The sequence below is a fragment of the Nocardia sp. NPDC057272 genome (assembly GCF_042668615.1).
Taxonomy (GTDB): domain Bacteria; phylum Actinomycetota; class Actinomycetes; order Mycobacteriales; family Mycobacteriaceae; genus Nocardia.
Map to the genome: position 1 here is coordinate 56,324 of NZ_JBHUYK010000007.1, position 56,774 is coordinate 113,097.

Here is a 56,774-nt window from a genome sequence, read left to right on the forward strand (position 1 = left end):
CACCGAACGGTTGGCTATCACCGGGTCATCAGTGATGATCTTGAAGGTTCCGGACTTTCGGAACAGGTTCCAGAGGAGATCTTTCGAATGAGTTTCATGGGTAAGGCCGTCTTCGCCGTTGCGGCGTCGGTTCTTGCGGCCGGGTCGGTGCTGGGCGCCGGTACGGCGAGTGCGGCAGGCGACCAGTGGGCGTCGATCGCGCTGAGCGACGGCCAGGCGATCTACGGCACCAGCGTCAACGAGGAAAGCCCCGAGGCCGCGCAGGCCGCCGCGATCGCCGACTGCCACCTGGCGGACTGCAACGTGGTGACGACGTGGGCCAACGGCTGCGCCGTGCTGGTCGAGAGTGACAACGGCATCGCGTGGTCGACCGGTGCGACGCGCGCAGAGGCCGAGCGTAAGGCGTACGAGAACCTCTCGGAGCTGACGCCGACCGCGCTGCTGGCCAACACGGGCTCGGCGGGACTGAGCGGCTCCGAAATCGTCGACGCGATCTGCACGGCGAACGCGCGCTGACCATCGCGTAGCGAACGGGCCCGGATCCTCACCCAGGATCCGGGCCCTTTGCTGTTGTGTACTAAGCGTTCTCGACCACGGCGACCGAGTCTATCCACGCGCTGATCATGTCGGCGGTCCCGGCGATGATGGCGTCGAGCTCGGCGTCGTCGAGTTCGACCGAACGCAGCGCGGTGGCGAAGCCCGCGTTGAGCACGACGAAGGCCATCACGTCGATGTCGACGTGCTTGATCGGGCCCATGAACTGGATGATGTAGAGCTTGATGAGCATCCGCAGCCGGGGTTCGAATTCGGGGATACCGCTGCCGTAGAACTGCAGATCGGCGACCAGGGCGCGCACGAGCGGCCCGTTCGCGACGAGGATGTCGACGGCGGAGCGGATCAGACCTATCACGGCATCGCGGGGGGACTGGCCGGAACTGGCGGTGAGCAGCTGGCTGTAGCGCTCTTCTACCTGCAGAAACAGGCTGTCGTTGAGCTCTTTGACGATCTCGTCGCGGTCGTTGAAATACCGGTACAGCGTGCCGATGCTCATGCCCGCTTCGGTCGCGATCCGGTTGGTCGAGGTATTGCCGATACCGCGGGTGCCGAAAAGATGAGCGGCCACCGTGAGAATGCGTGTTCTCGTCTCTTTCGCCCGGTCCTGCTTGGGGCGTTTGCGCTGCTTATCGGCTTGCGGGGGCATCTATCGACCTCGGCAGAAAGAAGAGTAGAAGGTGAGCGGTTGCTCACCCTACAGTCATGATCACAGAGAAACCGCAGTGTAGGCCATCACATCGGCCGACATGACGGAAGCACAACCACTACCGGCGGCGCCGGGGTGTAGAAGAAGGAGGAGTCGACGATGACGATCCCACTGGACGAGACGGCCCTGTGGCAGCCCCTGCGCGATGTCCGGACGATGACCAGCCGGTTGGTCGGCCACTTCGTCGACAATGTCGCGACCTGCCGGACGCTACCCGGCGATGTGATCGCCGGTGACGTCACCTCGGTCACCCGCATGTGCCTGGAAATCGTCGGCGGCATGCTGGACGGCCGCGACGAGGAGGTGAAGCTGAACCGGCTCGCGGTGGCGGCGGCGGGCTGGGCGCGCGAAGGCGTGCCGATCGACACGATCCTGCACGCTTTCCACGAGGGCTTCCGGCTCTCCTTCGACGCGGTCTACGACGAGGTGGCCGACGTCGATCGCGCGAGTCTGATCCACGGCTTCCGCCGGGTGGTCGAGATCTCGGACCTGTTGTGTACCACGGTGACTCGCTCCTACATCCGTGAGCACCGTGAGGCCGTCGGCGAACATCACACGGCGGTGCACACCCTCACCTCGGCACTGCTGGCCGGTCAGTCGACCGTCACCATGGCCCGCGAGGTCGGCATCACCGTCTCCGACGCGTATTCGGTGCTCGCACTCTCGATCGGGGCGCACCCCGACGAGCGCGACCCGCGCGTGAACGGTGCGGTGGTGGCGCGGCGCAAGCTGCGCAGGGTACAGACGGCATTGGCGCACCGGTGCGGTGAGCAGGTGCTGTCGCTGCTGTCGGTCGACGGCGGCACGCTGCTGATCCCCGCCGATCTGCTGGTCGGCGAGCAACTCGACGCACTGGTCGAAGCGCTGTCGAGGGCCGCGCATGTCGACATCACCGCGGCTCTGGTGCCCGCGGCCACGGAGGAGATCCCCGACGCGGCCCAGCGTGCCCACGAACTCCTGGACATGGTGGAGCGTCTCGACAGTGCCCCCGGCCTCTACCGCTTCGGCGACCTGGCCCTGGAGTACCAGCTCACTCGCCCTGGCCCCGGTCGCGCCCGGCTCGGTGAACTCCTCGCCCCCCTCGACAACCACCCGGAGCTCTACGAAACCCTGCGCGTGCACATCGCCAACAACATGAACCGCCAGCGCACCGCCCGGCTGCTGCACATCCACACCAACACCGTCGACTACCGCCTGCGCCGGGTAGCTCAACTCACCGGCCTCGACCCTGCCCAGTCCTCGGGCCTGTGGCAACTGCGTTCCTCGATGATCGCCCGCAGCTTCCACACCGGCCCCGCCCCCCACTCCGCCGTCACCGAAGCCCGAATTCCCCGCCGCCCCGCCCCCCACCCCTACTCCGACCTGGACGGCATCCGCTCGGCCTGAACCCCCACCTCCGGCCCCGGCGTCGCGACCCTGAAGCTGTCGCGATGCCGGGGCCTTCGACTGCCGATCCCGCAGTCCGCCAAGCGAATACCGGACGGCGCATCGGGAAACGCAGTGAACTGGTTTTGGTATATGGTTATATAGACTAAAACTAGGAGGGGTGATGACCGCCGAATCGGTAGAGCAGTTGTGTCGGGCGATCGAGCAGGGCGCGTCGCCGAAGTACCTGGCGTTCTGGGGACACAGCCCACGTCGCGACGGAACGATCGGCTCGAGCAGCCTGAGCCAGTGGTGGCCGGCGACATTCGTAGTCGACGGTGTGGAATTCGCCAGTGCCGAGCACTACATGATGTGGCGCAAGGCAATGCTGTTCGAGGACGCGGCTACCGCGGCGAAGATCCTCGAGGTCGGTCATCCGAGCCAGGCGAAGAAGCTCGGCAGGCAGATCCGTGACTTCGACGAAGATATCTGGGAACGAGCACGATTCGACATCGTGGTCGCGGGGAGCGTGGCCAAGTTCGGGCAGGATGACGCGCTGCGGGAATATCTGGTCGGTACCGGCGCGCGGGTACTCGTCGAAGCCAGTCCGGTGGACCGGATCTGGGGGATCGGGATGGCCGCCGATGATGCGGGTGCGCTGGATCCCGCGCGGTGGAAGGGGCTCAATCTGCTCGGGTTCGCGTTGATGCGGGCGCGGGACGAGTTGGTTCGCCGGTAGATAGCGGTCCATCGCTACTTGTCGGTGGGTGTTGTTAGTCTGTGGCGGACGAGCGGTTCGGGAGGAATCGGGCGTTTCGACAAGCGAGAACTGTTGTGGCCGGAAATGTCTCGGCGCTATGACAGGTTCGCTGAATGGTGTCGTGGCGATGCCGGAAAGCTATTTCCGGGGAAGTCGGCGGCCGTTCATGATTGGTTCGGCTTCGAGGCTCGGAGTCGGTATTTCGACGGGGAGAATCTCTGATGTCTGGTCTGGGCAACTATGCCCTTGGTGTGGTCGCGCTGTCCGCGGTGGCGGCGTTCACCGTGGTGAACGCCGGGCCCGCGGCCGCGGGGGCGAGTGGTGTGGCGATCGCTGAGGCGCCGGGATACACGGCGGTGTCGCGCGATGGTGGATTCGAGACCGCCTCGGGTGACCTGTACGGGGCGCTGGCATTGTCGTCGGGCCGCGCCGTGGTGGCCTCGGCGGTGAACTACGGCAGCTGGGCCGCGGCGAGCCAGGCCGCGCTCGATGAGTGCGGTGTGCGCGACTGCCAGGTCGTCGTCGAATTCCGCAATGCGTGCGGCGCGGTGGCCCAAGGCGCGGACTACCGCTTCGGCTGGTCGTGGGATCACTCCCTGGACGCGGCCGAGCGCTCCGCGGTGGACGTGCTCGGCTTCAGTGCCGCCCCGTTCCCGGATCCGGGTTCGGCGTCGCCGCGTGCGGCGAGTGTCATCCTGTCCGCGTGCACGGCGAACGTATAGCGAAACGCGAAGCGGCAGGGGTACGGACCGAATAGGCCCGTACCCCTGCTGGATTCAGCGGCGCAGTACTTTCCTGGCCAGCCAATTGCCGAAGAACTGCACACCCTGCACACCGGCGATGATGATCAGCACCGCCACGATGGTGACCTGCCACTGGAATTGCTGATACCCGTAGACAATGGCGAAATCACCGAGCCCGCCACCGCCGACGGTGCCCGCCATCGCGGAGATATCGACGATCGAGATCACCACGAAGGTATAGCCGAGAATCAACGGCCCCAACGCTTCCGGAACGATCAGCGTGAGAATGATCCGCAGCGGTCCCGCGCCGACCGCACGCGCGGCCTCGATCACGCCCGGATCGACCGTCACCAGGTTCTGTTCCACGATCCGCGCGATCCCGAACGAGGCCGCGACGATCATCACGAACAACGCCGCCTCGGAGCCGATCGTGGTGCCCACCACCTCCAGGGTGACCGGGCCGAGCGCGGCCAGCAGGATGATGAACGGAATAGGGCGCACCACATTGACGATCACATTCAGCACGAAGTAGATCGGCCCGTTCGCCAGCAGGCCACCCTTGCGGGTCGTGTACAGCGCGGTCCCGAGCACCAGCCCGATCAGCCCCGCGACGACGAACGTCACGCCGACCAGGTAGACGGTGGTCCCGATCGCCTCGAACAGTGTGGGCCGCAGCTTCTCCCAGTTGGTCTCCATCAGCCCGCCTTCCGTTCCAGGTCGGCGACAACGCGATCCAGCGCGGCATCGGGCCCGTGCAACGCCAGGGTGACGCTGCCGAATGTCTTGTCCTGCAACGTGCTCACCCCGCCGTAGACGATCTCGAAGCGCACGTCGGCGGCGGTCGCGGCGGCCAGCGCCGCGCCGAGACCGCTGTGGTCGTCGATGTCGACGGTGACCAACCGGCCGCCGTGGAGCTCGCGCAACCGATCCAGCTCGGTCGCGTCGGGCCGGTTGTGCAGCACGGTCGCCACGAACGACCGTGTCGGCGCGGCTTGCGGCGCGGCGAAAACGTCGAAGGTGGAGGCCAATTCGACGATCCGGCCCTCGGCGAGCACCGCGACCCGGTCGGCGACCGCGCGGATCACGTCCATCTCGTGGGTGATCACCACGATGGTCACCCCGAGTTCGGCGTTGATCTTCTTCAGCAATCGCAGCACCTCGCCCGTGGTCTCCGGGTCCAGCGCGGAGGTGGCCTCGTCGGCGAGCAACAGCGAGGGCGAGGTCGCCAGCGCCCTGGCGATCCCGACCCGCTGCTTCTGCCCGCCCGAGAGCTGATCGGGGTAGGCGCGCGCCTTGTCGGTGAGCCCGACGAAGTCGAGCAGTTCGGCCACGCGGGCCTTGCGTTCGGCCCGTTTCCAGCCCGCCACTTTCAGCGGGTACTCGATATTGCCTGCGGCGGTGCGGGATCGGAACAGGTTGAACTGCTGGAACACCATGCCGATATCGCGACGCAGCTTGCGCACCGCCGACTCCGGCACCCCGGTGATCGGGGTGCCCGAAATCGTGACGGTGCCCGAAGTAGGCTTGTCGAGCGCGTTGATCAGCCGCACCAGCGTGGACTTGCCCGCTCCGGAGTAGCCGATGACGCCGAAGATCTCACCCGGTTCGATCCGCAGGTCGATACCGTCGAGTGCGGTGTGCCGATCGTCGCCGCTGCCGAAAACTTTCGTCACGGAACGGAATTCGACAGCGGCGGGTTCGGCACTCACTTGGCCGTGCGGATGCCCTGCTGCACCCGGTCCAGGATCTGCTCGAGCTCGGCGCCGGGACGGTTCACCGCGACCGCGGTGCCCTTGGTGGTTTCGGCGTGCGCGGTGGCCACGGCCGGGTCCTTCCAGATCTCGACCAGCTTCAGATACGTCGGATTCGTCTTGTCCTCGGCGCGGCTGACGATGACATTGATGTACGGCTCGGCGGCCGGATTCTTCGGGTCATCCTTGTACAGCGCCGATTTCGGGTCCACGCCCGACCGGTCGAGGAAGGTGTTGTTGATCACCGAGCCGTCGACCGAGGGCAGCGACAACGCGGTCTGGGCGGCATCGACCGGGGTTACGCGCACCTTGGACGCGGCCTTGTCGATGTCGGCGGGCGTCGGCTGGACCGAGGTGCCGGTGATCTTCAGCAAGCCGGCGGCCTGCAGCACGAACAGCGCACGCGCCTGGTTGGTCGGATCGTTGGGGATCGCGATCTCACCACCGGCGGGGATATCGGCGAGAGCCTTGTGCTTCTTCGAGTAAAGGCCCAGCGGCACAATATAAGTCGAGCCGATCGGGGTGAGCGTGTCCGAGCTCGCCACGTTGTACTGGCCGAGGAACTGCAGATGCTGGAACAGATTGAGGTCGATCTGTTTCTGCGACAGCGCCGTATTCGGCTGCTTGTAATCGGAGAAATTGGTGACCTTCAGTGTGATGCCCTGCTCCTTGGCCTTCTGTTCGAAGACCTCGAAAGCCTTGTCCTTGTCGGTGGTGCCGATCCGCACGACCGTGCCCGAGGCGTCGTCATCGGAACCGCACGCGGTCAGGGTGAGGGCCGCGGTTGCAATCAGCACTGGGATCGCCAGTGTCCGAAGGAATTTCACTTGTACTCCCGAATTGCTAGCAGAAGATGAACTCGGCCATCCAAGCTGTCGGCACTACCCGCCGACAACGGTTTGACTTGCCATGAGCGAAATCCTCGCAAACACTGGGACGCCCGTCTAACTTGCGGACAATGCGAATCCTGCGCCGTCTTCTGGCGATTCCGGTCCTGGTCGCGCTGGCAACGGGGGCGGTGAGCTGTGGGCAAGACCACCCGGACGGCGTGGTGCGGATCGGTGTGAACGACATCGCACAACCGCACTGGGAGGTGTACAAACGCAAGGCGGCCGAGCAGGGCATCACCGTCGAGTACGTGAACTTCACCGATTACAAGCAGCCCAATCCGGCGCTGGCGCAGAAACAGGTCGACCTCAACAAATTCCAGCACGTGCGGTACCTGGCCAACTACAACGTTGCCAACAACGACACGATCGTGCCGATCGGCGCGACCGAGATCTTCCCGCTCACTCTGTACTCCACGAAGCACACCTCGGTCGCCGAGATCCCGCGGGGTGGGCAGATCACGCTCAGCAACAATCCGGCGCAACAGGTCCGTCCCTTGCTCGGGCTGTCGGCGGCGGGGTTGATCGTGCTGAAGGGCGGCGCGAGCTGGGACTCCACGATCGACGACGTCGACACCGGCGCCTCGAAGGTGCGGCTCACCACGATCGATCCGACGCTCACCGCGCAGTCACTGGACAGCGTCGACGCGGCGTTCGTCGACGACACGTTCGCCGGGCCCGCCGGCCTGACCCAGCAGCAGGTCATCTACACCGACGATCCGGCACGTCCGGAATTGAAGCAGTACATCAACGTCTTCGCGGCGCGGGCAGCCGACAAGGACAACCCCACCTACCTGAAACTCGCGCAGCTCTACCATGATCCGGAGGTGGTGGCCACGGTACAGGCGGAGACGGGCTACGCGGGAATCTTCAAGACCAACGACGCCGCCGATCTGCAAGCCACGCTGCGCGAGCTGGAAACGAAGTTCCGCAAGTAGTCAGTCACCCAGGAACTTGTGCACCAGCATCACGGCCATCGAACCCTCGCCGACGGCGCCGGCGACACGGTGCCCGTTGAAGGCGCGCACGTCTCCCGCGGCGAACACTCCCGGCACGGTGGTTTCCAGGTGCAGGGGTGGGCGGGACAACGGCCAGGGGGAGTCGGACCCGTCGACGATGGCGATATCGGGGCCGGTGAGCAGGTAGCCGCGGTCGTCGCGGGCGAAGGATCCGTCGAGCCACTCGGTGGCCGGGTCGGCGCCGATGAAGGCGAACAGCCAGGTCGCGGGCACTTGCTCGACGGCGCCGGTCGTGCGATCGCGCAGGGTGAGGTGTTCGAGATGGGTGTCGCCCGAGGCGTCGACGACTTCGACGCCGGTGCGGACCTCGATGGCCGGGATCGCCTCGATCTGCTCGATCAGGTAGGTCGACATCTCGACAGCCAGGGAATCGGCGCGGACCAGCATGATCACCCTGCGCGCGCAGGAGGCGAAGTAGACCGCCGCCTGGCCGGCGGAATTCGCGCCGCCGACGATGTAGACATCGGAGCCCGAACACAGTGGAGCCTCGGTGAGCGCGGAGAAGTAGAAGACGCCGCGGCCGTTGAACTTGTCGACGCTCGGGATGTCGAGGGTGCGGAAGGTGGCGCCGCTCGCGACGATCACCGAGCGGGCGGTGATGGTGATGCCGTCGGTGCAGTGCACCGCGAAACCGTGGTCCGTCGGTCGCAGGTGGTCGGCTCGCAGACTGATCACGAGTTCGGCGCCGAACTTGCACGCCTGCCTGCGGGCACGGTCGGTGAGGTCGGAGCCGGAGATGCCGTCGGGGAAACCGAGGTAGTTCTGGATGCTCGAGCTCAGCCCGGCCTGACCGCCGATCGCCCACCGTTCGAGCAGGATCGTGCGCAGTCCCTCCGACGCGCCGTAGAGGGCGGCTGCCATGCCCGCGGGGCCGCCGCCGACGATGAGCAGGTCGTAGCTGTCGGAGGTGGGCTTGGTGTGCAGACCCACCCACTGCGCGAGCTGCTCTTCATCGGTGGGCCTGAGGGTGCGCCCGTCCGACCCGAACAGCACCGGGGTGTCCGCGACGGTGAATCCGTGGTCCGTGAGGAGTTCGCGGCCGGCCTGGTCGGTGGGTTGCACCCAGCGACAAGCGATTTCGTTGCGGGCCAGGAAGGTGCGGATCACGGTGCACGCGGGCGACCACATATCGGCCACCACGGTCAGCTCGGCGCCGTCGTGCTCGTCTCGCGGAGTAGGAGCCACCCGCCGAGAGTAGGCCCGACCAGGGGTGATGTGCTCGAGGCGCTCCGGCGGCGGGTCAGCGCAGCGGGTGCTCCACCGACAGTCTGCCGCGGCGGACGAGATCGCGTTTGGTGATCGGCGGCAGTGCGGCGTCGTCGTCGGGGGCGGCGGGGTTGGGCCGCACCAGCAGGGTGACGGTCGCGGCGGGCACGAATCCGCTGCTGGTCATCAGCGCGGCCGAGGCGCTGTTGCGGTCCTCGACATCGGTGACGATATGGCGTGCGCCGCGGGCGAACAGCGCCTCCGAGCACACGTTCACCAGCCGCCGCGCGATCCCGTGGCCTTGCATATCAGGGGCTACCGCGATCCATTCCAGATACGCCCAGTCGTCGCGATGCTCGAACTCCATCGACCCGAGGACGAACCCCACCACCCGGTCGGAATCCAGAGCCACCCAGCAGGCGTTGTCGGGGCTGTCGAGGTGCTCGGCGACGGCCGTGAGCGACCACGACGTGTACGGCTTGATGGTGGTGTCGAAAACCTGATGGCCGAGGTCGAGGACTTGACGCAGGTGTCCCAAACCCATCGGCACGACAGCGATGGCGGTGTCCATAGCCGCCAGTGTGCCCTACGCGCCCTTGCGGGCCGCGGTCTTGGACGCGGTGGATTTGCGCGCGGCCGATTTGCGCGGTGCGGCCTTCTTGGCGGCCTTTTTCGCGGGTTTCTTCTCCGGGGCGGCTTCCCGGCGCCCGCTGGTCTCGAGACTGCGTTGCAGCGCGGCGACCAGATCCACGACTTCGGCATCGGCCTGTTCGGCGGGTGCTGTCTCGGCGGCGGGCTCGACCTTGCCGGTGCCGCTGGCGATCGCCTCGTCGAGCAGCTTCTGCAATTCGATCTGGTATTCGTCGGTGTATTCGGACGGGTCGAAATCTCCTGACATCGATTCGACGAGGGTTTCGGCCATCTTCAGTTCTTGCGGACGCGGGGCGGGCGCGTCGTCGAGCGACGGGAATTCGACGGCACGCACCTCGTCGGGCCACAGCAGTGTCTGCAGCACCAGTACACCGTCGCGCACGCGCAATGCGGCCAGCCGGGTCTTCTGGCGCAGTGTGAAATGGACGAGCGCGGTCTTGTCGATGCGTTCGAGGGTCGCCGCCAGCAACTGATAGGCCTTCGGCGTCGTGGAATCCGGTTCGAGGTAATAGCTCTTATCGAACAGCACCGGGTCGATCTGGTCGGACGGCACGAATTCCAGCACGGGAATCTCGTGTTTCTCCGCCGCGGGCAGTTTCGAGAAATCGGCGTCGGTCAGCACCACCTGCTCACCGTCCGGTGAGGTATAGGCCTTGTCGATATCGGAGTACTGCACAGATTTGCCACACACCTGACAGACGCGGTCATATTTGATCCGGCCCCCGTCCTTGGCGTGGACCTGGTGGAACCGAATGTCATGGTCCTCGGTCGCGGTATAGACCTTGACCGGGACATTGACCAGCCCGAAAGCGATCGAGCCCTTCCAGATCGATCTCATCCACCCATCATGGTCGAAATGTCGCGCCGGGGCGAGCAAGCGATCTCGAATAGGTGCCCGCCCGTGATCCGGCGGTGCTTGAAATCGTTGCGTCTGATCCAATTGCCGCGTGAGTGTCGAGGTGATCGTGTGCGGGATCGGGCCGGCGGGCCGGGCCGTGGCCCATCGTGCGCTGGCGGCCGGGCGCAACGTCACTGTGATCGATCCACGCCCGGATCGAGTATGGACGCCGACCTATGCGGCGTGGGTCGATGAATTGCCCGGGTGGCTCGATTCCGGCGTGGTCGCGGCGGCGATCGACGGGCCGACGGCGTGGGCGGTGCGCGAACATCGGATCGATCGCACCTATCAGGTTTTCGATACGGCGGCGCTGCAGTCGTCGTTGACGCTCGACGGCGCGGCCGTGATCGCCGACCACGCCGTGGAGGTGAATACGCGCTCGGTGCGGACGGCGGGCGGGCTCACCCGTACCGGGCAGGTAGTCGACGCGCGGGGGTTGGCCCGGTCGCCGCGTCGCGCCGAGCAGACCGCCTATGGGGTGGTCGTGGACCGTACGGGACTCGAGCCGACACTGTTCATGGACTGGCGGCCGGACAACGGGGCCGATCCCGACGACCCACCGTCGTTTCTGTACGCGATACCGCTGAGTGCCGACACCGTGCTGTTCGAGGAGACCTGCCTCGCCGGGCGACCCGCGCTCGCGCCGGACGTGTTGCGACGCCGGCTCGAACATCGGTTGCGCGTGCGGGGGATCGCGCTCACCGGGGCCGAACCCGTTGAACGGGTGCGGTTTCCGGTACAGGGCGGCATGCCCGGGCGTGGCCGATTCGGTGCGGCCGGTGGGTTGACCCACCCCGCGACCGGATACAGCGTCGCCGCCGCGCTCGCCGCCGCCGACACCGTTGTCGCGGGTGGCGCGGTGTGGACGCCCAGCGCGCGGGCCGTGGCGGCCTTGCGCCGCGCGGGTTTGCGCGCGCTGCTGGCTCTGCCGCCACGCGAGGTACCGGTCTTCTTCGAGACGTTCTTCGGTTTGCCCGCGCACCTGCAGCTTTCCTATCTGTCCGGCCTCGATGACCTCGGTGGCACTCTCGCCGCGATGCGCGCGCTGTTCGCCGATCTTCCGCCGAATCTGCGCCGCACCGTCGTGACCTCGGCCGTCGGCGCGGCTCGCCGGTAGCCGAAGCCGGGACCTGTCGCCGACCGGACGACCAAGGGTGTGCCAGAGGCCCGGCGGTGCCGCCACGAAGTTGCTACGATCGCCACGCGAACGCGCCGACCCGCCAACAGGATCGGGCCGACGAGGCGGGACGGCCGGAACTACACCGTGCCCCCGCACGTCGATATGCGCCTCGCGCGATGGTGTGACGAGTTAGGGGACAATCCGGTGTTCGAATTCACCAGGCGGCGCAGTCGCTGGGTGCTCGGCGTTTTCGCGGTGCTCGCGGTGGTGCTCGGCGCACTGGGCGCCACGCTGTTCGAGCGGGTGGAGGGCGGCGGATACACCGACTCCGGGAGCGAATCCAGCCGCGCGCTCGAGGTGTTGCGCACCGAGTTCGGGCAGGCGCCGCCGAACCTGCTGCTGCTGGTGGAAACCGAGTCCTCGGTCGAGGATCCCGAATCCACCACGGCGGCAACGGCATTGGTCGCCAACCTGCAGGAACGGGCCGGTGTCACCGAGGTGATGTCGTACTGGACCTCCCACCAGCCCGCGCTGCGCAGTGTCGACGGCAAGCAGGGCCTGATCGTTGCCAGCGTGCTCGGCAGCGAACGCGAGATCGACGAACGCGTCACCGCCATCTCCGCAGAGCTGACGGGTAAACAAGGATCGTTGCAGGTCAGGGCGGGCGGATTCGCCATGCTCATGCACGAGACGGTGCAGCAGAGCAAGACCGATATCGCCAAGGGCGAGGCCATCGCGTTCCCGCTCACCCTGATCGCGCTGCTGTTCGTCTTCGGCGGCCTGGTCGCCGCGAGCCTGCCGCTGCTCGTCGCGATCGGCACCGTGCTCACCACCATGGGCGCGCTGTGGTTGCTCACCCTGTTCACGCCGCTGGCCGTCACCGCGACCAACGTGGCGACGCTGCTCGGCCTCGGCCTGGCCATCGACTACAGCCTGCTGATCGTCAGCCGCTACCGCGACGAACTGGCCGAAGGCCGCACGCCGGCGGGCGCGGTGGCCACCACCCTGCGCACCGCGGGCCGCACCGTCGCGTTCTCCGCGCTCACCGTCGCGGTGGCGCTGGCCGGGTTGCTGTTCTTCCCCCTGCTGGCGATCCGGTCGATGGGCTACGCGGGCATCGTCGTCGCGGCACTGGCCGCGCTGGTGTCGCTCACCGCGCTGCCCGCCGCGCTGTTGCTGATCGGTACCCGCATCGACAAGGGCCAGCTCGGCTGGTGGTTCCTGCGCGCGCCGCGTCCCGCGCCGGGTGAGGGCGCCTGGCACAAGCTGGCCACGGCCGTGATGCGCAAGCCGATCTCGATCGGACTCGCTGTCACCGCGCTGCTGCTCCTGCTCGGCGCTCCGTTCCTCGGCGTGAAACTCGGATTCCCGGACGAACGGACGCTGCCGGAATCGATGGACTCCCGTCAGGTCACCGAGATCGTGGCCCGCGACTTCGGCGAGAGCGACCAGCACACGCTCGTCGCGGTGCTGCCCGAAAGCGCTTACAGCGCCGCGGGACTCGACACCATCGCGCGTGACATGTCCGATCTGGACAACGTCCGCCGTGTCGACACCGCCACCGGCAGCTACACCCAGGGCGGGTTGCTCCTCGAACCCACCGCGGCCAACGCGCGGTTCCGGGTCGAGAAGGCCGTCTACCTGTCGATCGTGCCGACCACCGGTGACAGCGACGCCCTGGCGAACCTGGTCGACCAGGTGCGTGCGGTGCGGACACCGAGCGAGTTGCTGGTCGGTGGCGTGGCCGCCGCCAATGCCGACTCGGTCGCCGCGATCGAGAACGCACTGCCGTGGGCGCTCGGCTTCGTGGTGATCATGATGCTGATCGTGCTGTTCGCGCTCACCGGGAGCGTGGTGCTGCCGGTGCTGGCGGTGATCCTCAGCGCGCTGAGTTTGACCGCGACCTTCGGTGCGCTGGTGTGGATCTTCCAGGACGGCCACCTGTCCGGGGTGCTCGGTTTCACCGTCACCGGAGACCTGTCGGCCACCGTCCCGGTGATGCTGTTCGCCGCGGCCTTCGGGCTCGCGATGGACTACCAGGTGTTCCTGCTGTCGCGGATCCGGGAGGAATACGACCGGACCGGCAAGAACGAGACCGCGGTCGCGCTCGGCCTGGAACGGGTCGGACGTATCGTCACCGCCGCGGCGATTCTCATCTCCCTGGTGTTCCTCGGCTTCCTCGCCTCCGACATCACCTTCATGAAGTCCTTCGGTATCGGCCTGCCGCTGGCCGTGATCGTCGACGCCACCCTCGTGCGCGGGTTCCTGCTGCCCGCCGCGATGAAGGTGCTGGGCGACGCGAACTGGTACGCACCGGAATTCCTGCGTCGCCTCCACGATCGGTGGGGCCTGGACGAGGGCGGCTCGGCCCGGTCGAAACGTGAAGTGGTGGTGCGTGATCCGCTCGCCGCCAGGCCGGCGGAGATCGTCGTCGTGGATCCACTCGCACGGGCGGAGGCGGCGCGGGCGGAAGCGGCCAGAGCGGAGGCCGAGCGGGCCGACCCGGCGCGGGCCGAGGACGGTGCGCGGGAGAACTCGCGGGCGCAGGAGAGCATTTCGGCCTCGACGGGAAGCCGCGAGTCCTCGGACTGACAAGACATCGCAGGGGCAGGCACGCCGAACCGCCGCCCGCCCCTGCGAGTTTCAGAGCTGGCGGGTTCAGATGCCGCCGGTGGACAGGAACCCGCCGTCGACCCGCACACAGTCGCCGGTGATCCACGCTGCCTCGTCGGACACCAGGAATGCGATCAGCCGGGCCACATCCTCGGGCTCGCCGAGTCGCTTCAGCGGGTACACGCTCGCGGCACGCTCCTCGTCGTCGGAGTACAGCGCGTCGGCGAACTTGGTCTTGACCACGCCCGGCGCCACCGCGTTGACGCGGATCTTCGGGCCCAGCTGCCAGGCCAGCTCCTCGGTGAGCCGGATCAGCGCCGCCTTCGACGCGCCGTAGGCCGAGATCACCCCGGACGACCGGATGCCCGCGACGCTGGCCACGTTCACCACCGCACCGCCGTGCTCGGCCATCCACGCGCGGTAGGCCTGCTGCACATAGCCCAGCGACGCCACCACGTTCACATCGAAGATCTTGCTGACGCCACCCAGATCGGCGTCCATCAGCGGACCGTAGACGGGGTTGATGCCGGTGTTGTTGATCAGGATGTCGAGCGAGCCGTACTCGGTGACGGCCCTCGCCACGGCGTCCGCGCGCGCGTCGGCGTCGCCCGCGTTGCCGGCGATGAAACTCACCTGGCCCTGGTGGCCCAGCGCGCGCAGCTCGGTGGCCGCGGCCTCCAGCGGTTCGGGTTTACGGGCGGTGATCAGCACGTTCGCACCCCGGCGCAGCAGTTCGGCCGCGGTCGCGAGCCCGATGCCGCGACTGGCTCCGGTGACGAGGGCGGTCCGGCCCAGTAGATCGGTAGTCATGGCAAGAGAGTAACCACGCTCACATCGGGCAGCGCCGGGTTCGGCTTCCGGCAGCGTCGACGGTAAAATAAGTGGTTCTTGCCGATATGCCCTTCCCGTTTGTCTTACTCTGAGGAGAACTCTGTGATCACGGCGACCGACCTGGAGGTCCGGGCCGGAGTCCGTACCCTGCTCTCGGCCCCTGGGCCGGCGCTGCGGGTGCAGTCCGGCGACCGGATCGGACTGGTCGGTCGCAACGGTGCGGGGAAGACCACCACCCTGCGCATCCTCGCGGGCGAGGGTGAGCCGTACGCCGGAAAGATCACCCGCTCCACCGACATCGGCTATCTGCCGCAGGACCCGAAGGAAGGCGATCTCGATGTGATCGCCAAAGACCGGGTGCTCTCGGCGCGCGGGCTCGACGTGCTGCTGCGCGACATGGAGAAGGCCCAGGTCGAGATGGCCGAGGTGGCCGACGATGCCGCCCGCGACAAGGCGATTCGCCGGTACGGGCGCCTCGAGGACCAGTTCTCCTCGCTCGGCGGCTACGTCGCCGAGAGCGAGGCGGCGCGCATCTGCAACAGCCTCGGCCTGCCCGACCGCGTGCTCGATCAGCAGCTGCGCACCCTCTCCGGTGGTCAGCGCCGCCGCATCGAGCTGGCCCGCATCCTGTTCTCCGCGTCCGACGGCTCGGGCGGGCGCTCCGATCGCATCCTGCTGCTCGACGAACCGACCAACCACCTCGACGCCGACTCCATCACCTGGCTGCGCGGGTTCCTGCAGAACCACGACGGCGGCCTGATCGTGATCAGCCACGACGTGGAACTGCTCGGCGACGTGGTCAACAAGGTGTGGTTCCTCGACGCCGTGCGTGGTGAGCCCGACGTCTACAACATGGGCTGGAAGAAGTACCTCGACGCCCGTGCCACCGACGAGCAGCGCCGCGTCCGCGAGCGCGCCAACGCCGAGAAGAAGGCGGGCGCGCTGCGTCAGCAGGCTGCCAAGCTCGGCGCCAAGGCCACCAAAGCCGCTGCGGCACACCAGATGGTGCGTCGCGCCGAACGCTTGATCAACGAGCTCGACGACGTGCGCGTGAGCGACAAGGTCGCCCGCATCCGGTTCCCCGAGCCCGCGGCCTGCAGCAAGACGCCGCTGATGGTGAAGGACCTGACCAAGCTCTACGGTTCCCTCGAAATCTTCACCGGCGTGAACTTCGCCGTCGACAAGGGCAGCCGCGTGGTGGTGCTCGGGCTCAACGGCGCCGGTAAGACGACCATGCTGAAACTGCTCGCCGGTGTCGAGACGCCGACCGCGGGCGGCGTCGAGCAGGGCCGTGGGCTCAAGGTCGGCTACTTCGCCCAGGAGCACGACACCCTCGACGATCAGGCCTCGGTGTGGGAGAACATCCGCCACGCCTCTCCGGACGCGGGGGAGCAGGAGCTGCGCAGCCTGCTCGGTGCGTTCATGTTCACCGGTCCGCAGCTCGAGCAGCCGGCGGGCACGCTGTCCGGCGGTGAGAAGACGCGTTTGGCCCTGGCCGGGCTGGTGTCCTCGGCGGCGAACGTGCTGCTGCTCGACGAGCCCACCAACAACCTCGACCCGGTCTCGCGCGAGCAGGTCCTCGAGGCGCTGCGCACCTACGCGGGCGCCGTGGTGCTGGTGACGCACGACCCGGGCGCGGCCGAGGCGCTCAACCCGGAGCGGGTCATCCTGTTGCCCGACGGCACCGAGGACCACTGGTCCGCGGAGTACGCGGAGCTGATCGACCTCGCCTGATCCGTGGTGAAACGCTGTGTCGTGGCGGAACTCGCCGGGATCGCGTGAGTTTGATCACTGTTTTCGTTGATCACCGAGTGCGGAGTGTCTAGCCTGGAAGAAGTGCTCGGCGACTCGGAGGAAGCCATGAGCGACAGTGCCAGACAGGCCGCTAGGTCGGCCAAGGGTAAATCGACGATCGGCAAGGCAGCCCTGGGTAAGGGCACCCGGGTGACGGGCAAGTCCCGCGACCGGTTGCAGTCCCAGCTGAAGAAGCAGTACGAGGCGGGCGCGTCCATTCGCACCCTGGCCAGATCCACCGGCCGCTCGTACGGCTTCATCCACAATGTGCTGGTCGAGTCACATGTAGAACTGCGTGGGCGCGGTGGCGCCAATCGGCGCAAGAATCCGGCCGACTGACCGCGCGCCGCGCTACGGTGCCGTTACCAGCCTGCGACGGCTCCGTCGCCACGGACCAGCAGATTGGCCAGGCTGGCGAACAGTGGCAGGCCGGTCTTGATCTCGAGGTACGCGAACTGTCCCTGCGGGTTCACCTCGAGGAAGTAGTACTCGCCGTCGCTGCCCAGGCGCAGATCGACCACGCCGAAGCTGAGTCCGAGCGCTCCCATCAGGGTCGCGAGGGACTTGCTGACCGACGCCGGTAGCCGATCCGCCGCGAACGCGACCGAGGTGTCGAGCCGGGAATCGATGCGTCCGACGCCCGCCTGGGAGTCGATGCGCACACTCCACTCGACGCCGTCGACCCAGACGACCCGAAGATCGCAGCTGGCCTCCACGTAATCCTGGAACGTGGTCGGCGTCGACCGGATCGACTCGAGCCTGTTCAGCTCGGGCCCGGTGATGATCCTCGTCTCCGAGAACTCGCCACGGCCGGTGCCGGTGCGCTTGTACACCACTGGCCCGCACCGGGATTCGACGAAACTACGCGCCTCGTCCGGGTCGTTGGTGACCAGCGTTTCCGGGATCGTGAAACCCGCCCGCTGCGCGGTTTCGAGCTGGACGATCTTGCGGCTCGCGGTGCGCTCGGCGGCCGGATCGTTGACCCAGTACGCCGGGATCGACCACAGCATGCCCTGCAGGAATCCGTCACACTCGGCCTGGCGGAACGCGTCGTCGGCCGCGCGCACGCCGGTGGGCACCCGGCACGGGTGCGGCCTGCGCCACCACACGGCGCGGACGTCGTCGAGACCGTGGACATGTGACATCGCGCGGTTGGTGCCCGCTTTGTCGAGCCGGAAACTCCCTGTCTCCGTGGGGAAGTCGCGCAGGTCGAGCCGGATCGGGTCGAGCCCGTGGTGTTCGCGCAGGGTCGACGCCAGCGCATCGGCGTGCAGGTCGTCGGTTTCGGAGACGATGAGCACGGCGTCGGTAGCGCCTTCCATGACTTGCGCGGCCGTTTCAGTCGAGGCTGTCGCAGTTGATGCCGTCGCGGAAGGTGAACGTCGCTCCGGTGACACCACCTCGTTCGGCGATGCGCAGTTTGGCCGCCCAGCCACGGGTCGCGCGGGCCAGCTGCTCGTCGCCGAGCGCCTCCGACGGTTCCGGTGCGAGGGTGATCGGCCGATCGACGAGCTCGACGCGCATGCGCCGGGTGAAATCGGCGGTGGCGCCGGGGCGGATGTCGACCCGCACCTGACGTTCACCGGCGCTCGCGCGGTCTTCGGTGAGCCGGACGATGTCACTGCGGTCGAAAGTCCAGGTACCACCGTCGACCCGCACCGAGATGTCGCGATCGGACTCGGCCACCAGCAGTCCGCGCAAGGCGGGGCCCCGATCTCGGGACGACGCGGTAGCGGGGAGGTGGATGGCGTCGGTCATGGGCACTCACTCCGATCTTCTCGTCTGCTCGCGATTTGCCAGAACCCCAAAAGGTGCTTCGGATCATAACGTGAACGCGTGGTCCGCCGAGCGGGTTCGCAAGATTTGCGGAGCGCCGGGCAAACCGCCGAGCGGCGCGTGATCGCCTTGTGGGGAAAGAATTTCGGACAACTCGGATGTGGGAACTGGGTTCACCCGGGCAATCGGGCAGCAAACGCAGAGGACAACGGCGCGGCAGGCCGCTCCGGGTCTGTGCCGGATGGTGCCTGCCGCGCCGTGGGTGGTGTCTAGAGGCCGAGCAGTTCGGGATTCTCGGCGAGCTCGCGGAAGTGGTCGGCCGGGTTCGCGACGAGTCGGCGGGCCGTCAGATCCATCGCGCCCGCCACGACGGTGATCTCCGCGGCGACGGTCCCGTCGAGCTTGATGATCTGGTGGTGGAAGCGGAAGACCTTCTCGCCTTCCTTCCAGTCGAACACACACGTCACGGTGACCTCGTCGCCACCGCGCAGCTCGCGCTTGTATTTGATGGTCGACTCGAGCACCACCGCGCCGACGCCGCTGGCGATGAACTTGTCCTGCGGGATGCCCGCCGCGCGCAGCAGCTCCCACCGAGCGTGCTCGCCGTACTGGTGATAGACGGCGTGATTGAGATGGCCCTGGGTGTCGAGCTCGTAGCCGCGGACGAGGACCGGTACGGAGAACGTCATACGGCGTATAACCGGGGGCTCGCGCGTGCTTGTTCCCGGCGCGTGTGCAATCTCGGACACATTCCGGGCGGTCCGGTATGGCTGCCGTGGCCTTACGCCCATCGCGATCGCCGCCGCGCCGGCCGGAAATTTCACGACGCGCGCGGGCTCTACCAGGTTGTTCGGTCGGATTCGCGCTTGCCATTGACGGCGCCCGCGAGCTGGGTCATTATTGAGCCAGCGGGCATTCGCGTGCTCAAAATGGTTGTGAGACAACGAAGTTCCGGCCAGGTTGGGCTTTCTACGGCGCTTACGCCGGTGACCCCCGCTTCTCGGCCCCTCGCAGCGCACTCTCGATGACCCCGTCAGCCCGGCCTTCAGGTCAGGGCTTTTTTGCTGCCCGAACAGGGCCGGATGGGCATCGCCAGGCTGCGACCGGCGCCGAGAACATCTCCCGATCTCGACCGTATGACAGGACTGCAATGAGTTCACCCAAACTAGGGCGCGATGTCATCTTCGACTACATTCGCGATGCCGGCATCGAGTACATCTTCGGTGTTCCCGGCACCCAGGAAATCCCGCTGATCGACGCCACCACCATTCCGGAGAACGGTGTCGAGTACATCCCGACCCTGCACGAGAACATCGCGCTGGGCGCCGCGATGGGGTATGCCCGCGCGTCGGGCAGGCCCGGCGTCGCACTGGTCCACATCACCCCCGGCGCCGCCAATATCGTCGGAAACCTTTTCGACGCGTACACCTCGAATATTCCGGTACTCGTCCTGTGCGGCCAGCAGCACAGTGATCTGCTGATCCAGGAGCCGCTGCTGGGATCGGATCTGGTCCGGACCGCGGGCCAGTACACGAAATGGGCGCACGAGATCCGCAGCGCGGACGAGATTCCGCTTGTCATGCAGCGTGCGTTCAAAGAATTGTTCACGCCGCCGTTCCGGCCCGTGTTCCTCTCGGTGCCGTGGGATTTCCTGATCGAGCAGCCGACCTTGCAGGAACCGGCCCGCTCCACCCGGATCGCGCACGCGGTGACGGGCGACGAGGCCGGGATCGCGGCGGCCGTCGAGACCCTCGCCAACGCGAACAACCCGGTGCTGCTGGTCGGTGACGGCGTCGGAGAGGCCGGCGCGTGGCCGGAGATCGAAGGTCTCGCGAACCTGCTCGGCGCGGCCGTGTACTCGGAGTTCCAGGCGAGCCGGATGAACTATCCGAACGACCTGCCGCACTGGCAGGGTGAACTGGCGCCCATCCAGGACGGCATCCACATGCAGTTGCGTGGCTACGACACCATCTTCCTGATCGGGGTGAACTCACACGCCCAGATCTCGATCTTCCGCTGGGACAAGGGCCCGATCCTGCCCGCGGACCTGGTTCAGGTGGCGCTGCACAATGATTCGTGGCAGATCGGCAAGAACTACTTCACCGAGGTCGGTGTCCTCGGTGACATCAAGAAGACGCTGCCGCCGATCATTTCCGGTATCGCCGCGAGCCCGCACTTCGACCTCGCGTCGGCGCAAGCGCGCAATGCGAACATTCTGCGGCTCGGTGCGCAACGCGACGCCGCGTTCTCGGCCGACGCCGAACAATTCCAGCTGCTCGATTCGGCGGCCGTAGCCGAACTCGAGAGCGTCGATTCGGTGGTGCCGGAAGAATCCGAGGCCGTTGTCGTCGATGTCCCCGTGCCGATTCCCGGTCAGCAGGTGGCGTTCGCGCTGGCGGAAGTGCAGAAGACCCTCGATCGGCCGATCACCGTGCTCAACGAAGCGTTCTCGATCGCCAGCAGCTTGCAGAAGGTGGTTCAGTACGATTCGCCGGACGCCTACTTCTGCACCTCGGGTGGTTCGCTGGGATTCTCGTTGCCCGCGTCGATCGGATTCTCCCTCGCCGTGCGCGAGGAGCGCTACATCGTCAATGTCATCGGTGACGGTTCGGCGCTGTTCCACACCAATTCCTGGTGGACCAGCAGCAAATTCGATCTGCCGGTGCTGTACATCGTCGTCAACGACGCCCAGTATTCGTCGCTGGTGATCGGGCTCGGGCTGATCGAACGGGTCTACGGCTGGCGGCCGACCAACCCGGCGACCTACCTGAGCCTGGGCGAACCCGAACAGGATTTCGTGGACATCGCCAAGACGTTCGGTATCGACGGAAAGGTAGTCGACGACGGGCGCAAACTACAGCGCGCGATCGAACGCGGATTCCAGGCGGTCGCGGACGGCAAGCCCTATGTCCTCGATATTCGCACCGCTCCCGCCCTGCCCCCGGCGCTGCCGCCCGCGGTGGATGTCCTGCTGGCGGAAAGGTCGAGTGCCGACGCGGAATACGTAGAGAAGCTGCGCGACATCGGCCCTCCGTGATCCTCGGGGGTTAGCTGATCGTGCTGCCGGGTGGACGGCGACCGTGACATTTGCCATCGGTCGCCGTCCACATCGGTATCTACCTGCCCTCGGAGCGGGCTGCGATTCTCAGTCGAGAGACCGACGCCTACGAGAATGGAACGCTATGCACAAGCTTGTCCGGCTCCGAAATGTCATGACAGTGCTGGCCGCGACCGCGGTGTTCGCGACCGCCGCGTGCGGCAGCGATACCGAATCGGCCGACGCGCCGGCACCCACCACGACCGCCGCCGCCGTGGCGAAGCCGACCATCGTGCTGGTGCACGGCTCGTTCTCGGACAGTTCCAGCTGGGACACGGTCGCGGGCAAACTGCGGGCGCAGGGCTACCAGGTGGTCCAGCCGGAGAATCCGCTGCGTGGACCGAGTTCGGACGCGGCCGCCGTCACCTCGGCGATCGCGAACGTCACCGGGCCGGTCGTGCTGGTCGGGCATTCCTACGGCGGTGCCGTGATCAGCAATATGCACCGTCCGGACGTCAAGTCCGCGGTCTTCATCGCGGGCTTCGCTCCGGCGAAGGGTGAACCGGTACAAGCACTCTCGGATCCCGCGAAGTACCCGGGCAGCAAGATCGGTCCGGCATTGCAGATCAAGCCCACCGACACCGGGGCCGAGGTCACGCTGAAACCCGAACAGTTCGGTGAGGTCTTCGCTCAGGACGTCAGCGCCGATGTCGCGGCGCAGCTCGCCGCGCGTCAGCGGCCTACCTCCGCGGCCGCGCAGGCCGAGCCGAGCGGAGATCCGTCCTGGGCGTCGACGCCGTCCTGGTACCTGATCTCGACCGAGGACCAGATCCTGCCGCCCGCGGCGCAGCGCTTCCAGGCCGATCGCGCGAAAGCTCAGGTCAGTGAAGTGAAGTCCTCGCACGCGTCGCCGGTGTCACATCCGGACGAGGTGGTCGCGACCATCACCGCGGCCGCGCGCTGAACCATCGAATCGCCGAAACCCGACGGCACTGTGCCGTCGGGTTTTCCGGCGTCCCGGCCAGGTGATGTCGCGACCGGTCGAGCTCACAGCCAGCCGGCATTGCGGGCGATGCGGATCGCGTCGATGCGGTTGCGCCCACCGATCTTGGTGATCGCGTTCGACAAGTAGTTGCGCACCGTCGCCGGTGACAGGAACAGAGTGGTGGCGATCTCGTCGGTGCTGATCCCGGTCTCGGCCGCCCGGATCACATCGGCCTCACGGGTGGTGAGCGGACTGGTACCGGTCTCGAGGGCCGCGGCGACCAGGTCGGTGTCGATCACCCGCTCACCGGCGACAACCTTGCGGATACTGTCGGCCAGCGTCTGCGCTGGTGCGTCCTTGACGACGAAACCGCGCACCTGCGCATGCAAGGCGCGCAGCAGATAACCCGGCTGACTCAGCCCGGTCAGAATCAGCACCTGGGTTTCGGGCACCTGTTCGTGAATGAGCTTGGCGGCGCTGAGTCCGTCCAGGCCCGGCATGTCGATGTCGAGCAACGCGACATCCGGGCGCGTGCGCAGGATCTCGTCGATGACATGGTCGCCGCGGTCCAGTTCCGACACCACGTCCATGTCTTCCTCGCGGGAGAGCAGCGCCACCAGCGCGCCCCGGATCATGTGCATGTCCTCGGCGACGAGCACGCGAATCATCATGTCCCCCCTGGGATTTCGACGCGCAAGTGAAACAGGCCGTCCTTGCTGTGTCGCGCCGACACGGTACCCGACAACGCCGCCGTCCGCTCCGCCAGACCGGACAGGCCGTTGCCGGACCCCGGCTTGCGGTGCGCCCCGTCGTTGACGATCTCCAAGAACAACGTGCCGTCCCGCCGGCCGGCTTCGATCCAGCACGTGCGGGCGGCGCTGTGCCGCAGCACATTGGTGATGCCTTCGCGAGTGGCCCACGCGAACGCGTCGTCGACCTCGGGCGCCATCGGCGGAAGATCGATGTGATGGTGGGTGTCGATCCCGGCGGCCGACAGCAGGGCAGTGGCCCCGGCGGCTTCCGTGCGCAGGGAGATGGTGTGCTCGCCCAGGGTGACCCGCCGCATCGCTTGCAGTGTCTCGCGGGCGAGTGCGGCGATGCCGTCGATTTCCGATCGTGCCGCGCCCGGATCGCTGGGCAGCAACGCCGCGGCCAGATCGCCCTTGAGCGAGACGGCCGACAGGCTCTGCCCGAGGAGGTCGTGCAGGTCGCGCGAGACCCGAAGGCGTTCTCGGCCCGCGGCCTGCTCGGCCAGATCGGTGCGGGTGCGTTCGAGCTGGGCCACGGCGCGGACCAGCAGCGCCACGCCGACGAGGCACCCGGCGATGGCGGTGAACACGACCACGACCTCGATGGCGGCCGCCACCGGGTGTCGTGACGCGACGCGGTCGGCGGCGAACAGCGTGCCGACCGCGGTGACGGCGATCGGGGCCGCGCAGAGGAATACGCGCGGCAGGCCGCGCGAGAGCAGTGCGGCCGAGGCGACGAAGAAGACCTGGCTGATGCCCCACGCCGTCGGTGACCAGATCATCGGTAGGTACACGAGACCACTCAGCAGTGTGAAGGTCATGGGCCAGCCCCGCGGGCGAGGGTCGTCGGCGCTTCCTGGCTCGCGGTCCGCGCCGACCGTGCCGAAGGCGTGGTACAGGTGGACGGCGACCACGGCGACCGCCAGTATCCACCACAGCGAGGCCGGGCCTGCCTGCTCGGTTCCGGCGAAGGTCGCCCGTGCGGGCGCCAGCGCGCCGGTAGCGCAGGTGGTCCCGACGAGGAGGAACCGCGCGGTCTGCGCGGTCGCCAGCCAGGGACCGAGGAGCGGGCGCGACACCTCGGTCATCCGAGTTCCCCTGTCGTGGTGGCGGTTCTGGGCTCGATGGCGGAGTCGAGCTGCCAGCGGCCCCCCACCTGATGGACAGTGATCAGCACCGGTTCGGTCGGTCCGTCGCGCAGGAGCCGCGCCAGGAGGTGGCGCAGTTCGGCGCGCAGTGGTTCCTCGGACGGTGCCGGCGGTCCTTCGGCGGGCAGGTCGATGCGGGCAACGACACCCGCTGCGGCGAGAAGCGTTGTAGTGGAAGCGAGCTCACGGCGAAAGTCGGTCTGCTGGAAACTGCGGATCAGTTGCCGCGCCTGGGCGAGGCCGCTGCGCGAGGTGGCGACGAGCTCACCGAGTTCGACGCGTGCCGAGACCGGGTCGCTCCGTGCGGCGAAATTCGCCGCGCGATCGGCGGACTCGGTGATCGCCACCAGTGCGGTATGTACGGTTCGGGTGACCGTGCGGTCGATCCGCAGTCGTTCGCGGGCGACGGCCTGTTCGGCGAGCGCCGCACCTGCGCTGCGTAGCCGACGCAACGCGACGACCATCCAGACCAGCGTGTAGACCGCGACCACCCGCATCGCGGTCGTGACCAGCAACCAGATCGCCTCCTGCTCGGTCGCGCCGAGCAGTGCCGCCGACGGCGCGACGGCGGCGATCAGCACTACCGCGATGGGCAGGGCGAGCACGGGTCGCAGCGTCAGCGCGACGACCACCGCCACGATGTGCACGGTGTTCAGCCACGCGACGCCGAGGACCGGCGCCGCGCCGACCACCAGCACGGCCAGCAGCGCCGAGGTGATGGGCGCTGCCGGCGGGACGGCGTCGCGGACAGCGAAGGCGATGTGGCGGAGATAGACCGACAGGCACACCGCGAGCAGGGCGGCGGTCACGGCGAGGTCGGGTCGATGCCCGGCGTCGGTGGTGACGGTCGCGATCAGTGTCAGGGTGCCGAGCGCGAGCGCGGCCACGACGGTGCCCGCCGCGGCGATGTCCACGGCGTCGCGGGGAATCCGCGCCGACAGCCCACGCAGCACGCCGAGGGCGGCGCCGGTCCGATCGGGCCGGGTCGCGTTCGACGAAGGCGCACGTTCCAGTATGACCGCTACCACCCCATGACTGTTCCGCGAGCCGCGACCGCCCGCCAGAAACCAATGTAGACGTTCACCGATGACATTCGTCATCGACGAATGTCCACATCTATCTCTAGCCGTGGTTCGAGACCGTGCGGGATTGTGGGAATCGGCCATGCATCGGGGCGGCGGTCACCTGGTAACGAGTTCATCCCCCAAGAAATTGGGGCCTGGTGAAATCCATTGGGCGACAGTAAGTTTGGGCATAACACCGGGTCGCGGGGGCATGGATACCCGGGACCGGAACCTTGCGGGGGCAGGTTCGGGCGATCGCCGCCACACCACGCGCACATCACTGTCGATGCGTGCTTCAAGCACTGTTTCATCTCGCTCGACCGCAACTGCGGTAGGCCGCTGTTCGCGGCTTTGCGGTGCCTATCGCACAAGATTGGACCTCGATCATGACAACCATCGAGCATCTGTTCGCGCGACGCGTGCACAGCGTCGATCGCGACACCGAATCCGGCACGACATCGACGACACCGCGCCTGCTCGGGGTGGCATCGGCGAATCCGCCCACGCGGTACAGCCAGCGCGAGCTGGTCGATCTGCTGGCCATCGATGACCCGAAGATTCGCGGTGTCTTCCTCAACGGCGGGATCGAGCACCGCTATCTCACTCTGCCACCGGTCGACGACGCGGGACAGTTCCGGTCGGAGTCGCAAGGCGACTTGCTGCGCAAGCATCGACGGTACGGCGTGGACACCGGGGCGGCGGCGATTCGGCGATGCCTGGCCGAGATCGGCAGACAGCCGCAGGACGTGGATTACCTGGTCGCGGTGACGACAACCGGGTTTCTCACCCCGGGTTTCAGCGCCCTGCTGATCAACGAGCTCGGTCTCGCGCCGAGCACCGGGCGCCTCGACGTCGTCGGGATGGGGTGCAACGCAGGGCTCAACGGCCTGACCGCGGTGGCCTCCTGGTCGGCCGCCAACCCGGGCAGGCTGGCGGTCCTGGCCTGCTCCGAAGCCTGCTCGGCGGCTTACGTTTTCGACGGAACGATGCGGACCGCCGTGGTGAACAGCCTGTTCGGCGACGGCGCCGCCGCCCTCGCGATCAGCACCGGCGAATCGCACGAAGGCACCGACACGGACACGCAGTCCCGTGCACCACAACTGATCGGTCGCGCCAGCTACATGATCACGCGGGCGGTGGACGCGATGCGCTACGACTGGGACGACGATGCCGGGAAGTTCAGCTTCTATCTCGACAAAGAGGTTCCCTACGAGGTCGGCGCCCACGTCGAGCGGGTCGTCGACGAACTACTCGGCGACGCCGGGCTCCGGCGCAAGGACATCGCCCAGTGGATCGTGCACTCCGGCGGCAAGAAGGTGATCGACGCGGTGAAGATCAACCTGGGTCTGACCACGCACGACCTGCGCCACACCGTGAGCGTCATGCGCGATTTCGGGAATCTGTCCAGCGGATCGTTTCTGTTCTCCTACGAGCGGCTGCTGGCCGAGGGCCGCGTGGCGCCCGGCGACTACTGCGTCCTCATGACGATGGGTCCGGGATCGCAGATCGAGACCGCGCTGCTGCGGTTCTGAGCGCCGAAGGGTGAAAACCATGCTGTGGAAAGGCAATTCGTGACTGAGATGATCACCACCGAAGTGGCGGCCGACGGTGCGCTCGCACCGGAACTGACCGCGAGCGTGCTCGCGGCAGCGGTGCGGGCCGAGGACGCGTCGGCGGCCGGGGGAGAGTGCGTGGTGGTACTGCGCATCGGCGGTGCGGCACCGGGTTCGCGATTCGCCTGGCCGGGTCCGGTCAGCGTCGGCGACGTGAACAAATGGGAAGGCGCGCTGCGCCGTCTCGAGCAGGTCCCCGCGCCGGTCATCGCCCTCGTCGACGGCGACGCGTACGGGCCCGCCGCGGAGCTGCTGCTCGTGGCCGACTACCGGATCATGGCGGCGGGCACGGTCTTCGAGCTGGCGGCGAGCGAGGGCGGGGTGTGGCCCGCGATGGCGGTCTACCGGCTGGCCGGTCAGGCCGGTGGTGGTCCGGCCCGGGAATTGGCGGTACTCGGCAGGGCGCTGTCGGCCGAGCGGACCAGAGACTGCGGCCTGGTGGACGCCGTGATCGAGCCCGGCGCCGAAGCCGACTCGATCGCCGCGGGCGCCGTGCTTTTCGGCGCGGTCTCGGGAATCGAGATCGCGATCCGGCGCAGGTTGCTGCTCGACGCGCCGAGCACCCGGTTCGAAGACGCGCTCGGCGCGCATCTGGCCGCATCGGACCGCGCGCTGCGACGTGAACGGACGGCATCGTGACCATCGTCATCACCCCGCGCACGATCGTGGGTCAGCTCGACTACGACATGGCCGAGTTGCGCGCCGCGGCAACCGAACACGCCGCTTTGCTGGAGTCACTCGGACCCGTTCCGGACCGGGACGAGACGGCGGCCGCCGCGGCCGCGGCCGCGCACCGCGTGCTGCGCCGCCTGCGTCGGCAGTTCCTGCGCCGGCACCTCGCGGTGGTCTACGGGACGGCCACCGACGACCTGCGGCGTGGTCTTCGGCTGAGCGCGCTCGCCGCGGCCGTGACCGTGCTGTATCCCGGCCTGCTCCCGACCACCGAGCAGGTGCGCGCCGACGCCGCGGTGGCGCAGCCGGCGAAAGAGGGCTGGGAGATCGATCAGGGCATCTTCTTCCAGGCCGTGTTCGCGGACCCGGTCCTCGGCAATCACCTTCTCGACGCGATGCGCGCGCCCACCGAGGCCGCCCTCGACCTGATCGCCGACTTCCGCGCCACCGGCGCGATCACACTGCCCGCGGCGCGCCTCGAGCGCAGCGGCAGCACCTCGACGATCACGATCACCAACACCGATTGCCTCAACGCCGAGGACAACCAGCACGTCGCCGATATGGAAACCGCGGTCGACCTGGTACTGCTCGACCCCGAGACCCGCGTCGGCGTGGTCCGCGGCGGGGTGATGGACCATCCGCGCTATCGCGGTCGCCGAGTCTTCAGCGCGGGCATCAATCTCGCCCACCTGCACCAGGGCAAGATCTCCTTCCTCGACTTCCTGCTGGGCCGCGAGACCGGCTACATCGCGAAGATCCTGCGCGGACACACCGAGGACGCGGCGAGCTGGCCCGCCGTCCCGGCGACCAAACCCTGGGTCGCGGCCGTCGATTCGTTCGCGATCGGAGGCGGGGCACAGCTGCTCATGGTCTTCGATCGGGTCATCGCAGCGACCGACAGCTACGTCAGCCTGCCCGCCGCGCAGGAGGGCATCATCCCGGGCGTCGCGAACCTGCGCCTGGGACGATCGGCGAACTTCCGGCTCTCGCGTGAGGTGATCCTGTGGGGCCGCAAGATCTGGGCGACCGAACCGGACGCGCGGTCGCTGATCGACACCGTCGCCGAACCGGCCGATATGGACCTCGAAATCGACAGGGCCGCAGCCAGACTCGCCTCGCCCGCCGTGGTCGCGAACAAGCACATGCTGGTCGTCGCCGAGGAACCGCAGGACGTGTTCCGCCGTTATCTGGCGGAGTTCGCGCTGCACCAGGCGTTGCGGCTGTACTCCCCGGATGTCATGGCCAAGACCGAGCGGTTCGACCGCAAGGCGCCGCGATGACCACCGTGGCGACATCGAACACCGTCGAGTACCGCAAGCACGGCCATCTCGCGACGGTGGAACTCAACCGGCCGCGGGTGCTCAACGCGATGAATCGCGCCATGCACGCCGAGCTGGCCGAGATCTGGGACGACATCGAAGCCGACGACGACATCTGGGCCGTCGTGCTGAGCGGGGCGGGGCGGCGGGCGTTTTCGGTCGGGCAGGACCTGACGGAACTGGCCGAGCGGATCGGCGACGGCGCCTGCACCCGATCGTCGTTCGGCAGCGCGGGAAAGCCAGGGTATCCGCGGCTGACCGAACGCTTCTCCTTCGCGAAACCGATCATCGCGAAGGTGTCCGGGTACGCGCTCGGCGGTGGGTTCGAGCTCGCGCTCGCCTGCGACATCGTGATCGCGTCGACCGACTCCCGATTCGGGCTCCCCGAGGCGAAACTGGGATTGATCCCGGGCGCGGGCGGGGTCTTCCGGCTGCCCCGGCAGGTGCCCTACCGCGTCGCGATGGGACATCTGCTCACCGGCCGCCCGATGTCGGCCACCCGGGCCTACGAGCTGGGTGTGGTCAACGAGGTGGTCGACGGGTCGGAACTGGACGCGTGCGTCGACCGCTGGGCCGCCGACGTGCTCGCGTGCGCGCCCCTGTCGATTCGCGCGATCAAGGAAGCCGCCGCGCTGTCGGCGAATCTGCCACTGCCCGCCGCCTTCGCGGCCGACTACCCGTGGGAGCGCGTCCGCGCCGACTCGGCCGACGCGACCGAGGGCCCGCTGGCCTTCGCCCAGAAACGTCTACCGCACTGGACCGCACGGTAGGACCAGACCGACTCGATTGCTTGAGGATCTTCATGCGAACACCCGATACCTACATCGCCGCCCTCGGCTCGTTCCTCCCCTCGACCGTCACCACCGAACAGGCTGTCGCACAGGGCTTGTACTCCGCCGAGACCGCGGAGATCCACGAGCTCGGCGGCGCGGCGGTGGCCGGTCCGATCCCCGCGCCGGAGATGGCGTTGCGCGCCGCGGAAGTCGCGGTGAAACGGTCCGGTCTGGCCGCGGACGAATTCGATCTGCTGCTGTACGCGAGCACCTGGCTGCAAGGCCCCGAAGGCTGGTTGCCACATCCCTACCTGCAACGTCACCTCGTCGGGCCGATCCCGGCGTTGGAGATCCGGCAGGGTTGCAACGGCATGTTCTCCGGCCTGTCGATGGCATTCGAATACCTGCGCGCCGATCCCGGCCGGCGCACCGCGCTGCTGGTGGCGGCCGACAATTTCGGCACCCCGCTGATGGACCGATGGCAGATGTCGGCGCTGTTCGTCGCCGGTGACGCCGCGTCCGCGGTGGTGCTGAGCAAGACCGACGGCTTCGCCCAGCTGATGTCGGTGTGCCACACCTCGATTCCCGAAGCCGAGGAAATCCACCGGGCCAGTGAACCGATGTTCCCGCCCGGTGTCTCGCTCGGGAAGTCGCCCGACTTCTTCGCCCGGCTGCAGGAGATCACCGCGAAGGTGGCCGCGGCGCCCGACTCGCCCTTGGGCGCGGCACTGGCGCGGGTGCGCGAGCAGATCCCGGTGGTGGTCGGCCAGGCGCTGGCCGACGCGGGCATCGAGCTCGGCGACATCGCCCGCGTCGCGTTCCTGAACTGTTCGCGCGAGGCCACCGAACAGCGGTGCATGGTGCCGCTCGGATTGCCCATGGAGATGTCGACCTGGGAATTCGGGCGCGATATCGGCCACTGCTCGGCCAGCGATCAGATCCTGTCGTTCGAGCATCTGATCACCACGGGTCAACTCGGGCCCGGTCAGTACATGCTGCTGTTCGGCTCGGCGCCCGGGGTGCTGCTGTCGGCCGCGGTCATCAAGGTTCTGCGTGATCCGGGGTGGACCGCGTGAGCGTTCATCCCGATCTCACGTCCGTCGCATCCAGGAACGAGAACGCTATGCCCCACCCAGTCTCCGACAACGCCTCCCACACCCCGGTCGATCCGGTGGCGGTGATCGGCATCGGCTGTCGCTTCCCCGGCGGCGTCGGTTCCCCCGCCGACTTCTGGCAACTGCTCTCGGCCGGGCGCGACACCTACGGCGAGATACCGCCGCAGCGCTGGTCGCGATATCGGCACCGCACACCACAATTCGCGACCGCCATCCAGAACACCGTGACCCGTGGCAGCTTCCTCGACGAGATCGAGCGCTTCGACGCGGAATTCTTCGGCATCTCCCCGCGCGAGGCCTCGCTGATGGACCCGCAGCAGCGGTTGCTGCTCGAGGTCACCTGGGATGCGCTCGAGCAGGCCGGGATCGCGCCGCGAGAACTCGCGGGCAGCGAGACCGGTGTGTTCGTCGGCGTCTGCACGGGTGACTACGGCGCGCTGATGCTGGAGGACCTGGCCAGCATCGAGGCGTGGACCGGCATCGGCGCGGCGACCTGTGCGGTCGCCAACCGGTTGTCGCACTCGTTCGATCTGCGCGGACCGAGCATCGCGGTGGACACGGCGTGCTCGGCCTCGCTGGTGGCGCTGCACCTGGCCTCCCAGAGCCTGCGCAACGGTGAGTGCGACCTGGCGATCGTGGGCGGGGTGAATCTGATCGTCACCCCCGGCCAGACGATCACCCTCGACGCGGCGGGCGCGCTCGCCCCCGACGGCCGCAGCAAGGCCTTCGACGCCTCGGCCGACGGTTACGGCCGTGGCGAGGGCTGCGGCGTCGTGGTGCTGCGCCGCCTGGACAGCGCGCAGCGCGCGGGCGACGAGGTGCTCGCGCTCATCCGGGGCAGTTCGGTGAATCAGGACGGCCGGACCAACGGGATCATGGCACCGTCGGGCGAAGCGCAGGCCCACGTCATGGCGCGGGCCTGCCGGCACGCCGGAATCGACCCGGCCACTGTCGATTTCGTCGAGGCGCACGGCACCGGCACCAGATTGGGCGACCCGATGGAAGCCGAGGCGCTCGCCTCGGTCTACGGATCGGTGCGTCCGGTCGGTGACCCCTGCCTGATCGGGTCGGTGAAATCGAACATCGGCCACCTCGAGGGGGCCGCGGGCGTGGCCAGTGTGATCAAGACGGTGCTGGCGTTGCGGCACGCCGAGATCCCGCGCACGCCGCTGTCGACCGAGCTCAATCCGGACATCCCCTGGGACACTTCGGGTATTCGGCTCGCCACCGAGCACACCTCGTGGTCCGAGGGCAGCAGTCCGCGGCGCGCGGGTGTGTCGGGCTTCGGCTACGGCGGCACCGTCGCGCACCTGGTGCTGGAGGAAGCGCCCACCGCGCCCCTGCCACCGGTCGCGCCGCCGCGCACCGAGCTCGACGGGCTCCGGCTGTTTCCGCTCTCGGCGGCCTCCGATGCCGCCCTGCGCGCGTACGCGGATCGGCTCGCGGAGTGGGTCAGCGACCGGGCGGGCGCGGTGTCGCTCGACGCGGTCGGCCGCACCCTGTCCCATCACCGGTCGCGGCTGAACCACAACGCGGCCGTGGTGGCCCGCGACGAGCACGAGTTGATCGCACGACTGCGGGAACTGGCCGCCGCACGGCCGGACCCCGGCGTCGTGACGGGAACCGTGGCCGCCGAATTCGGTAAGGGCCTGGTGTGGGTCTTCTCCGGACACGGTTCACAGTGGCGCGGAATGGGACGCGAGCTGCTCGCCGTGCCCGAGTTCGCGGCGGTGGTCGACGAGGTGGAGCCGATCTTCCTGGCCGAGATCGGCTTCTCGCCGCGACAGGTACTGATCGACGACGAGATCGACGGCGTCGACCGGATCCAGACCATGATCTTCGTGATGCAGACGGGTCTGGCCGCGATGTGGCGGGCCTACGGGGTGAGCCCGGACGCCATCATCGGCCACTCCGTCGGTGAGATCGCCGCCGCCGTGGCCAGCGGGGCGCTGCCGCTCGCCGACGGCGCCCGGCTGATCTGCCGGCGCTCGATCCTGCTGCGCCGGGTCGCGGGCAACGGAGCGATGGCGATGGTGACGGTGCCGTTGCAGGATGCCGACGAAAAGCTCGGCGGCAGAACTGATCTGGTCGCCGCGATCGCGTCATCGACCGTGTCGAGTGTGCTGTCCGGTGACCCGAGCGCGATCGAGGAGGTGCTGGCGCAGTGGCCCGACGACGGGATCGGGGTGCGCCGCGTCGCCTCCGATGTGGCGTTCCACAGTCCGCACATGGACCCGCTGCTCGCCGAGCTCGCGGCGGCGGGCGCCGACCTGGAGTATCGCCCGCATTCGGTGCGGATGTACTCGACCGCGCTGCTCGACGCTCGTGCCGAACCGGCGACCGACGCCGAGTACTGGGTCGCGAACCTGCGAAACCCCGTGCGGTTGGCGGGCGCGATCGAGGCCGCGCTGGCCGACGGATTCCGCGACTTCCTCGAGATCTCGCCGCACCCGGTCGTCGCCCACTCGATTCGGGAAACGCTCGGCGAGAGCGGAATCGACGACGCGTTCGTCGGCACGACCTTGCGTCGCGACGTTCCCGAGCAGCAGGCTTTCCTGGCCGCGCTCGGCACCGTGCACTGCCGGGGACTGCTCGTCGACCTGGACCGTTTGCAGCCGCCCGCGGCACAGGCGGACCTGCCCGGCTACGCATGGCAGGGGCGTCAGCTGTGGCACGCGCCCTCGGTGGCCGGTCGGGTGCCCGGCCAGGGGCACGCGGCGGCCTCGCACACCCTGCTCGGCACCTCGAGCACCGTCGCCGGGAGCGATCTGCGGATCTGGAACACGGTGCTGGTGGACGAGAACCGCCCCTATCCGGGCAGCCACGCTCTCAACGGCGCCGAGATCGTGCCCGCCGCCGTGCTGGTCGAGACCTTCCGGCAGGCCGGTGCGCTCGGTGACGCCGCGATCGAGCTCGCCGGAGTGGCGATGCGGCATCCCCTGCTGACCGACGGTGAGCGTGAGGTGCAGGTCGTGCACGATCCGGATCGTGGGCTGCTGCGGATCGCGTCGCGGACACCGGGGGAGGACCCCGAGCGGGAAGCCGCCTGGCTGATCCACGCCGAGGCGTCGTCGGTGCCGGTCGAAGCCGGGGTGCCGCTGCCCACGGCCCTGGACGACCCGGCGGCACGCCGGATGTTCCCGGTCGAACCGGGTGTGGTCCATCAGCGCCTGGCCGCGGTCGGGGTGCCGGAAACCGGGTTCGAGTGGCGTGTCGAGGAATTGCTCTTCGGCGCCGACGTGGTGCGCGCGCGAGTGCGCGTCGCGGCAGGCGGCAGCGCCACCTGGGCACCGGTACTCGATGCGGTGATGTCGATCGCGCCCGCCGCGTTCGGCGGCGAACCGGTCCTGCGGATGGTGGTCCAGATCGATGACGTGCGCTGCGCCGGTGAGCCGGCCGACGAGGTGATCATCGAGGTCGCCCTGGATCCGAAGCGCACCGATGTCGTGGACGGGTTGGTCGCGACGGTGGACGGCACGGTGATCGCCCGGGTCACCGGAATGGAGTATCCGGTCATCGACCGCCCGGCCGAGGACGATTCAGCGGCCGGCTCGGCGCTGTCCGGTCCGGTGCTGTCGCTGGAGAACCTGACCACCGAGCAGGTGCGGGAGCTGATCGCGGCGGAGGTGTCGGGCACGATCGCCGCGGAGATGCGCTTGCCCGATCCGGCGGATCTGAATCCGCGGCGTCCGCTGCTGGAACAGGGACTCGATTCGGTGATGACGGTGACCATTCGCAAGAAGCTCGAGAAGCGGTTCGGCCACAAATTGCAGGCCACCGTCTTCTGGCAGCAGCCGACCGTTGTCGCGATCGCCGATCATCTGACGGAGATGCTGACGGCGTAGAGCGGTGTCCCGCCGCCGTGCCGCGTCCTCGATCAGGTCCGGTACGGCGGCAACGGGGTTCGCCGGGTGCCCGGCGTCAGGCCCGGTGGGCATTGCGCTCGTCCCACCACGCGGGCGCGTCGACGAAGTGGTTGTCGAATTCCTCCTGGGCGGCGACGAATTCCTCATGGGTGGCGTCGCCGTGGATGAGCCGATCGAGCAGACGGAAGTACTCGAAGCGCTGGACGCCGGGCATCAGGGCGATGAGGATGCGCGCGCCGCTGTCCGGAGTCGCGCCGAAGGCGTGCGGCATCTGCCGCGGGACGACCAGCGAGCCGCCCGCGCCGACGGTGAGGATGCGATCGCCCGCCATGACCTGGAGTTCGCCGTCGGCGACGTAGAACAGCTCGTCGGAGCGGGTGTGGAAGTGCGGAGCGGCGCCGTCGGCACCCCGCGCCATGGTGACCTCGAGCGTGCTCACCGCACCGTCGCTGGCGTTCGCGTCGGTGAGCAGGCGCATCCGCACGTTTTCGGTGCCCAGCGTCTCGGCATCCTCGGGCAGGCAGAGGGCGATGTCGCGGGTGTTCGTCATGACCATTCCGTTCGTCGGTTGATAATTCGCTACCGAACTATATCCCAGCGAATAGAATCGTGTCCATGGATGAACGCGAACCGGACGTGGTGGATGTGATCACGGAGCAGTGGCAGCGGGAGCGACCCGAGCTGGAACTCGAGGCGATGGCGGTCTTCGGCAGGCTCGGCAGGCTGATGACCATCGCCACGGCACGGATCGAAAGCGTGTTCACCGCACACGGTTTGCAGCGCGGTGAGTTCGATGTGCTTGCGGCGCTACGCCGTTCGGGTTCGCCCTTCGAGCTCAACCCGTCGGTACTCGCCGACACCTTGATGCTGTCGCGTGCGGGGATGACCGGCCGTATCGACCGGCTCGAAGTGGCGGGCCTGGTCCGCCGCATCGCCGACCGCGAGGATCGCCGCGCCGTGCGGGTGGCGCTCACCGGGCAGGGCCGGGCGCTGGTCGACACGGTGGTCGTGGCACACACCGAGAACGAGACGGCGATGCTGTCGGTGTTGACGCCCGCGGATCGTGCCGCCCTGGACCGGATCTCGCGAACCCTGCTCGATGGGTGGGCGAGCTGACCTGCCGATCCCGGCCGGGGAAAGGGCGCCTCGTGATGATCCCGCCGCGCGCAATCGGAGAAAGTTCGGTGGCCATGGAGGCGGGAATCGAACCCGCGACATCCGTCCGGTGGAGTCGGCGTTCTACCTGCTGAACTACTCCATGGCCACGCCGAGCCTAACTCAGGATTCCTTGCGCCGCACCGAGGCTTCGACGAGATCCAGTACGGCGGAAAGGTTTTCGTTGGTGTGACCCGAGGCGATGCGGGCGATGAGGCCGTCGAGAACCAGGTCGAGGTAGCCGAGCAGGACGTCGGTGGGGACGTCGTCGCGCAGGGCTCCGGCGGCCTTGCGACGCTCCAGGCGGGCCAGCGTCGCGGCGGTCAGTTCGGCCGAACGCTGGGTCCAGCCCGCGCGGAATTCGGGGTCGGTGCGGACTCGGCGCGCGATCTCGAGGCGGGTGCCCAGCCAGTTGAATTCCTCCGGGCGGGCGAGCATATCGCGCATCACCTGGACGATGCCCTGGTTGGCGGCGACTTCGGCCATGCGTTCGGCGTCGTCCTTGGCCAGGGCGAAGAAGAGAGCGTCCTTGTCACGGAAATGGTGGAAGATCGCGCCGCGGGACAGGCCGATGGCCTCTTCCAGGCGGCGCACGGTGGCGCCGTCATAGCCGTATTCGGCGAAGCAGCGTCGTGCACCGTCGAGGATCTGGCTGCGGCGCGCGGCGAGGTGGTCGTCGCTGACCTTGGGCATGATTCCTCCAACTAGCGGATACACGGACCCCCGCCCCGGCGAACCGAGACGGGGGCTGTCGCATTATTCACGGGCAAACGAATGCCCTTGTGGCGCAACACCTCACGATGTCACGCCACCGGATCGAGCAGTTAGCCGCGGATCATGTTGCGCAGCACGTACTGCAGGATGCCGCCGTTGCGGTAGTAGTCGGCCTCACCGGGGGTGTCGATGCGCACGACCGCGTCGAACTCGGTGACCTTGCCGTCTTCCGCGGTGGCGGTGACCTTGACGGTCTTGGGGGTGACACCCTCGTTGAGGGCGGTGATCCCCGCGATGTCGAAGGTCTCGGTGCCGGTCAGGCCCAGCGACGCGGCCGACTGGCCGGCCGGGAACTGCAGCGGCACAACGCCCATGCCGATCAGGTTGGAGCGGTGGATGCGCTCGAACGACTCGGTGATGACGGCCTTCACGCCCAGCAGGCTGGTGCCCTTGGCGGCCCAGTCACGCGAGGAGCCCGAACCGTATTCCTTGCCACCGAGCACGACCAGCGGGATGCCCGCGGCCTGGTAGTTCTGCGAGGCGTCGTAGATGAACGCCTGCGGGCCACCGTCCTGGGTGAAGTCGCGGGTGTAACCACCCGAGACATCGTCGAGCAGCTGGTTGCGCAGCCGGATGTTGGCGAACGTGCCACGGATCATGACCTCGTGGTTACCGCGACGCGAGCCCAGCGAGTTGTAGTCCTTGCGGGCCACACCGTTGGCGTCGAGGTACTGCGCGGCCGGGGTGCCGGGCTTGATCGGGCCCGCCGGGGAGATGTGGTCGGTGGTGACCGAGTCGCCCAGCAGCGCCAGCACGCGAGCGCCGGAGATGTCGGTGACGGGGGACGGGTCCATCGACATGCCGTCGAAGTACGGCGCCTTGCGCACGTAGGTCGACTTCTCGTCCCACGCGAAGGTGTCGCCCTCCGGGGTCGCCAGACCCTGCCAGCGCTTGTCACCATCGAAGATGGTGGCGTAGGAGTTGCGGAACATGTCCTGGCTGATCGACGTCTTGATGGTGTCGTCGATCTCCTGGGCGGACGGCCAGATGTCCTTCAGGAAGACATCGTTGCCGTCGGTGTCCTGACCCAGCGCGTCGGTCTCGAAGTCGAAGTCCATCGTGCCCGCGAGCGCGTACGCGATGACCAGCGGCGGGGAGGCCAGGTAGTTCATCTTCACGTCGGGGGAGATGCGACCCTCGAAGTTGCGGTTACCCGAGAGCACCGCGGTGACCGAGAGGTCGTTGTCGTTGATCGCGGCCGAGATCGCCTCGGGCAGCGGACCGGTGTTGCCGATGCAGGTGGTGCAGCCGTAGCCACCGACGAAGAAGCCCAGCTTCTCCAGGTAGGGCCACAGACCGGCCTTCTCGTAGTAGTCGGTGACGACCTGCGAACCCGGCGCCATGTTGGTCTTCACCCACGGCTTGGTCGCGAGACCCTTCTCCACCGCGTTGCGGGCGAGCAGGGCGGCGCCGAGCATGACCGACGGGTTGGAGGTGTTGGTGCAGGAGGTGATACCCGCGACGACTACCGCGCCGTGATCGAGGACGAACTTGTTGCCGTCCTCGCCGACGACCTCGATCGGCTTGGACGGACGACCCTTGGCACCGTTGGCCGCCGAGTGCGCGGGGGTGTAGGTGTCGTCGGCGGCGGACGCGGACACAGCGGTCGAGTCCGAGGCCGGGAAGGACTCGTCGACACCCTCGTCCAGCGCGGTGAGCTCACCTTCGCCGACGTAGTTGACGATGTCGGAGCGGAACGCGCTCTTGGAGTCGCTGAGCAGGATGCGGTCCTGGGGACGCTTCGGGCCCGCGATCGAGGGCACGACGCTGCCGAGATCGAGCTCGAGGTACTCCGAGTACACCGGCTCGCGCTCGGGGTCGTGCCACATGCCCTGTTCCTTGGCGTACGCCTCGACGAGCGCGAGCTGCTCGTCGCTGCGGCCGGTCAGGCGCAGGTAGTTGATGGTCTCTTCGTCGATCGGGAAGATCGCGGCGGTGGAACCGAACTCGGGGCTCATGTTGCCCAGGGTGGCGCGGTTGGCGAGGGGGACCTCGGAGACGCCCTTGCCGTAGAACTCGACGAACTTGCCGACGACGCCGTGCTTGCGCAGCTGCTCGGTGACGGTGAGCACCACGTCGGTGGCGGTGACGCCCGGCTTGATCTCACCGGTCAGCTTGAAGCCGACCACGCGCGGGATCAGCATGGAGACCGGCTGGCCCAGCATCGCGGCCTCGGCCTCGATGCCGCCGACGCCCCAGCCCAGCACACCGAGGCCGTTGACCATGGTGGTGTGCGAGTCGGTGCCGACACAGGTGTCGGGGTAGGCCTGGCCGTTGCGGACCATGACCGTGGGGGCCAGGTACTCGATGTTGACCTGGTGGACGATGCCCATGCCCGGGGGGACGACCTTGAAGTCGTCGAAGGCGCCCTGGCCCCAGCGCAGGAACTGGTAACGCTCGCCGTTGCGCTCGTACTCGAGGTCGACGTTGCGCTCCAGCGCGTCGGCGCGGCCGAAGACGTCGAGGATCACCGAGTGGTCGATGACCATGTCGGCGGGCGAGAGCGGGTTGACCTTGCTCGGGTCGCCACCGAGGACGGTGACGGCCTCACGCATGGTGGCCAGGTCGACGATGCAGGGCACGCCGGTGAAGTCCTGCATGATCACGCGCGCGGGGGTGAACTGGATCTCGACGCTCGGCTGTGCCGAGGGGTCCCAGTTCGCGATCTCGCGGATGTGATCGGCGGTGATGTTCGCGCCGTCCTCGGTGCGCAGCAGGTTTTCTGCCAGCACCTTCAGGGCGTAGGGCAGCTTCTCGGTGCCGGGAACAGCCGAGAGACGGAAGATCTCGTAGGAGTTGCTTCCGACCTCGAGCGTGCCCTTGGCGCCGAAGGTATCAATCTTCGTCACGTCAGCTCCACTCATGTGTGAGGGTGTGCCGCCGGCGGGGCTGTGCCGGCGACTCGCGTCTTCGGAGGGGGTATCCGGCACCGTGAGATGCCTGTTTCCTCGCCGTACGATCCTAACAGTACGCTTGTCCTATGAAATACGCGGGGGCCGTCGGTGGTGCCGCGCAGGCGTAGCCGGGCGCCGAGTCGCGTACTGTGCCTGACGAGCGAAGTCGGGGAAGACGCAGTGACGCTCACCTTGGCAGTGTTGGACGCCCGTCGCGACACCGGCGATCGTGGCTCGACAGACCGGATGGAAGATGACCACTTTTGCGCCGATGGCGGCCGAACTGCCGCCGAACACCGTGCTGAGCAGCGTCGCGTCCGACCTCGCCGACAATCACGTCGCGGCCCCCAAGGGTCAGGATCAGGAGAAACTGGCGGCGATCGTCGCGCAGGCGCGATCCGAGGGGATCCCGCTCAGCGTCGTCATCGTTCCCGGTAATCCCGGCCACGACTCGAGCCTACGTGACCTGGCCACCGAGGTCGGCGAGAACACCCACGGCACTGTCGCCGTGTTCAGCGACGACTGGCTGGGCACCTACAGCGACACCATCAGCCGGGTGCGGCTGGAATGGGCCGAGGACGCGGCCAAGTACAAGGGCAACCACCCCGAAGAGGCCGTGCAGGCCTTCGTCGACCGGCTCGAGCAGCCGGAGGGCGTTTCCTGGGGCGCCATCACCACGGTGTTGCTGACGCTGATGGTGCTCGTGATCGCCGGGCTGTACCTGGTGAAGGTTCGCCGCGGTCCCGAGGTGGACGCACCAGTGGCCCCCACGTCCTCGCGCGTCGATGCGGGTTCCACCAACTAACCGGTTTCACTGCAGTCACATTTCCGGACCAGCGGTCTGTTTTCTGGGGTAGAAAGCTGTCCTTCGTCAGGCTAATTCCGAGCAATCTATGAATTGATGCCGCGCCCCACTGTGACGGATGTTTCCTTTGAGAACTATGTGTCGTACGGTTGCGATGAACGCGATCGTGAATGCAGTGGTACAGGGGGCATTGGTCGACTCTTGTGGTCGGTGTTTCGGCTGATGCGCCGGTGGCGTATGTCGAGTCGAGATACTCGGAGGTGCCGTGCGCAGTGCGGGCAGGCAGGACGAACCAGGTCTATTACGAATAGCGATCGGTTTGCTGGCGGTGGTGGCAGTGCTGCTCGCCGCGGGACCGGTCGCTGCTGTGCCACCCCCTCCACCCAATCCGTCCGACGGTGAGATCGCCGGGGCGGGCGCCCAAGTCGACGCGCGGGTCAGTGAGATCGGCGTGCTGATCAATCGCGTCGCCGCGGCCGATCAGCAGTTACGCGAACTCGACGACCAGCTCGCGGGCAAACGGGAAGCGGTCAACCAGGCACTCGTCGACCTGCAGACCGCGCGCGACGCCGCCGACGCGGCCGCGGCCGCCGTTACCGACAGCCAGACCCAGCTGGCCGACGCGGGCGTGAAAGTCGGTGCGGCACGCCAGGATTTCGATCAGGTCGCCACCCAGGCGTACGTGCGTCCCGCCAACAGTTCGGTCGTCACCTACCTCGCCTCCTCGACCCCCGACGCCGCGATGGATCGCGCGCAGGTACTCGGCATGGTGTCGAAGAACCAGCGACAGGTCCTGGACGGCTTGCGCCGCGCCCAGGTCGCCCAGGCCAACCAGAACTCCGCCGCGCGGCAGGCCAAGACCGACGCCGACAACGCCGCCGCCGGGGCTGAGCAGAAGCGCGACGCCGCCCAAGCCGCGGTGAACATCGCGAAATCCGAATTCGACACCCAGGCCGTGGCTCGCGACAACCTGCGTCGCGACCGCAGCGCGGCCCAGTCCGCCCTCGACGTCGCCCGCTCGACCGTCGCCGGGCTGCAGAGCCAGCGCGAGATCTTCCTGGCCTGGGACGACCAACGCGAAGCCGAGGTGATGGCCCTGCTGGCCGCCGCCAACGCCGCCGCCTCGCGCGCCGCCGCCGACAAGGCCGCGCGCGACCGCGCCGCCCAGCTCAACGAGGGCCAGCGCCCGCACACCGACCTCGAGTCGACCCCGGCCTCCCCGCGCCGAACCAAGCCGCGACCCTCGCAACCGCAGGTCACCGGTTCGGCCGCGATCGAAACGGTGGTCGACCGCGCGATGTCGCAACTCGGCGTCACCTATGCCTGGGGCGGCGGCGACGAGGACGGTCCCACCCTCGGCATCCGCGACGGCGGCACCGGCGACGCCCACGGTGACTTCAACAAGGTCGGCTTCGACTGCTCGGGCCTGATGCTCTACGCCTTCGCCGGCATCGGCGTGTCGCTGCCGCACTACAGCGGCTACCAGTACAACGCGGGCACCCGGGTCGACGTCGAGGACCGCGAACGCGGCGACATGCTGTTCTGGGGTCCCGGCGGCAGCGCCCACGTGGCGATGTATCTGGGCAACGGCAAGATGATCGAGGCCCCTGAATCCGGGGATGTCGTGAAGATTTCCCCGGTCCGCGAAGACGGCATCATGCCGTACGCGGTCCGCATCGTCACCGACTGAGCGGCCATCGCCGCTGGTAGGGCCGCGATCGATGCAGCTTGCGCCACATTCGCCGCCGCGCGTGAGCGGTGTCACGAGCATGACGAATCCCCGTCTAGTACTGGCCGGTTGCGGCGCACCGGGCGATTCAATGGAATAGTTGGTGCCGCACGCACAGGACCAAAGCGAAAGCGGGGATGTTGGTGACTTCGACGGAAGGTGTGAGCGGGCCGAAGCTGGCGAAGGACGCCGGTACGGCCACGCCGAGCACCCTGGAGCGTGACGTCCAGACTCTCGAGAAGGCGATCTACGAGGTCAAGCGGGTTATCGTCGGTCAGGACCGGCTCGTCGAGCGTTTGCTCGTGGGCGTTCTGGCGCGCGGACACGTGTTGCTCGAAGGTGTGCCGGGCGTCGCGAAGACTCTTGCGGTGGAAACCTTCGCCAAGGTCGTCGGCGGCTCGTTCTCCCGGGTGCAGTTCACCCCGGACCTGGTGCCGACCGACCTCATCGGTACCCGCATCTACCGGCAGGGCCGCGAGGAATTCGACACCGAGCTCGGCCCGGTCGTCGCGAACTTCGTGCTCGCCGACGAGATCAACCGCGCGCCCGCCAAGGTGCAGTCGGCACTGCTCGAGGTGATGGCCGAGCGCAAGCTGTCGATCGGCGGCAAGACCTACCCGATGCCCGATCCGTTCCTGGTCATGGCCACCCAGAACCCGATCGAGAGCGAGGGCGTGTACCCGCTGCCCGAGGCGCAGCGCGACCGCTTCCTGTTCAAGGTCGTCGTGGACTACCCCTCGGTCGAGGAAGAGCGCGAGATCATCTACCGGATGGGTGTGAGCGCGCCCGAGCCGAACCAGATCCTCGACCCCGAGGACATCATCCGCCTGCAGAAGGTGGCCGCCAACGTCTTCGTGCACCACGCGCTCGTCGACTACGTGGTCCGCGTGATCACCGCGACCCGCACGCCCGCCGACTTCGGCATGGACGATGTGGCCAGCTGGATCTCCTACGGCGCGTCCCCCCGCGCGAGCCTGGGCATCATCGCCGCGGCGCGCTCGGTCGCGCTGATCCGTGGCCGCGACTACGTGGTTCCGCAGGATGTCGTCGAGGTCATCCCGGACGTGCTGCGTCACCGTCTGGTGCTGTCGTACGACGCACTGGCCGACGAGGTTTCGCCCGAGGACGTCATCAAGCGCGTGCTCCAGACGGTCGGCCTGCCACAGGTCGCCCCGCAGGCCAACGGCCAGGCCGCACAGCAGCAGCCGCCGGTGCCCCAGCCGCCCCAGCAGCAGCCTGTGCCGCAGGCGGTGAACGGGCAGCAGTCCCAGCCCGCCGGCTCCGTCGCGCCCCAGTGAGTGCGCCGGAACCCGTTGTCCGCGTGCCCGTGTCGTCTCACGCTCCGCCGTCGTTCCGTGCCGGTGAACTGACCGACCCGAAGCTGGCCGCCGCGCTCAAGACCCTCGAGTTGACCGTGCGGCGCCGCCTCGACGGCGTGCTGCACGGCGACCACCAGGGGCTGATCCCCGGACCGGGTTCGGAACCGGGGGAGGCACGGCTGTACCAGCCGGGCGACGATGTGCGGCAGATGGATTGGTCGGTCACCGCCCGCACCACCCATCCGCATGTGCGGCAGATGATCGCCGACCGCGAGCTCGAGACATGGCTCGTCGTCGACCTGTCGTCGAGCCTGGACTTCGGCACCGGCCGGGTACACAAACGCGATCTGGCGATCGCGGCGGCCGCGGCGATCACCCACCTCACCTCCGGGGGCGGCAACCGGATCGGCGCGGTCGTCGCGACCGGTCAGGATCTGGTACGCATCCCCGCGCGCAGCGGACGCATGCACGCCCAGACCCTGCTGCGCGGCATCGCCACCACCCCGCACGCCCGCGACGGCGTGCGCGGCGATCTCAAGGCCGGAATCGAATCGCTGCGCCGTCCGCAACGCAAACGCGGTCTGGCCGTGGTGATCAGCGACTTCCTCGGTGACGTCGACTGGCAGCGCTCCCTGCGCGCGATCTCCGCCCGCCACGACCTGCTCGCCGTGGAAGTGCTCGACCCCCTCGATGTCGCGCTGCCCGACGGCGGCGACGTGGTGCTGCACGATCCCGAATCGGGCCGCACCCGCGAGTTCAGCGTCACTCCCACGCTGCGCGCCGATTTCGCGGCCGCGGCCCGAGCCCAGCGTGAGCAGGTGGCGCAGGCGCTGCGCAGCTGCGGGGCGCCGGTGCTCACCCTGCAGACCGATCGGGACTGGATCGCCGACGTGGTCCGGTTCGTGTCCACCCGGCGCCACAGCCTCGGCGCCCCGAGCGGGCGGGTGCCTCGCCAGTGAGTATTTCGCATTTCACGGCCGTCGTCTGGCTCGGTTTCCTCGCGGTCGTCGCCCTGCTCGTGCTCGGTTACGTGCTCGTGCAGCGCGCCCGGCACAAGCGGATGCTGCAGTTCGGCAACATGGCCATCCTGGAGCGGGTCGCCCCGTCGCGACCGAGCCCGATGCGCCATGTCCCGATCGCGTTGATCCTGGCGGGCCTGGTCCTGCTGACGATCGCCGCGGCCGGTCCGACCGCCGTGCAGAAGGTGCCGCGTAACCGCGCGACTGTTGTTCTGGTGATGGATGTTTCGCTGTCGATGGAAGCCACCGACGTGGAGCCGAACAGGTTGCAGGTCGCGCAGAAGGCAGGCAAGGATTTCGTCGACGGTCTGACGCCCGGTATCAACCTCGGTTTCGTCACGTTCGCGGGCACGGCCTCGGTGATGGTGTCGCCGACGACCAACCGCGAGGCGGTCAAGCACTCGATCGACAACATCAAGCTGGCCGAGCGCACCGCCACCGGCGAGGGCGTCCTCACGGCCCTGCAGTCCATCGACACCCTGGCCGCCGTCCTCGGTGGCGCCGAGACGCCACCGCCCGCGCGGGTGGTGCTGATGTCGGACGGCAAGCAGACCGTGCCCGACGACAAGGACGTCGACAACCCGCGGCACGGTTTCACCGCCGCGCGCCTGGCCAAGAACAAGGGCATCCCGGTCTCGACGATCTCCTTCGGCACCGAATGGGGCACGGTCGAGATCCCGGACTCCGACGGCAAGGGTTCACAGCGGGTGAAGGTGCCGGTCGACAACGACTCGCTGCGCGAGATCGCCGAGCTGTCCGGCGGCGACTTCTACACCGCGTCGTCGCTGGCCGAACTCACCGCGGTCTACGACACCCTCGAGGAACAGATCGGCTACGAGACCACGCGCGGCGATGCGAGCAGGCCGTGGCTGCTGTTCGGCATGCTGGCCATCGCGGCGGGAGTCGTGGTCAGTTTGCTCTATCGTCAACGCCTGCCCTAGCTCCCACCGCCCCGCGTTGTGAGCTGTCGCAACGGCGCGACCCTGACGCGGGGCGCACGAATCGGAACAGATAGGTTGGACCCTATGTCGAACGTCACATCCCGGTCGGTCCTGGTCACCGGCGGTAACCGCGGTATCGGTCTCGCGGTCGCGCAGCGTCTGCAGGCCGACGGCCACAAGGTCGCCGTCACCCATCGCGGATCGGGGGTGCCCGAGGGGCTGTTCGGTGTGAAATGCGATGTCACCGACAGTGATTCGGTCGATCGTGCGTTCACCGAGGTCGAGGAGCACCAGGGTCCGGTCGAGGTGCTGGTCGCCAATGCGGGCATCACCGACGACACCCTGCTGATGCGCATGACCGAGGACCAGTTCACGAAGGTCATCGACGCCAACCTGACCGGCGCCTTCCGGTGCGCCAAGCGCGCCAACCGCAACATGCTGCGGGGTCGCTGGGGCCGACTGATCTTCCTCGGTTCCGTGGTCGGCCTGAGCGGTCAGGCCGGACAGATCAACTACGCCTCCTCGAAGGCCGGCGTCATCGGTATGGCCCGCTCGATCAGTCGTGAGCTGGGTTCGCGCTCGATCACCGCCAACGTGGTCGCGCCCGGTTTCATCGAGACCGATATGACCAAGGATCTGCCCGATGATCTGAAGGACATGGCGAAGAAGTTCATTCCGCTGCAGCGACTCGGCCAGCCGGAAGACATCGCCGCCGTCGTCAGCTTCCTCGCCTCCGAGGACTCCCGCTATGTCACCGGCGCGGTCATCCCGGTCGACGGCGGCATGGGCATGGGTCACTGATCCGCTAACGGATCGCCCCGCGCCACCGACAAGGTGGCGGCAACCATACTGATTTCAGGAGAACCGAAAACTCATGGGCGGACTGCTCGAAGGCAAGACCATCCTGGTCACCGGCATCATCACCGATTCGTCGATCGCGTTCCACGCGGCCGCGATCGCGCAGGAGCAGGGCGCGAGGGTGATCATCACCGGTATTCCCGACCGACTGCGGCTCATCGACCGCATCGCCAAGCGGCTGCCGCAGGAAGTGCCGCCTGCCATCGGCCTCGACGTGACCAACGAAGAGGACCTGGCCGCGCTCACCGAGAAGCTGCGTGAGCTGGCCCCCGAGGGCATCGACGGCGCGCTGCACTCCATCGCGTTCGCGCCGCGTTCGATCATGGGCCCCGGCTCCCTGCCGTTCCTCGAGGGCCCCGGCCCCGATGTCGCCAAGTCGTTCGAGATCTCCGCGTGGAGCTACGCCTCGCTCGCGCGCGCCGTGCTCCCCGTCATGAACGAGGGCGGCTCGCTGGTCGGCATGGACTTCGATCCGCGCGTGGCCATGCCGTACTACAACTGGATGGGCGTGTCCAAGGCGGCGCTGGAGTCGGTGAACCGCTATGTGGCGCGTGAGGTCGGTGCGGCCAAGAAGGTGCGCTCCAACCTGATCGCCGCGGGCCCGATCAAGACCCTCGCGGCCAAGGCCATCGCGGGCACCGCGACCGACGATGCCAAGCAGCTCGTCCAGCTCGACCAGTACTGGGACGGCGCGTCGCCGATCGGCTGGGACGGCAACGATCCGCGCGCGGTCGGCAAGTCGATCGTGGCGCTGCTCTCGGATTGGCTGCCCGCCACCACCGGCTCGATCATCTATGTCGACGGCGGCGCCAGCCACAATATGTGGTTCCCGGAGAACATGTCCCTGAGCTGATGCCGGACGCCCTGCTGCTGCTGTCCTTCGGTGGTCCCGAGGGCCCCGAGGACGTGATCCCCTTTCTGGAGAACGTCACTCGGGGCCGTGGGGTGCCCCCCGAACGGCTCGCCGAGGTCGCGCAGCACTACCTGCATTTCGGCGGGGTCTCGCCGATCAACGCGTTGAATCAGCAGATCATCGCGGCGCTGGAGGCCGACCTCGCCGATGCCGGGCTGGATCTGCCGGTCTATTTCGGCAATCGCAACTGGCATCCCATGGTCGAGGACACGGTCGCGCGGATGGCCGCCGACGGTGTGCGCTCGGCACTGGTCTTCCCGACGTCGGCATGGGGTGGGTATTCCGGTTGCCGCCAGTACGACGAAGACATCACCCGTGCCCGCACGGCGGTCGGTGCCGGTGCCCCGGAGCTGGTGAAACTGCGCCAGTACTTCGATCATCCACTACTGATCGAGTCGTTCGCCGACGCGATCACCGCTGCGGTGCAACAGATTCCGGCCGAGCGCCGCGACGGAGTGCGCCTGGTCTTCACGGCGCACTCCATCCCGGTCTCGGCCGACCTGTCGGCGGGTCCGCCGGCCGACGGTGGCCGCCTCTACAGCAGGCAGGTCGCCGAAGCCGCCCGATTGTGTGCCGCGGCAACCGGTTTCGCCGAGTACGACGTGGTGTGGCAGTCGCGCTCGGGGTCGCCGCAGATACCGTGGCTCGAACCCGACATCGTCGACCACCTGGATGTGCTGCACGGCAAGGGCATCGACGCCGTGGTGGTGTGCCCGGTCGGTTTCGTCTCCGATCATCTCGAGGTGATCTGGGACCTCGACAACGAAGCGTCGACCCGCGCCGCCGAGCTCGGCATGGCCTTCGCCCGGGCGGGGACGCCCGGCACCGATCCGCGGTTCTCCCGGATGATCGTCGAACTGATCGCCGAACGCGTGAGCGCCGGTCCGGTGCGTGAACTCGGGACGGTCCCCGGGTACGGCTGCACCGTCGACGGAGCCCTGTGCGCCCTCGGTTGCTGCGAACCGCCCGCGCACCCGGTCCGGCGCTGAACACAACCGGATAACCATTCACCGGTAGTCCCCGGTTCGAGGAGTAGCCTTTTCACAGTTGCGCTCGACTGATCGGAGGATTTCCGATGATTTCGACCACGCCGCGCCGCGCCGCCGGGTTCGCCCTGGTGCTGACCGCCGCCGCGCTCGGTCTCACCGGCTGTGGCGGGGACTCCGGCTACCAGACCCAGCCCCCGCAGCCCACCGAGCCCACGATCTCGCAGGCATCCGTCGAGGAATTGTGCGGCATCCTCGACGGACAGAAGGGGACGTGGAAGGCGCTGGGCCCGCGCGTCGCGCGGGTGGCGTTCACCGGCGCGATGAAGCTGTGGACGGTCAACGACACCGTCGCCAACGCCGCGATCGCCTACAACCGCCACATCGTCGACACCGTCACCATCCGCACCTGCCCGCAGGTCCGCGACGCGACGCTCAGGTCGCTCGATGTGCCCGACCTCAAAGTCGCCCTCGGCGGATTCTGAACTGGCACTTCCCCCTTCGGCGCATCCCTGCGTTAGCATCGCCGCAGACCTTCGCCCGAAGGTCGGGTGATGCTACGGGGAGGGCCCGATGAACCATGCCGAGATGACGCTGACCGCACTGGCTCGGGGAGGTGGTCTTCTCACCGGCGACGGCATTCTCGCGGGCGATGCGGAGTCGGTGCTGGCCCGTCGTGGGGGCGGTAGCAGCGTCAGCGTCGGTGGTGGCGGGATCCCGGAGTGGGTCTGGTACGTGATCATCGGCGTTGTCGTGCTGATCGTGCTGGTCGTGCTGATCCGCACGTTCAGTGGTTCCTCCGATCAGGCTGCGCCACAACAGATGCCGCCACAGCACATGGCACATCAGCAGATGGCGCCGCAGCCGTACCCGGCGCAATATCAGCAGCCGTATCCGCAGCAGCACCCGTCCGGCCCCGGCTACCCGCAGGCGCAGTACCCGCCGCAGTATCCGCAGGGTCAGTACCCGCAGCCGTATCCGCAACAGCAGCCGATGCCGTATCCGCAGCAGCAGCCGTATCCGCAGCAGATGCCGTATCCACACCAGCCGCAGTACCAGCAGCCCTACCGACACTGACGGATCGGCTCCGGCGTGGCCACCGGACTCGGTGACTACGCCTTGCGTCCCGAATGCGGAAGGTCAGCCGTCGCGGCGGGCAGCGGCGTGGACCGCGACGAGCCGGGCCTCGCGGATCGTGTTCCACAGCGGCCGCAGCAGGGATTCGTGCGCCCCGAGTGCGGTGGCCGAGGTGGGTGAGGACGCCGGCTCGTGCTGAGCGACGGTGAGGATCGCGGCCACATGATCGGCGGTATCGAGAATTCGCTTGGCGCGCAACGGGATCGAGTCGGGATAGGCGTGGCGCGCATAGGCCGCGAGCTGGGCCTCGATCTGTTCACGCGGATCGTCGTCGCCGTTGCCGACCGAGGTGGTGTGCAGTTGCATCAGGGCGTCGGCGGCGTCGCGCACCGATTCGCGCATGGTGTACTCGGCCTCGCCGAGCGACATGTCGTGACCCGCGATACGCGGCAGATCGACGCCGTAGACGGTCCACTGCAGGGTGTCGTCGTCGTCCCACTGCGGGATCAGGCCGGTGCCGGGCTCGCCGGGAACGCCGAGCAGCAGGCCCTCCTCGGCGTCGATCGCGTCGGCGGCGAACGCGGTGCCGACCGGCAGCCCGCGGACGTCACCCGGTGCGGGCAGAACCAGGCGTAGCTGCGCCCCGGCCGGAGCCATCGCCTCGCGGATCACCTTGAGCAGCGGCATGGCGCCGTTGCCCGCAGCGCCGCGCGAGGTCCACGGCAGGTCCGTGCGTCCGCCGGTGACCGGGTCGCCCGCCGCGATGGTATGGCGCGACGCCCAGGCGTGCAGTGCCTCCAGCACGTCGTCGGGCGCGCTGGTACCGGCCAGCCAGGAGCCGGCCCACAGCGTCAGCGTGGCACTGGGAGAGCACATAATCATCGAGCATAAAGGTTCGCCTGCGATCGCGTGCGCGCACCGAGGTGGTCGATGGTGCCTACGCGGGTCATCGATTTCGGCGCGAGGACCCGCCTGACCTGCTGTGCGTTCACTCCGGCTCGGTCACGAAGTCGATGAGCCGCTCGACGGCGCCGATGAGTGGGGCTTCCAGATCCCGGAACGAGCCGACCGCATCGTAGACACGGCGCCAGCCCTGCTGCGGTGTTCCCCAGCCGAGGCGCGCGCAGATTCCGGTCTTCCAGTCCTCGCCGCGCGGCACTGTCGGCCAGGCGTCGATGCCGAGCGCGGCGGGGCGAACGGCCTGCCAGACATCGATGTAGGGATGGCCGGTCACCAGCACGTGCGGGCCGAGGCCGGTGGTCAGGTGCGTCTCCTTCGAGCCGGTCACCAGATGGTCGACGAGTACCCCTACCCGCGCGTCACGGCCGGGTTCGAACTCGGTGAGCCGGGCGCCGAGATTGTCGAGGCCCTCGAGGTGTTCGACGACCACGCCCTCCACCCGCAGGTCGTGGCCCCACACCCGTTCGACGAGCGCCGCGTCGTGCACGCCTTCCACCCAGATCCGGCTGGTCCGCGCGACTCTTGCCCGCAGGCCCTCGACGCGGGTGGACCCCGAGGCCGACCGTGCCGGCTGTTTCGGCGCGGTCGTGGTGGGCTTGGTCAGCGTGACCGGCTTCCCGTCGATCAGGAACGCGGCCTCGCGCATCGCGAACAACCGCACCGTCCCGCGCGCGTCCTCGAGCTTCACGAACTCGCCGTCGTAGCTGCGATCGAAACCGACTACGGCACCACAGAATCCGCTCGCCGCGTCCTCCACCACCAGGTCGCGTTCGGCACTCACTGCCGGCACCGGCTTCTTCTTGGTCCGATCGTGTCCGGAATAGATGTCGCCGTAGCTGTCTCGTGCACTCACGCCCCCGAAACTACCGCGCGCAGAACAGAGTGCGCCGCACCGCCGCACCGGGACCGGCGATCACACGAGCCCGCCCGCAAACCGGTCATCGGGGCTAGGCTGGCAGGGTGGCCGCAATAGTCTGGCTGATCGCGGGCATCGTTCTCGCGGCGGCGGAAATGCTCACCGGGGATCTCATGCTGCTCACGCTGGGCGTGGCCGCACTCGGCACGGCGGGCGTCAGCGCCGCCACCGACCTACCGGTGTGGGGCGACGCGCTGGTGTTCGCCGCGATGGCCGGTGTGCTGTTCCTCGGGGTGCGCCCGCTGTTGCGCCGCAAGTTCGGTACCCCGCCGCCCACGCCGACGAATGCCGATGCGCTGCCGGGGAAGTCGGCGCTGGTGCTCGAGCAGGTCGCGGAGTATTCGGGTCAGGTCAAGCTCGGTGGCGAGGTCTGGACCGCGCGTCCGCTCGACCCGAGTGAAGTGTACGAAGCCGGTGTGACTGTCTATGTGATGAAGATCGATGGCGCGACCGCCGTCGTCTGGAAGGGTCCCTAGCAATGGTTGCCTTGATCGTGGCCGCCGTCCTCGTCCTGTTGGTCGTGGTGGTGGTGTTCAAATCGATCGCCCTCGTCCCGCAGGCCGAGGCGGCGGTGATCGAACGGCTCGGGCGTTATTCGCGCACCGTGTCCGGTCAGCTGACGTTCCTCGTCCCGTTCGCCGATCGTGTCCGGGCGAAGGTGGACCTGCGCGAGCGGGTCGTGTCGTTCCCGCCGCAGCCGGTGATCACCCAGGACAACCTCACCCTGCAGATCGACTCGGTGGTGTATTTCCAGGTCACCAGCCCGCAGGCCGCGGTCTACGAGATCAGCAACTACATCGCCGCGGTCGAGCAGCTCACTGTCACCACGCTGCGCAATGTGGTCGGTGGCATGACTCTGGAAGAGACGCTGACCTCGCGCGATCAGATCAACAACCAGCTGCGCGGTGTGCTCGACGAGGCCACCGGCCGCTGGGGCCTTCGGGTGGCCCGCGTGGAGCTCAAGTCCATCGATCCGCCGCCGTCGATCCAGGAATCGATGGAGAAGCAGATGAAGGCCGATCGCGAGAAGCGCGCGACGATCCTCACCGCCGAAGGTAACCGTGAAGCGCAGATCAAGACCGCCGAGGGCGCCAAGCAGGCGGCGATCCTGACCGCCGAGGGCGGCAAGCAGTCCTCGATCCTGTCGGCCGAGGGTGAACGCCAGAGCCGCATCCTGCGCGCCCAGGGTGAACGCGCCGCCTCCTACCTGCAGGCCCAGGGGCAGGCGAAGGCGATCGAGAAGGTGTTCGCCGCCATCAAGAACGGCAAGCCGACTCCGGAACTGCTCGCCTACCAGTACATGCAGACCCTGCCGATGGTGGCCAAGGGCGATGCGAACAAGGTGTGGCTGGTCCCCAGCGATTTCGGCAAGGCGCTCGAAGGCTTCGCCCAGAACTTCGCCACCAAGGGCGAGGACGGCGTCTTCCGCTACGAACCGTCCGCCGACGAAGCCCCGGTGAAGATCGAAGACGACACCGACGTGGCCGACTGGTTCGAAACCGCCTCGGACCCCAAGATCGCCGAAGCGGTCCGCGCCGCGGAAGCCACCGCCCGCACCCCCGTCGAGGGTTTCGATTCCCCCGTACCCCGGCCGAAGACCTCAGTGGCCAAGGGGAACCCGGAACTCCCGACCCCACCTCCGATCGCCCCGGCGGAACGCCCCGCCCCGCGTCCGGACGACCCCTACGGTCGCCCCTGGCAGCCGCCGCAACACGGCTGATCCGAGCAGAGTACGGCCCCGGTGTGGACTTCCACGCCGGGGCCGTTTCTGTTGTGCGGCAACGCTATCGGGTCAGTGGGGAAGGGGAAGGAGTTCGACGAGGGAGCCTCGGCCGGTGCCGGGGGGAAGGATGGCCAGGGCTTGGCAGGCGATGAGACCGGCCAGGTGAGGGGTGTGAGCGGGGCCTGTGCTGCGCCAGACACCGCCGGGGTGCTGCTGGACGCCGACTATCCGGGTGGCTTCGCCTTCCATGACTCCGGCGTCGGAGAGGCGGCCCCACATGGTGGGGCCGGGCGTGCGCAGCGTGAGGGCGTCGACGATGGCCGGGCCGACGGCCAAGAGGGCCGCGACGGCGGCGAAGGGGTTGCCGGGCAGGCCGAGCAGGACCCGGCCGTCGGGGAGCTGGGCGACCAGGGTGGAGCCGCCGGGGCGGATCGCTATCCGTTCGACGATGATGCGGGCGCCGAGGTCGGCGAGCAGGGTGCGCAGGTGGTCGGCGGCGCCGCGACCGGTGGCACCGACCATGACGACCAGGTCGGCGTGGGATTTCAGGGTGAGCCAGGAGCGCAGCAGGTCGCGGCTGTCGGCCAGGTGCCACAGGCCGGTGCTCTCGATATCGCAGCAGCGCAAGAACTCCGGCATGACCGGGCCGAGGGAGTCGCGGGTTTCGCCCGGGCCGAGCGGGCCGACAGCGCGGATCTCGTCACCGGTCATCACCACGTCGGCGCGCAGAGGTCCACGCACGGTGACGGTTTCGGCTTCGGCGCTGAGTGCCGCCGAAGCGAGTGCCGGTGAGACGCGGGCCCCGGCGCGAGCCAATTCCGTTCCGCTGCTCCAGTGTTCGCCCTGGCGGCGGGTGTCGTCGCGCACCGGTGCGCCGGGCGCGCGCATCACCACCGGTTTGCCGGACACGCTCGTGGTCACGATGTGTTCGTCGCGCAGGGTTGCCGTGGTGCCCAGGGGGGTCGCCGCACCGGTCGCGATCCGTACCGCCTCGCCGGGTGCCAGCACCACCGAGCAGCCGCGCCCGGCGTAGCTGACCTGCTGGTGCAGCCGCCACCACGGTCCGGGGCCGGCCACCGCGTAACCGTCCATGGCGGCGCTGTCCACCCGTGGCAGGGGAGTGCCCGCGGCGAGGGCGACAGCCAGGGTCGCCCCCACGGCCTCGGCCACGGGTCGCTCACGCACCGCGATCGGCTCGAGCTCGGCGGCTATTCGCGCGCGCACCAGCCCCAGCCCACATTGCACCGCCGGAACTACGCCCACCCGTGCGCTCGTCACCACGTTCCGCCTTCCGAGGACCCGTCACCGATACTGGGACTCATCGTGCGCACCACCGATTGCCTGCGATTTTCTGGGCAGTTGCCTCGCGATGACGTTGTGCTCACGCACGCGCATGCCGCTCGGTGCGCAGTTCGGCGTCACGAGCGGGTGACCCGCAGGTCTGCGGGCTGCGTGTCCCGACGTCCGGGCGGTCAGCGGCGGAGGAGGAGCCGACGGGTTCGGTTCACGCTCCGGTGAGGGCGTTCGCCAGCTCGGCGGCGCGGTCGGCGATGGCGGTGCCCAGCTCGGCGGTGGTGGCGGTGCCGCCCAGGTCCGGAGTGCGGACCGTACCCGCGGCGAGCACATCGCAGACCGCGCGGTCGACGGCAGCGGCAGCGGTGTGCTCGCCCAGGTGGGAGAGCAGCATGGCCCCGGCGAGGATCTGGGCGACGGGGTCGGCGATACCCAGGCCCGCGATGTCGGGCGCGCTACCGTGCACGGCCTCGAACATCGACGGCGCGTCCGCCGCGGGGTTGATGTTGCCCGAGGGTGCGAGCCCGAGTCCGCCGGTGACGGCCGCGGCGAGGTCGGAGAGGATGTCGCCGAACAGGTTCGAGCCCACGATCACGTCCAGGCGATCGGGGTGGAGCACGATTTCGGCGGCGAGGGCGTCGACGTGCATCTGCCGGGTCCGCACCGCCGGGTACTCGGCGGCCACGCGCTCGAAAATACTGTCCCAGTAGGGCATCGAGTGGATGAGCCCGTTGGATTTCGTCGCCGAACAGAGCTTGCCCGAGCGTTCGGCGGCGCGGTCGAACGCATAGCGGATGATCCGTTCGCAGCCGGTGCGGGTGAACACCGATTCCTGCAGCACGAATTCGTCCGGCCTGCCCGGGTTGTGGATGCCACCGATCTCGGAGTACTCGCCTTCGGAGTTCTCCCGCACGATAAGAATGTCGAGGTCCTCGGCGGTGCGGTCGCGCAGCGCCGATTCCGTGCCGGGCAGCAGCCGTACCGGCCGCAGGTTGACGTACTGGCCGAAGGCGCGTCGCAGCGGAATCAGCAGGCCCCACAGCGAGATGTGGTCGGGCACCCCGGGGAATCCGACGGCGCCCAGCAGGATCGCGTCGAACCCGGCGAGCTGCTCGGGCCCGTCGGCGGGCATCATCGCACCGGTCCGCAGATAGTTCTCACAGGACCAGTCGAACTCGGTCCAGCTGATGCCCGGCAGGACCCGGTCGAGCACCTTCACCGCCTCGACGGTCACGTCGACGCCGATTCCGTCGCCCGGAATGGTCGCGATCCGGTATGTGCGCACGCTGTCTCCCTAAACCTTGACGCCGATGTATTTGGTCTCGAGGAATTCGTCGATCCCGGTGAAGCCGCCCTCACGCCCGAGCCCCGATTCCTTCACCCCGCCGAACGGCGCGGCCGGATTGGAGACCACGCCCTGGTTCAGGCCGACCATGCCCGTGTCCAGCGCTTCGCAGACGCGCAGGCCGCGACGCAGGTTCTCGGTGAACACGTACGCCACCAGCCCGTACGGGGTGTCGTTGGCGCGAGTGATGGCCTCGTCCTCGGTGTCGAACGTGCCGATCGCGGCGACGGGTCCGAAGATCTCGGTGTGGCACAACTCGGCGTCGTCGGGGACGCCGGTGAGCACGGTCGCCGGGTAGAAGGTGCCCGGTCCGTCGATCGCCGTGCCACCGAGCCGCACCTCGGCGCCGCGCCGGCGGGCGTCGGCCACGAGGTGTTCCACCTTGGCCACGGCGTCGGCGTCGATGAGCGGCCCGACGACAACGCCCGGTTCGGTGCCACGGCCCATCGGCAGTGCCGCCATCCGCGCGGCCAGTCGTTCGGCGAATTCCGCAGCGATGCCGCGCTGCACCAGAATTCGGTTCGCGGCCGTACAGGCCTGGCCGATATTGCGCATCTTGGCGGCGAGCGCGCCCTCGACCGCTTCGTCGAGATCGGCATCGTCGAACACCAGCAGCGGTGCGTTGCCGCCGAGCTCCATCGAGGTACGCATCACGGTGCGGGCGCACTGTTCCAGGAGGAGTTTCCCGATGGCGGTGGACCCGGTGAAGGAGAGTTTCCGGGAACGCGGATCGGCGATGAGCGGTGTGATCAGCGCGCCGGGGTCGGCGGTGGTCACCACATTGACCACACCGTCGGGCACGCCCGCCTCGGCCAGGATCGCCGCGAGCGCCAGCATCGACAGCGGTGTTTGTTCAGCGGGCTTCACCACACAGGTGCAGCCGGCCGCCAGCGCGGGCGCGATCTTGCGGGCGCCCATCGCCATCGGGAAGTTCCACGGCGTGATGAGCAGGCTCGGCCCCACCGGCTGCTTCGTCACCAGAAACCGGGATCCACCCGTCGGCGCGGGCATGTAGCCGCCGTCGAGGCGGACGGCTTCCTCGGCGAACCAG

Annotated in this window: 52 protein-coding genes and 1 tRNA gene (2 of these 53 running past the window's edge); 30 read left to right on the top strand and 23 right to left on the bottom strand. The window is 68.1% G+C overall.

Features of this window, described 5'->3' with window-relative positions; genetic code table 11:
• Window positions 1–516 carry the 3' portion of a DUF4189 domain-containing protein gene (locus ACFULV_RS12825; protein WP_378656060.1) on the top strand. The gene continues 81 nt to the left of window position 1, outside the view, so only the last 516 of its 597 coding nucleotides appear in the window; its start codon lies off the left edge, out of view; it ends in the stop codon at window positions 514–516.
• A 61-nt stretch (window positions 517–577) separates the two neighbouring features.
• Here ACFULV_RS12825 and ACFULV_RS12830 read toward each other — a convergent pair whose 3' ends face one another.
• On the bottom strand, window positions 578–1,201 hold the full coding sequence (locus tag ACFULV_RS12830) for a TetR/AcrR family transcriptional regulator (RefSeq protein ID WP_378656063.1): 624 nt from the start codon (window positions 1,199–1,201) through the stop codon (window positions 578–580).
• A gap of 159 nt (window positions 1,202–1,360) precedes the next feature.
• Here ACFULV_RS12830 and ACFULV_RS12835 point away from each other — a divergent pair, with 159 nt between their 5' ends.
• From ACFULV_RS12835 to ACFULV_RS12845, 3 genes are all read left to right on the top strand, one after another.
• Window positions 1,361–2,647 (top strand): PucR family transcriptional regulator, encoded by a 1,287-nt coding sequence (locus ACFULV_RS12835; RefSeq protein WP_378627119.1) that lies wholly within the window; start codon window positions 1,361–1,363, stop codon window positions 2,645–2,647.
• A gap of 163 nt (window positions 2,648–2,810) precedes the next feature.
• Window positions 2,811–3,365: an NADAR family protein gene (locus ACFULV_RS12840; RefSeq protein WP_378656065.1), complete on the top strand. Its 555-nt coding sequence runs from the start codon at window positions 2,811–2,813 to the stop codon at window positions 3,363–3,365.
• Window positions 3,366–3,607: 242 nt separating this feature from the next.
• On the top strand, window positions 3,608–4,108 hold the full coding sequence (locus tag ACFULV_RS12845) for a DUF4189 domain-containing protein (protein WP_378656067.1): 501 nt from the start codon (window positions 3,608–3,610) through the stop codon (window positions 4,106–4,108).
• Between the two features lie 54 nt (window positions 4,109–4,162).
• Here the strand turns inward: ACFULV_RS12845 and ACFULV_RS12850 are convergent, their stop codons facing one another.
• From ACFULV_RS12850 to ACFULV_RS12860, 3 genes are read right to left on the bottom strand one after another with little or no spacing between them, the layout of a single operon-like run.
• A complete protein-coding gene (locus tag ACFULV_RS12850; RefSeq protein WP_378656069.1) occupies window positions 4,163–4,825 on the bottom strand; it encodes a methionine ABC transporter permease in 663 nt (220 codons plus the stop codon).
• Window positions 4,825–5,838, bottom strand: coding sequence for a methionine ABC transporter ATP-binding protein (locus ACFULV_RS12855; RefSeq protein ID WP_378656072.1), 1,014 nt, complete (start codon window positions 5,836–5,838; stop codon window positions 4,825–4,827). Before ACFULV_RS12855 ends, ACFULV_RS12850 begins: the two co-directional genes overlap by 1 nt.
• Window positions 5,835–6,707, bottom strand: coding sequence for a MetQ/NlpA family ABC transporter substrate-binding protein (locus tag ACFULV_RS12860; RefSeq protein WP_378656074.1), 873 nt, complete (start codon window positions 6,705–6,707; stop codon window positions 5,835–5,837). The genes ACFULV_RS12855 and ACFULV_RS12860 overlap by 4 nt, the downstream gene beginning before the upstream one ends.
• A gap of 131 nt (window positions 6,708–6,838) precedes the next feature.
• Between ACFULV_RS12860 and ACFULV_RS12865 the strand changes: the two genes are divergently transcribed.
• Window positions 6,839–7,705: a MetQ/NlpA family ABC transporter substrate-binding protein gene (locus ACFULV_RS12865; RefSeq protein ID WP_378656077.1), complete on the top strand. Its 867-nt coding sequence runs from the start codon at window positions 6,839–6,841 to the stop codon at window positions 7,703–7,705.
• Here ACFULV_RS12865 and ACFULV_RS12870 read toward each other — a convergent pair whose 3' ends face one another.
• The 3 genes from ACFULV_RS12870 to ACFULV_RS12880 are packed head-to-tail and all read right to left on the bottom strand — an operon-like array spanning window position 7,706 to window position 10,481.
• The gene (locus ACFULV_RS12870; protein ID WP_378656080.1) at window positions 7,706–8,971 is read right to left on the bottom strand and encodes an NAD(P)/FAD-dependent oxidoreductase; all 1,266 of its coding nucleotides are present in this window, start codon (window positions 8,969–8,971) and stop codon (window positions 7,706–7,708) included. It lies immediately after the preceding gene.
• 55 nt (window positions 8,972–9,026) lie between these two features.
• A complete protein-coding gene (locus ACFULV_RS12875; RefSeq protein ID WP_378627132.1) occupies window positions 9,027–9,563 on the bottom strand; it encodes a GNAT family N-acetyltransferase in 537 nt (178 codons plus the stop codon).
• A gap of 15 nt (window positions 9,564–9,578) precedes the next feature.
• Window positions 9,579–10,481 carry a Ku protein gene (locus ACFULV_RS12880; RefSeq protein WP_378656082.1) on the bottom strand — a complete coding sequence of 301 codons (903 nt, stop codon included), beginning with the start codon at window positions 10,479–10,481 and terminating at the stop codon, window positions 9,579–9,581.
• Window positions 10,482–10,590: 109 nt separating this feature from the next.
• On the opposite strand from ACFULV_RS12880, the gene ACFULV_RS12885 reads away from it, so the two are divergent.
• Complete coding sequence (locus tag ACFULV_RS12885; protein WP_378656085.1) at window positions 10,591–11,658, top strand: lycopene cyclase family protein; 1,068 nt, start codon at window positions 10,591–10,593, stop codon at window positions 11,656–11,658.
• Between the two features lie 207 nt (window positions 11,659–11,865).
• A complete protein-coding gene (locus ACFULV_RS12890; protein ID WP_378656088.1) occupies window positions 11,866–14,253 on the top strand; it encodes an MMPL family transporter in 2,388 nt (795 codons plus the stop codon).
• A gap of 66 nt (window positions 14,254–14,319) precedes the next feature.
• On the opposite strand, the gene ACFULV_RS12895 is transcribed toward ACFULV_RS12890, so the two are convergent.
• Entirely contained in the window at window positions 14,320–15,084 is a 765-nt protein-coding gene (locus ACFULV_RS12895; protein WP_378656090.1) for an SDR family oxidoreductase, read from the bottom strand.
• Between the two features lie 123 nt (window positions 15,085–15,207).
• Here ACFULV_RS12895 and ACFULV_RS12900 point away from each other — a divergent pair, with 123 nt between their 5' ends.
• Together ACFULV_RS12900 and ACFULV_RS12905 are read left to right on the top strand one after the other, a co-directional pair.
• Window positions 15,208–16,839, top strand: coding sequence for an ABC-F family ATP-binding cassette domain-containing protein (locus ACFULV_RS12900; RefSeq protein WP_378627138.1), 1,632 nt, complete (start codon window positions 15,208–15,210; stop codon window positions 16,837–16,839).
• Between the two features lie 126 nt (window positions 16,840–16,965).
• Complete coding sequence (locus ACFULV_RS12905; RefSeq protein WP_266290315.1) at window positions 16,966–17,238, top strand: helix-turn-helix domain-containing protein; 273 nt, start codon at window positions 16,966–16,968, stop codon at window positions 17,236–17,238.
• A 23-nt stretch (window positions 17,239–17,261) separates the two neighbouring features.
• Here the strand turns inward: ACFULV_RS12905 and ACFULV_RS12910 are convergent, their stop codons facing one another.
• The 3 genes from ACFULV_RS12910 to ACFULV_RS12920 form a co-directional block, all read right to left on the bottom strand.
• Complete coding sequence (locus ACFULV_RS12910) at window positions 17,262–18,221, bottom strand: MvdC/MvdD family ATP grasp protein (protein ID WP_378627141.1); 960 nt, start codon at window positions 18,219–18,221, stop codon at window positions 17,262–17,264.
• Window positions 18,222–18,237: 16 nt separating this feature from the next.
• The gene (locus ACFULV_RS12915) at window positions 18,238–18,657 is read right to left on the bottom strand and encodes a hypothetical protein (protein WP_378656093.1); all 420 of its coding nucleotides are present in this window, start codon (window positions 18,655–18,657) and stop codon (window positions 18,238–18,240) included.
• A gap of 287 nt (window positions 18,658–18,944) precedes the next feature.
• Window positions 18,945–19,364, bottom strand: a complete 420-nt coding sequence (locus tag ACFULV_RS12920; RefSeq protein WP_378627144.1) for an acyl-CoA thioesterase — start codon at window positions 19,362–19,364, stop codon at window positions 18,945–18,947.
• A gap of 461 nt (window positions 19,365–19,825) precedes the next feature.
• Between ACFULV_RS12920 and ACFULV_RS12925 the strand changes: the two genes are divergently transcribed.
• The gene (locus tag ACFULV_RS12925; RefSeq protein WP_378656095.1) at window positions 19,826–21,712 is read left to right on the top strand and encodes a thiamine pyrophosphate-binding protein; all 1,887 of its coding nucleotides are present in this window, start codon (window positions 19,826–19,828) and stop codon (window positions 21,710–21,712) included.
• 145 nt (window positions 21,713–21,857) lie between these two features.
• The gene (locus ACFULV_RS12930) at window positions 21,858–22,676 is read left to right on the top strand and encodes an alpha/beta hydrolase (RefSeq protein WP_378656098.1); all 819 of its coding nucleotides are present in this window, start codon (window positions 21,858–21,860) and stop codon (window positions 22,674–22,676) included.
• 83 nt (window positions 22,677–22,759) lie between these two features.
• Here ACFULV_RS12930 and ACFULV_RS12935 read toward each other — a convergent pair whose 3' ends face one another.
• From ACFULV_RS12935 to ACFULV_RS12945, 3 genes are read right to left on the bottom strand one after another with little or no spacing between them, the layout of a single operon-like run.
• Window positions 22,760–23,365, bottom strand: coding sequence for a response regulator (locus ACFULV_RS12935; protein WP_378656392.1), 606 nt, complete (start codon window positions 23,363–23,365; stop codon window positions 22,760–22,762).
• Window positions 23,365–24,534 carry a sensor histidine kinase gene (locus ACFULV_RS12940; RefSeq protein WP_378627148.1) on the bottom strand — a complete coding sequence of 390 codons (1,170 nt, stop codon included), beginning with the start codon at window positions 24,532–24,534 and terminating at the stop codon, window positions 23,365–23,367. The genes ACFULV_RS12935 and ACFULV_RS12940 overlap by 1 nt, the downstream gene beginning before the upstream one ends.
• The gene (locus tag ACFULV_RS12945; protein ID WP_378656101.1) at window positions 24,531–25,622 is read right to left on the bottom strand and encodes a hypothetical protein; all 1,092 of its coding nucleotides are present in this window, start codon (window positions 25,620–25,622) and stop codon (window positions 24,531–24,533) included. The genes ACFULV_RS12940 and ACFULV_RS12945 overlap by 4 nt, the downstream gene beginning before the upstream one ends.
• 422 nt (window positions 25,623–26,044) lie before the next feature.
• Here ACFULV_RS12945 and dpgA point away from each other — a divergent pair, with 422 nt between their 5' ends.
• From dpgA to ACFULV_RS12975, 6 genes are read left to right on the top strand one after another with little or no spacing between them, the layout of a single operon-like run.
• Window positions 26,045–27,190 (top strand): 3,5-dihydroxyphenylacetyl-CoA synthase DpgA, encoded by a 1,146-nt coding sequence (gene dpgA, locus ACFULV_RS12950; protein ID WP_378656104.1) that lies wholly within the window; start codon window positions 26,045–26,047, stop codon window positions 27,188–27,190.
• A 48-nt stretch (window positions 27,191–27,238) separates the two neighbouring features.
• Window positions 27,239–27,910, top strand: a complete 672-nt coding sequence (gene dpgB / locus ACFULV_RS12955) for an enoyl-CoA-hydratase DpgB (protein ID WP_378656395.1) — start codon at window positions 27,239–27,241, stop codon at window positions 27,908–27,910.
• Window positions 27,907–29,223, top strand: coding sequence for a (3,5-dihydroxyphenyl)acetyl-CoA 1,2-dioxygenase DpgC (dpgC, locus tag ACFULV_RS12960; RefSeq protein WP_378656107.1), 1,317 nt, complete (start codon window positions 27,907–27,909; stop codon window positions 29,221–29,223). The genes dpgB and dpgC overlap by 4 nt, the downstream gene beginning before the upstream one ends.
• Window positions 29,220–30,032: an enoyl-CoA-hydratase DpgD gene (gene dpgD / locus ACFULV_RS12965; RefSeq protein WP_378656109.1), complete on the top strand. Its 813-nt coding sequence runs from the start codon at window positions 29,220–29,222 to the stop codon at window positions 30,030–30,032. The genes dpgC and dpgD overlap by 4 nt, the downstream gene beginning before the upstream one ends.
• Before the next feature lie 32 nt (window positions 30,033–30,064).
• A complete protein-coding gene (locus ACFULV_RS12970; RefSeq protein WP_378627154.1) occupies window positions 30,065–31,111 on the top strand; it encodes a ketoacyl-ACP synthase III family protein in 1,047 nt (348 codons plus the stop codon).
• A gap of 47 nt (window positions 31,112–31,158) precedes the next feature.
• Entirely contained in the window at window positions 31,159–34,995 is a 3,837-nt protein-coding gene (locus tag ACFULV_RS12975) for a type I polyketide synthase (protein ID WP_378656112.1), read from the top strand.
• A gap of 76 nt (window positions 34,996–35,071) precedes the next feature.
• Here ACFULV_RS12975 and ACFULV_RS12980 read toward each other — a convergent pair whose 3' ends face one another.
• Window positions 35,072–35,566, bottom strand: a complete 495-nt coding sequence (locus ACFULV_RS12980) for a cupin domain-containing protein (RefSeq protein ID WP_378656115.1) — start codon at window positions 35,564–35,566, stop codon at window positions 35,072–35,074.
• A gap of 65 nt (window positions 35,567–35,631) precedes the next feature.
• Between ACFULV_RS12980 and ACFULV_RS12985 the strand changes: the two genes are divergently transcribed.
• Window positions 35,632–36,132, top strand: coding sequence for a MarR family winged helix-turn-helix transcriptional regulator (locus ACFULV_RS12985; protein WP_378656117.1), 501 nt, complete (start codon window positions 35,632–35,634; stop codon window positions 36,130–36,132).
• Between the two features lie 69 nt (window positions 36,133–36,201).
• On the opposite strand, the gene ACFULV_RS12990 is transcribed toward ACFULV_RS12985, so the two are convergent.
• The 3 genes from ACFULV_RS12990 to acnA form a co-directional block, all read right to left on the bottom strand.
• Window positions 36,202–36,277: transfer RNA gene (locus tag ACFULV_RS12990), tRNA-Trp, on the bottom strand.
• 17 nt (window positions 36,278–36,294) lie between these two features.
• Complete coding sequence (locus ACFULV_RS12995; protein WP_358072240.1) at window positions 36,295–36,864, bottom strand: helix-turn-helix domain-containing protein; 570 nt, start codon at window positions 36,862–36,864, stop codon at window positions 36,295–36,297.
• A 131-nt stretch (window positions 36,865–36,995) separates the two neighbouring features.
• Window positions 36,996–39,809: an aconitate hydratase AcnA gene (acnA, locus tag ACFULV_RS13000; protein ID WP_378656119.1), complete on the bottom strand. Its 2,814-nt coding sequence runs from the start codon at window positions 39,807–39,809 to the stop codon at window positions 36,996–36,998.
• A 283-nt stretch (window positions 39,810–40,092) separates the two neighbouring features.
• On the opposite strand from acnA, the gene ACFULV_RS13005 reads away from it, so the two are divergent.
• The 10 genes from ACFULV_RS13005 to ACFULV_RS13050 all read left to right on the top strand — a co-directional run bounded on the left by ACFULV_RS13005 (window position 40,093) and on the right by ACFULV_RS13050 (window position 49,486).
• The gene (locus ACFULV_RS13005; RefSeq protein WP_378656121.1) at window positions 40,093–40,644 is read left to right on the top strand and encodes a DUF6676 family protein; all 552 of its coding nucleotides are present in this window, start codon (window positions 40,093–40,095) and stop codon (window positions 40,642–40,644) included.
• A 265-nt stretch (window positions 40,645–40,909) separates the two neighbouring features.
• Window positions 40,910–42,334: an NlpC/P60 family protein gene (locus ACFULV_RS13010; RefSeq protein ID WP_378627162.1), complete on the top strand. Its 1,425-nt coding sequence runs from the start codon at window positions 40,910–40,912 to the stop codon at window positions 42,332–42,334.
• 176 nt (window positions 42,335–42,510) lie between these two features.
• Entirely contained in the window at window positions 42,511–43,671 is a 1,161-nt protein-coding gene (locus ACFULV_RS13015) for an AAA family ATPase (protein WP_378627163.1), read from the top strand.
• A gap of 23 nt (window positions 43,672–43,694) precedes the next feature.
• On the top strand, window positions 43,695–44,651 hold the full coding sequence (locus ACFULV_RS13020) for a DUF58 domain-containing protein (protein WP_378627164.1): 957 nt from the start codon (window positions 43,695–43,697) through the stop codon (window positions 44,649–44,651).
• Window positions 44,648–45,652: a VWA domain-containing protein gene (locus ACFULV_RS13025; RefSeq protein WP_056810311.1), complete on the top strand. Its 1,005-nt coding sequence runs from the start codon at window positions 44,648–44,650 to the stop codon at window positions 45,650–45,652. Before ACFULV_RS13020 ends, ACFULV_RS13025 begins: the two co-directional genes overlap by 4 nt.
• A gap of 84 nt (window positions 45,653–45,736) precedes the next feature.
• Window positions 45,737–46,453: a 3-oxoacyl-ACP reductase FabG1 gene (gene fabG1 / locus ACFULV_RS13030; protein ID WP_378656124.1), complete on the top strand. Its 717-nt coding sequence runs from the start codon at window positions 45,737–45,739 to the stop codon at window positions 46,451–46,453.
• Window positions 46,454–46,526: 73 nt separating this feature from the next.
• The gene (gene inhA, locus ACFULV_RS13035) at window positions 46,527–47,363 is read left to right on the top strand and encodes an NADH-dependent enoyl-ACP reductase InhA (RefSeq protein WP_358181927.1); all 837 of its coding nucleotides are present in this window, start codon (window positions 46,527–46,529) and stop codon (window positions 47,361–47,363) included.
• On the top strand, window positions 47,363–48,412 hold the full coding sequence (locus tag ACFULV_RS13040) for a ferrochelatase (protein WP_378656126.1): 1,050 nt from the start codon (window positions 47,363–47,365) through the stop codon (window positions 48,410–48,412). Before inhA ends, ACFULV_RS13040 begins: the two co-directional genes overlap by 1 nt.
• A gap of 86 nt (window positions 48,413–48,498) precedes the next feature.
• Window positions 48,499–48,894, top strand: a complete 396-nt coding sequence (locus tag ACFULV_RS13045; protein ID WP_378627168.1) for a hypothetical protein — start codon at window positions 48,499–48,501, stop codon at window positions 48,892–48,894.
• An 88-nt stretch (window positions 48,895–48,982) separates the two neighbouring features.
• Entirely contained in the window at window positions 48,983–49,486 is a 504-nt protein-coding gene (locus tag ACFULV_RS13050; protein WP_378656129.1) for a hypothetical protein, read from the top strand.
• Between the two features lie 63 nt (window positions 49,487–49,549).
• On the opposite strand, the gene ACFULV_RS13055 is transcribed toward ACFULV_RS13050, so the two are convergent.
• Both ACFULV_RS13055 and ACFULV_RS13060 read right to left on the bottom strand, forming a co-directional pair.
• Window positions 49,550–50,362, bottom strand: coding sequence for a hypothetical protein (locus ACFULV_RS13055; protein WP_378656131.1), 813 nt, complete (start codon window positions 50,360–50,362; stop codon window positions 49,550–49,552).
• 112 nt (window positions 50,363–50,474) lie between these two features.
• Window positions 50,475–51,299 (bottom strand): DUF3097 domain-containing protein, encoded by an 825-nt coding sequence (locus ACFULV_RS13060; protein WP_378656134.1) that lies wholly within the window; start codon window positions 51,297–51,299, stop codon window positions 50,475–50,477.
• A gap of 107 nt (window positions 51,300–51,406) precedes the next feature.
• Between ACFULV_RS13060 and ACFULV_RS13065 the strand changes: the two genes are divergently transcribed.
• Entirely contained in the window at window positions 51,407–51,838 is a 432-nt protein-coding gene (locus tag ACFULV_RS13065; protein WP_378627172.1) for an NfeD family protein, read from the top strand.
• A 2-nt stretch (window positions 51,839–51,840) separates the two neighbouring features.
• On the top strand, window positions 51,841–53,082 hold the full coding sequence (locus ACFULV_RS13070) for an SPFH domain-containing protein (RefSeq protein ID WP_378656137.1): 1,242 nt from the start codon (window positions 51,841–51,843) through the stop codon (window positions 53,080–53,082).
• A gap of 72 nt (window positions 53,083–53,154) precedes the next feature.
• Here ACFULV_RS13070 and ACFULV_RS13075 read toward each other — a convergent pair whose 3' ends face one another.
• The 3 genes from ACFULV_RS13075 to ACFULV_RS13085 form a co-directional block, all read right to left on the bottom strand.
• On the bottom strand, window positions 53,155–54,363 hold the full coding sequence (locus ACFULV_RS13075; protein ID WP_378627175.1) for a molybdopterin-binding protein: 1,209 nt from the start codon (window positions 54,361–54,363) through the stop codon (window positions 53,155–53,157).
• A gap of 226 nt (window positions 54,364–54,589) precedes the next feature.
• Window positions 54,590–55,663, bottom strand: coding sequence for a tartrate dehydrogenase (locus ACFULV_RS13080; protein ID WP_378656139.1), 1,074 nt, complete (start codon window positions 55,661–55,663; stop codon window positions 54,590–54,592).
• Between the two features lie 9 nt (window positions 55,664–55,672).
• A protein-coding gene (locus ACFULV_RS13085) for an NAD-dependent succinate-semialdehyde dehydrogenase (RefSeq protein ID WP_378656141.1) crosses the window boundary here: on the bottom strand, window positions 55,673–56,774 show its 3' portion. Its footprint extends 392 nt past the window's final position; 1,102 of the gene's 1,494 nt are visible here — the last part of the coding sequence; its start codon lies off the right edge, out of view; the stop codon is at window positions 55,673–55,675.

What these genes read in the sequence shown, in the direction of transcription:
- ACFULV_RS12830 (WP_378656063.1), bottom strand. Translation starts at nt 1,201, where the DNA reads ATGCCCCCGCAAGCCGATAAGCAGCGCAAACGCCCCAAGCAGGACCGG.
- ACFULV_RS12835 (WP_378627119.1), top strand. Translation starts at nt 1,361, where the DNA reads ATGACGATCCCACTGGACGAGACGGCCCTGTGGCAGCCCCTGCGCGAT.
- ACFULV_RS12840 (WP_378656065.1), top strand. Translation starts at nt 2,811, where the DNA reads ATGACCGCCGAATCGGTAGAGCAGTTGTGTCGGGCGATCGAGCAGGGC.
- ACFULV_RS12845 (WP_378656067.1), top strand. Translation starts at nt 3,608, where the DNA reads ATGTCTGGTCTGGGCAACTATGCCCTTGGTGTGGTCGCGCTGTCCGCG.
- ACFULV_RS12850 (WP_378656069.1), bottom strand. Translation starts at nt 4,825, where the DNA reads ATGGAGACCAACTGGGAGAAGCTGCGGCCCACACTGTTCGAGGCGATC.
- ACFULV_RS12865 (WP_378656077.1), top strand. Translation starts at nt 6,839, where the DNA reads ATGCGAATCCTGCGCCGTCTTCTGGCGATTCCGGTCCTGGTCGCGCTG.
- ACFULV_RS12875 (WP_378627132.1), bottom strand. Translation starts at nt 9,563, where the DNA reads ATGGACACCGCCATCGCTGTCGTGCCGATGGGTTTGGGACACCTGCGT.
- ACFULV_RS12880 (WP_378656082.1), bottom strand. Translation starts at nt 10,481, where the DNA reads ATGAGATCGATCTGGAAGGGCTCGATCGCTTTCGGGCTGGTCAATGTC.
- ACFULV_RS12895 (WP_378656090.1), bottom strand. Translation starts at nt 15,084, where the DNA reads ATGACTACCGATCTACTGGGCCGGACCGCCCTCGTCACCGGAGCCAGT.
- ACFULV_RS12905 (WP_266290315.1), top strand. Translation starts at nt 16,966, where the DNA reads ATGAGCGACAGTGCCAGACAGGCCGCTAGGTCGGCCAAGGGTAAATCG.
- ACFULV_RS12910 (WP_378627141.1), bottom strand. Translation starts at nt 18,221, where the DNA reads ATGGAAGGCGCTACCGACGCCGTGCTCATCGTCTCCGAAACCGACGAC.
- ACFULV_RS12915 (WP_378656093.1), bottom strand. Translation starts at nt 18,657, where the DNA reads ATGACCGACGCCATCCACCTCCCCGCTACCGCGTCGTCCCGAGATCGG.
- ACFULV_RS12920 (WP_378627144.1), bottom strand. Translation starts at nt 19,364, where the DNA reads ATGACGTTCTCCGTACCGGTCCTCGTCCGCGGCTACGAGCTCGACACC.
- ACFULV_RS12925 (WP_378656095.1), top strand. Translation starts at nt 19,826, where the DNA reads ATGAGTTCACCCAAACTAGGGCGCGATGTCATCTTCGACTACATTCGC.
- ACFULV_RS12930 (WP_378656098.1), top strand. Translation starts at nt 21,858, where the DNA reads ATGCACAAGCTTGTCCGGCTCCGAAATGTCATGACAGTGCTGGCCGCG.
- ACFULV_RS12935 (WP_378656392.1), bottom strand. Translation starts at nt 23,365, where the DNA reads ATGATTCGCGTGCTCGTCGCCGAGGACATGCACATGATCCGGGGCGCG.
- ACFULV_RS12940 (WP_378627148.1), bottom strand. Translation starts at nt 24,534, where the DNA reads ATGACCGAGGTGTCGCGCCCGCTCCTCGGTCCCTGGCTGGCGACCGCG.
- dpgA (WP_378656104.1), top strand. Translation starts at nt 26,045, where the DNA reads ATGACAACCATCGAGCATCTGTTCGCGCGACGCGTGCACAGCGTCGAT.
- dpgB (WP_378656395.1), top strand. Translation starts at nt 27,239, where the DNA reads ATGATCACCACCGAAGTGGCGGCCGACGGTGCGCTCGCACCGGAACTG.
- dpgD (WP_378656109.1), top strand. Translation starts at nt 29,220, where the DNA reads ATGACCACCGTGGCGACATCGAACACCGTCGAGTACCGCAAGCACGGC.
- ACFULV_RS12970 (WP_378627154.1), top strand. Translation starts at nt 30,065, where the DNA reads ATGCGAACACCCGATACCTACATCGCCGCCCTCGGCTCGTTCCTCCCC.
- ACFULV_RS12975 (WP_378656112.1), top strand. Translation starts at nt 31,159, where the DNA reads ATGCCCCACCCAGTCTCCGACAACGCCTCCCACACCCCGGTCGATCCG.
- ACFULV_RS12980 (WP_378656115.1), bottom strand. Translation starts at nt 35,566, where the DNA reads ATGACGAACACCCGCGACATCGCCCTCTGCCTGCCCGAGGATGCCGAG.
- ACFULV_RS12985 (WP_378656117.1), top strand. Translation starts at nt 35,632, where the DNA reads ATGGATGAACGCGAACCGGACGTGGTGGATGTGATCACGGAGCAGTGG.
- ACFULV_RS12995 (WP_358072240.1), bottom strand. Translation starts at nt 36,864, where the DNA reads ATGCCCAAGGTCAGCGACGACCACCTCGCCGCGCGCCGCAGCCAGATC.
- acnA (WP_378656119.1), bottom strand. Translation starts at nt 39,809, where the DNA reads ATGAGTGGAGCTGACGTGACGAAGATTGATACCTTCGGCGCCAAGGGC.
- ACFULV_RS13005 (WP_378656121.1), top strand. Translation starts at nt 40,093, where the DNA reads ATGACCACTTTTGCGCCGATGGCGGCCGAACTGCCGCCGAACACCGTG.
- ACFULV_RS13015 (WP_378627163.1), top strand. Translation starts at nt 42,511, where the DNA reads ATGTTGGTGACTTCGACGGAAGGTGTGAGCGGGCCGAAGCTGGCGAAG.
- fabG1 (WP_378656124.1), top strand. Translation starts at nt 45,737, where the DNA reads ATGTCGAACGTCACATCCCGGTCGGTCCTGGTCACCGGCGGTAACCGC.
- inhA (WP_358181927.1), top strand. Translation starts at nt 46,527, where the DNA reads ATGGGCGGACTGCTCGAAGGCAAGACCATCCTGGTCACCGGCATCATC.
- ACFULV_RS13040 (WP_378656126.1), top strand. Translation starts at nt 47,363, where the DNA reads ATGCCGGACGCCCTGCTGCTGCTGTCCTTCGGTGGTCCCGAGGGCCCC.
- ACFULV_RS13045 (WP_378627168.1), top strand. Translation starts at nt 48,499, where the DNA reads ATGATTTCGACCACGCCGCGCCGCGCCGCCGGGTTCGCCCTGGTGCTG.
- ACFULV_RS13050 (WP_378656129.1), top strand. Translation starts at nt 48,983, where the DNA reads ATGAACCATGCCGAGATGACGCTGACCGCACTGGCTCGGGGAGGTGGT.
- ACFULV_RS13055 (WP_378656131.1), bottom strand. Translation starts at nt 50,362, where the DNA reads ATGTGCTCTCCCAGTGCCACGCTGACGCTGTGGGCCGGCTCCTGGCTG.
- ACFULV_RS13070 (WP_378656137.1), top strand. Translation starts at nt 51,841, where the DNA reads ATGGTTGCCTTGATCGTGGCCGCCGTCCTCGTCCTGTTGGTCGTGGTG.